The sequence below is a fragment of the Haloarcula sediminis genome (genome assembly GCF_035656455.1).
Taxonomy (GTDB): Archaea; Halobacteriota; Halobacteria; order Halobacteriales; family Haloarculaceae; genus Haloarcula; species Haloarcula sediminis.
In genome coordinates, this window is sequence record NZ_JAYMGA010000003.1 from 277,167 (window position 1) to 332,851 (window position 55,685).

Genomic DNA, 55,685 nt, shown 5'->3' on the forward strand with positions numbered 1-55,685 from the left:
CGTGAACGTTGCGGGTGACCGTCAGGCGTACTTAGGGCTCGACCCGACGATTAGCCAGTACGCATCGATCAACTCCAGCGGGCAAATGGAACTGGAGTTCGATGGCTCCAACGGCCAGAACGGGGCTGGACTGAACGACGAGGCGACTTCACTCTTCCAGAACGTCTTCAAGATAACCAACAACGGGACCGACTCGATCAATGTTGTCGTCAACGGTCTAGACACCGACGCCGGTGGCGATGGCAACGGTGTCGACCCCCTAGCGGTGTACTGGACTTCGAGTGAGGTCGACGAGAACTCACCGGGATACGGTGAGATGAACGTGATGAACGGGTCGCCAAACCCGCTCGGAGACGAGAGCTACGGAACCTCTGCGAGCCTCCTTACTCTTGATTCGGGTGACAGCGCTTACATACACTTGGAATTCTACCTGAGTGACTCGAGTACATTCAGCGATGTCAAAACGGACCCCAGCGACATTCCGGGCGAACTCGGTCTCTACGCCCAGGGATACAACCGCTGAGAATAACTGAGTCTAGCCTACACTCAAATTCACTCCCGTACAACTGGTTGAACCTCACGGCGACAGCGGCTTCCGACTCCGGACGTTCGATGAGACGTTAACGATAGTCGCCGAAGTTCCCGACAGCTAGGAGGAGGCACAACGCCGCCTCCCGCCCACGCCGGCATCTCGGCGGTTCGATTCCGCCGGTGGGCCTCGCCCGAGAGGGCGACACTTGACCCCTAGCCGGTCTGTCCTGACCCCACAGATCCGTTCACCCCGGCGGGCCGACGCCGCCGGGTTTTCCCGGCTGATACTCGTGAAAACGTCGTTTGAACCGGCTTCAAACAATCAAATACTAATTGCGTGGCATGAATATGTAGGGACAGACTCGTCTGTATGTCCCGCAAAGGGCTCCTCCTCGTCGCCGCGCTCGCCACAGCAGCGGTGCTCGTCCCGACCGGCGCGGCGCCCTTCGGCCTGACGGGCACCGACGACGTGAGCGGGGACATCGAGCTCCGGCCCGCCGACGGCCCGAACGGGAACTACGCCCTGCTGAACGAGAACGACGAGCTGGAGCTGCTGTTGACGGGCGCGAACCCAGCCATGGAGGGCGAGGGTGTCAGTTCGAACGCGGTCACGCCGATTCCCCGCGTCTTCACGATGACCTACACCGGGGACCAGTACGCGAGGGTCTGGCTGACTGACGACGCCGAGGACGTGCGGTTCTACCGCGGTGACGACAGCGACGACTCGCTGGAACGGCGGGCAAACAGCGTCGTCCTCGGACCGAGCGAGACAGTCACCGTCGGGCTGCTGGTGGACACCCGCGGCGACCACGACGTCGAGCAGGCCGATACGTTTAGTGTGAACGCGGAGGTGGCCGACGGGGACGACGACGACGATGGGTACACGCCGCCGACGCCGACGCCCACCCCGACGGAGACGCCCGCGCCGACGACGCCGACCGAGACGAGCGACGGCGGCGTCGAGACGCCCGAAGGGGACGACAGCACCGACGGCACGCCGGCCGCCGGCGGGACGCCTACGGACGCGGAGACGCCCGTCTCGACGCCAGAGGCCGAAAGTTCCGACGGTGGCGACGGACTGATCGAACTGGGCGGTCTCGGCCTCGGCCCGCTGGTGGTCATCGGCGGCGGACTGCTGGGACTGCTCGCGGCCCTGGCCGGCTACCGACAGTTCGTGTGAGCGCCGGAACTGTGATACCGCCGACAGTCAAAAGCCCAGAACGTACCGATGCAGGGAATCGAAGAGCGGGACTCGACCGACGCGGGACCGCTCGGCGTGGTGTTCGGGCCGGTGACTGTGGCGGACGTGCTGTTGCTGTGTGCGGTCCCGGCAGTGTTGCTTGCGGCCGCGACGCTCCCGCTGTCGGTTCGGCAGTCGCTCGTCTTCGAGTACGGCGACCCGACTCTCCGGACCGCGCTGGCCTCGTCGTTCGTCCACGTCGGCCCGGGACATCTGGCGGTGAACCTGCTTGGCTACGCGCTCGTGGTCCCGGTCGCGTACCTGCTGAGCGTGGTCAACGGCGAGCGGTGGCGGTTCCGTGTCGTCTTCGTCTCGCTGCTGGCCGTCTGTCCGGTGGTGTTGTCGTACCTGAACCTGGCGCTCGTCCGCGCCGGCGGGAGCGCCGGCTTCTCGGGTGTCCTGCTGGCGCTGTACGGCTATCTGCCGCTGGCGCTGGCGACCCACGCCGAGACGCAGTTCGGTATCGGACGCCGGCGGACGACCGCGCCGCTGCTCTTTTTCCTCGGACTGCTGGTGATCACGCTGTTGACCCTCGGAGCGGTGTTGACCTACGGCGTGACCGTCCCGTTCCGGGGTCGGACAGTCGCAGTGGGCGACGTCGTCACGGCGACACTGGTCGGGCTGCTGGCCGCGCTCGTGCTCGTCGTGGCCCTGTATCTGCTATCGGCGACCGGCGAGGGGACGGCGTGGTGCGCGACCCTTCAGGCGGCCGCGGGCAGCGCGGGCCACTTCGAGCTGGCCGTCGTGGCGACGGGGCTGTTCCTGGCGCTCCCGTTTGCGACCTTTCCGGTCGACCCCGTCGTCGGCGGTCGGGTGCTGAACCTCTACACGCATCTGCTGGGGTACGCGCTCGGGTTCATCGCGACGTACATACTGGTCGTCCTGGAGTCGGAGTGGCTCAGTTCGCTGTAGCCACTCGAACCCGAAAATGACAGTTTCCTTTCACACAAACGGTTATATGTCAGGGAATATGATTCTACGGTGATGGGACTGCGCAGGGTGGGGACCCTACTCGGAGAGGCAGCGCTGGTCGTCTTCCTCGTCTCGATGGTCCTGGGGCAGGTGCTCGGTCAGCCAGTGCTTCTCGGGTTTGTTACCTCGGGGAGCATGGAGCCGACCATCGAGACCGGAGAGGGGTTCGTGGCCATCCCGGCCGACATCGCCGGCCCCGTCGAGGAGGGTGATGTCGTCGTCTTCCGGGCCGAGGAGATACAGGGCGGCGGGCTCACGACCCACCGCGTCGTCGAGGAGACCGACCGGGGGTACGTGACGAGAGGCGACGCGAACCCCTTCACCGACCAGGACGGGGGCGAGCCGCCGGTCAGCGAGGCCCAGATCGTCGCCGTTGCCTGGCAGCCCGGCGGGACGATCCTGACGGTGCCGGGCGTCGGGGTCGTCGTCGAGGGGACACAGAGCGTTCTACAGGCCACACAGCGGCAGCTGGCCGGCCTCTTCGGGTCGCGCTCGCTGCTGGGTACGCAGGGGCTGGCCTACCTCCTCGTGGCGCTGTCGGCGCTCGCGTACGTCGCCGACGTGGTGTTCGGTGGCGACCGCAGACGGCAACGGGACACGGCCCGGGACACCGGGACGAGCGTGCATCTCGTCGTCGGCGTTTTCGCCGCCGCAATAGTGCTGTCGGCCACGGCCGCGATGGTCGTGCCCGCGGGACCACAGGAGTTCGGCGTCGTCAGCGCCGAGAGCGACTCGCCCGGTCCGCGCGTCATCGAGCAGGGGACCAGCGAGTCGGTCCAGTACACCACGGCCAACGGCGGGTTCGTTCCGGTCGTCCGGTACGTCGAACCGGTCGACGACGGCGTCAACGTCGAGCCCCGAGCGGCCGTGGTCGAGCCCCGGTCGTCGGTCAACGGGACGCTGACGCTGTCGGCCCCGCCCGAAACCGGGTACTACCGGTACCACATCGTCGAACACCGGTACCTGCTCGTCCTCCCGCCCGCAGCGATCCGGTCGCTGTATCTGGTCCACCCGTGGCTCCCCGTGGTCGTCATCGACGCCCTACTGGGCGGGTCGTTTTACCTGCTTGGCGTCGCGCTGGTCGACACCGGACGGGTCAGGTCACGGTCCCGCAAGAGCCTCTCCCGAATCAGACGACTGCTCTCGGGGAGGCGGTAGCCGTGCCGGCGAAACACCGTCGGCGGGCGGCCGCCGGCGACGCGGCTACGCGACTCGGTGGAGCGAGACGGCAAACAGCTAACAGGGGGAGTGTCAGACGATGGTAAATATACTCGATACGATGGACAGAGGGACACGCCGCGTTCGGACAGTGATAGCCGACAACTACGCGCTGGTACTCGGGTGCCTGCTGCTCGTCGGGGTCCTCGGCGGGTACCTCACGTACGCGACACACGTCGAGCGCGGGGCGGTAACGGAAACGCGCGAGCGGGTGTCGTGGCAGTCGAGCGGGGAGTTTACACACCGGGCGACGGTGGTAAACGGGACCAGCGCGTTCGCCGAGGGGCGCGTGCTACGGAACCGCACGACGTACTTCCGGTCGGTCACACCGCGGTTGAACGGGTCGTTCACCTACGGCTACGGGGCCAGGGGCGGGGGTGACCTCGCCGTCGACACCACGCTGTCGCTGGTCTTCCGGTCCGTCGAATCGGCCGACGAGGGAGCCGAGACGGTGTACTGGCGGGTCGACCGCACCGTCGCGGAGTCGAGCACGCAGTCGCTTCGCCCCGGCGAGCGGACGACAGTGCCGTTCTCGGTGAACGTCAGCGCGGCCGACGCCGAACGCCAGCGGATCGACGAGGAACTCGGCGGGACCCCCGGGGAGTTACAGACCGTACTGGTCGCTCGCACGGAGCTGTCGGGGACCCGCGACGGGCAGGAAGTCGACACCGTGCGAACCTACCGGCTCCCGATCGAATCCGACGGCAGCGTCTATCGCGTCGACGACCCCGGCCCGGTGACAGATTCGGACAACCGGAGCGAGCAGGTTCGCGTCCCGGCCACGTACGGCTCGCTTCGGACGGCCGCCGGGCCGCTGCTGGCGCTGCTCTCGCTGGGCGGAATGTCCGGGCTCGTGTACGCGAGCCGTACCGGCTGGCTGTTCATCTCCGCGCGCGAGCGGGAGTGGCTCGCCTACCGCAAGACGCGCGAGTCGTTCGACGACTGGATAACCACCGGCCGGGTGCCGGCCCACGACAGCCCGTCGACGGTCGTCGAGGTCGACTCGCTCGAAGGGCTCGTCGACGTGGCTATCGACACGGACAACCGGGTCATCGAAGACCAGACCCGGAATGCCTGTCTCGTCCTGGCAGGCGACAGGTGGTACCGCTACGACACCCCAGTCGAGCCGGCGGAGCGACCGCCGCCGGAGACGGTGGACTCGCCGGACGACGCCCCGCCCGCGGTGGAGGGCGACACTGAGGAGTGAGACTGCCGGCTGTACCGACCCAGTTTGTTACCGCGACGGTCTGCACGAACGGGTAGTCGGCGAGAGGAGTCCCGGCCGACCGTGGGGTATAATGGGGCCGACCCCCCGAGGTCGGGTATGGACGCGGCGCTCGGGCCACCGGCGAAGATGGCCGAGCTGGACGACGAGCTGACGCCGATGATGGCCCAGTACTTCGATCTGTGCAAACAGTACGACGAGGCACTGGTTCTGTTTCAGGTCGGGGACTTCTACGAGGCCTTCTGTGTGGCCGCCGAGCGGGTCGCTCGGCTGTGTGAGATCACGCTGACACAGCGCACCGATTCGACGGGCGAGTACGCGATGGCGGGCATCCCCATCGACAACGCCGAGTCGTACATTGAGACGCTGCTCGATGCGGGCTACCGGGTCGCCATCGCCGACCAGGTCGAGGACCCCGACGAGGTCAGCGGCGTCGTAGAGCGGGCCGTCACGCGGGTCGTGACGCCGGGGACACTGACCGAGGCGGAGCTACTGGACGGGGCCGACAGCAACTACGTGGCGGCGCTGGCGGCGGGCGAGGAGTACGGCCTCGCCCTCGTCGATATCTCGACGGGCGCGTGTTACGCGACCAGCGTGGGCTCCGAGACGGCCGTGGCCGACGAGCTGCGCCGGTTCGGGCCGGCGGAGGCCATCGTCGGCCCCGGCGTCGACGTGGACCGGGAGGCGGTCTTTGGCGGGGGCTGTCTCGTCACCGAGTACGACGCCGACGCCTTCGACATAGCGCAGGCGGGGGCCCGCATCGAGCGCTATTTCGGCCCGCCCGAGCGGCTGCTCGCGGGCGAGGCCGAGCGGCGGGCCTGTGGCGCCCTGCTGGCCTACGCCGAGTACACCCGCGGGAAGTCGGGCGCGGTCGGCCCGGACGGCGAACCGGTCGACCCCGACGTCGACCCGGAGGGGACCCTCGACTACCTGAACCACCTCACCCGCTACGACCCGCGGGAGTACATGCTGCTCGATGCGGTCGCCGTCGACAGTCTCGAACTGTTCGACCGGCGCTCGGTGCGGGGCCACGGGAACCTGACACTGGTGGACACGGTAGACGAGACGGCCTGTGCGCTGGGTCGGCGCAAGCTCACGGACTGGCTGCGCCGCCCGTTGCTGGACGAGGACCGCATCGAGGCGCGCCACGAGGCCGTCGGCGAGCTAAAGCGGAGTCCGGGGACCCGCGAGCGGCTCCAGGAGTTGCTCTCGCAGGTGTACGACATCGAGCGGCTCATCTCGCGGGTGTCCCGTGGCCGGGCCAACGCGCGGGACCTGCGCTCGCTTTCGGCGACGCTGTCGGTGGTGCCGGACGTTCGCGAGGCACTCGCCGACGCCGACTCCCGGCTGCTCGCGGACTTACAGGCGACGCTCGACCCGCTTTCCGAGACCCGCGAGGAGATCGAGGCCGCCATCCGGCCCGACCCGCCCCAGCAGGTCACCGAGGGCGACGTGATTCGGGCGGGGTACGACGACGAACTGGACGAGCTTCGGTCGACGGAGCAGTCGGGCAAGGCGTGGATAGACGACCTCGAAGCGAGCGAGCGCGAACGCACCGGCATCGACTCGCTGAAGGTCGGCCACACGGCGGTGCATGGCTACTACATCGAGGTGACCAACGCCAACCTCGATTCGGTGCCCGAGGACTACCAGCGCCGCCAGACGCTGAAAAACAGCGAGCGCTACTACACGCCCGAACTGAAAGAGCGCGAAGAGGAGATACTCCGCGCGGAGGCGGCAGCAGACGACCTGGAGTACGAGCTGTTCTGTCAGGTGCGCGACCAGGTCGCCGAGGCGGCCGAACGCGTCCAGGCGCTGGCCGACAAGCTCGCGCGACTGGACACCCTCGTCGCCTTCGGCGAGGTGGCCGCGACGCGGGGGTACTGCCGCCCGACCGTCGGCGCAGACGGCATCCACATCGAGGCCGGGCGCCACCCCGTCGTCGAGCGCACCGAGGAGTCGTTCGTGCCGAACGACACCAGGCTGGCGAGACGCCGACCGGAGGGCGGCGTCTCGGAGCGAGCCGGTGACCGCAGGGAACCGGCGACACAGGACGACGATACCGACTCCCACTTCGTCGTCCTCACCGGGCCGAACATGAGCGGGAAGTCGACCTACATGCGACAGGTCGCACTCTGTTGTGTGCTCGCCCAGACCGGCTCGTTCGTTCCGGCGTCGTCTGCCGACCTGCCAGTTCTCGACCGGGTCTTTACCCGCGTCGGCGCCAGCGACGACATCGCCGGCGGCCGCTCGACGTTCATGATAGAGATGACCGAACTGGCGACCATCCTGACGGAGGCGACGGCCGACTCGCTGGTCCTGCTGGACGAGGTCGGTCGGGGGACCTCGACGGCCGACGGCCTGGCCATCGCCCGCGCGGTCACGGAGTATCTCCACGACGAGGTGGGCGCCTACACCCTCTTTGCGACCCACCACCACGACCTGACGGCGGCGGCCGACGAGCTGGCCGGGGTGGCCAACCGTCACTTCGAGACGAGTCGGGAAGACGGGTCGGTCGTCTTCGACCACGAACTGGCCGACGGGCCGGCCGCCGCCTCCTACGGCGTCGAGGTGGCGTCGATGGCCGGGGTGCCCGAACCCGTCGTCGAGGACGCCCGCGAGCGCCTGTCGACCTCCGGCGGGGCCCCGCCGGTCGCCGGCCCCGGGCAGCGCGGGGATGGGAACCCCGAACCGGACCAGTCTGCTGAGGGCCCGTCACGGGGCGACCGGACCGACGACATCGAGGAGCGGCTACGGGACATCGACGTGGCGACGATGACGCCGCTGGAAGCGCTCAACACCCTCGCCGCTCTCGCTGACACCGCCGAGCGCGGACTAACTAACGAGTAAGGGACCAGAGTTTTTATGATAAAATGAATACACTAACTGTATGAACTGCCCCGGTGGGAAAACTGATGGGTCCCCGCTCGTCCGACAGCCAACGGGCACCAGTCCGCTCACAATCACCATCGTTCGCGCCGTCGCAGCCGTCAAGAACGAAGACCCCCAGTCTCTGGAGCCACTCGGCAGCGTAATCGACCCCGAAGCCCTCGAAACGATACTCGACAAGCCCGACAGCGCGGCGCACGTGACCTTCAACTACGCCGACCATCGGGTCGTGGTGACCGGCGACGCGGTCGAAGTGTACTAGGTCGGTTCGAGCGAGACGAACTCCAGTCCCCGCTTTGCGAGCAGCTGGCGCGCCCGGTCGGTCACCGACGGGGCGACCAGGATGCCCCGGATTTCGGTCCCCGCGTGGAGGTCCCGCTCCAGGGCGTCGACGTACCTGCCGAGCTGCCCGACCGCGTCCGGCCCGACGCGGCGCCGTTTCAGCTCGACGACGACGGTCCGACCGGTGGCGTCCTCGCCGTAGATGTCGACGGCGCCGGCGGGGGTCTCCCGCTCGGTCGCCAGCGGCGTGAAGCCGGCCTCGACGAGGGCCGGCTCTTCGAGGATGCGCTCCTTGAGGTCGGCTTCGGTCCCGGTGACGGCCAGCTCCTCGGGGTCGCTGACGTCGAAGGCGGCGGCGTGGGCCACCGTCTCGAAGGTGACATCGAGAGTCTCCTCGGGGTTCGAGCGCTCGGAGTGGAGTTCGAGGGCGCCGTCGGCGACGGTGACGGAGTGGTCACAGCCGGGCGGCTGCCAGTTGACCGGCTGCTGGCCCTCGTCGGTGTGGACCAGCGCCGCCCCGTCCGGTTTCAGCGTCACGTGGCGGTCCCCCGGCCCGAGCGAACTCGCCGCGCGGCCGTCGTACTCGACGGTACACCGGCCAAAGAGCGTCACCATCGCGCCCCGGTCGATGGCGCGGGCGACCAGGTCTCGGGCGGTGTCGGCCTCCGGGTACGAGAGCGTCTCGACGGCGCTGTCGGCGGTCACGGCTGTCGGTTAGCCGTCGTCGCGTAAAAAGGACGCGTCGCCGGGATGGTAGAGGGCGTCGGCTCGGCGGGCCAGTCCGAGCAAGAGCGCCGCACGCGCGGCGTCGGGGGCGACGCCGTGGGCTACAGCGTCGACGGCGCAGCTCTTGGCCTCGGTCCAGCGGTCCCGTAACTCGCCGGGGTCATCCGTCCGCGCCAGCGCGATGTCGTCGTGGTCGGACAGCGTCGGGTCGAGCCAGCAGACGCAGTACCAGCGCGGGGTCCCGCCGAGGACAGTCAGTCGGTCGTAGCCGGCGTCGAGTTCGTCGAGGACGGCCGACGCCGGCAAGCCGCTGGCCAGCGGGGTGGACTGGGCGAGCGGGTCGACAGTCACACCCCAGTGGGCGTGCCGACAGTCGTAGCGGCCGTCCGACCGCGGGACGACCACGAGCGTGCGCTGACCCATGGCCGGGGATGGGCCCGGCACCGTACTTGAACGCTCGCCGTCGAGGAGGGCGCTCCCCGCCCATGTCAACTATGCACAACCCTCAAGTGTCGCGTCACCGTACAATCACGTATGCTCGGGAGTGAATGGCTGTACGGTGCCATCGCCCTGCTGGTCGGCGTCCACATCCTGACCATGCTGTACGCCTACCGGCGCCAGGGCGAGCCGGCGAGCGGAGCCGCACAGTCCGACCCCGAGGCGACACGGTCGGCGGCCGGCGACGAGGAGGCGGGGCTCGTCACCTGTGCCAACTGCGGGACGAGAAACGAGCAGGGCTACCAGTTCTGTCGGGAGTGTATCGCCGACATGTCGAGTGGCACGCCACAGCGCCCCTCGCGGGAGCGGCCCAACGCCCACTGACGGGCGCTGTAGCGGCTCCCCGGACGGCCGGCGCCCGAGCCATCGCGACGAGAACGACCGCGTCCGTCGCTTGCCGCCCAGAGTAGGGTGACTGTCCCCAACACACCGTGACGAACGCTAACCGCCCGACTGAAAGCATTTACTCGATTCCGTGTCAGAGAGATTTTATGTACACCCGGTCGGTAAACACAGGTGATGCCTCGAATCGAAGTCCCGGAGAACCTGTACCGACAGCTCGAAGCCGAAGCAAACGGTGGGCAAATCGACGACGCGCTCTGGAAGATGGTCGGGACCTACCGCCGAAAGAACAACCCCGAATCAGACCGCCGATAACGCCGCCAGACGGGTTTCTCGTGGGCCAGCCGTTCAGCTCCCGTCCGGTCGCCCCCGAGACCGTGTCGTCGACGCGTCCGATTACCCCGTTCGAGTCGAACGACGCCGAAGCCAACCCCCACACTCATTCCTCGTCCACCCCCGACAGCGCGGACGCGTTCCGCGTCGAGTCGGGGATACCACCCTCGTAGACCGTCCGGACGTTCGCCGCCGCCCGTCGGCTCATCCGGGCCAGCGCCTGCGTCGTCACCCCGCCGACGTGGGGCGTCAACAACACGTCGTCGCGACCGTACAGCGGGTGGTCCGCGCCCGGCGGCTCCGACTCGAAGGTGTCCAGGGCTGCCCCGCCGACGGTGCCCGCTTCGAGCGCCTCGACCAGTGCAGCCTCGTCGATGACCGCGCCCCGGGCGGTGTTGACGACGACGCCGTGTTCGCCAAGCGCCGACAGCTCCCCGGTCGAGATGGAGTGGCGGGTGGTGTCCGTCAGCGGGACGTGGACGCTCACCGCGTCCGACCGCTCGAACAGTCCTTCGAACCGCTCGGCGCGCTGAACGCCCTCGGGGAAGTACTCGTCCGGTTTGCGCGGGTCGTACGCGATGACGCGCATGCCCATCCCCGTGGCCATCGCGGCCGTCTTCTGTGCGATATTTCCGAAGCCATAGAGGCCAAGCGTGTCCGCGCTGAGTTCCCGCCCCGTGAAAGCCGCCCGCTCCCACCCGCCGCCCCGAACGTGTCTGTCGGCCGTGTGTAGGTGTCGACGGAGCCCGAACAGCGAGGCGATGGCGTGCTCCGCGACGGACTGGGCGTTCGCTCCGGGCGTGTTACAGACGGCGATGTCCCGCTCGGCGGCCGCCGCCATGTCGACGTTGTCCAGCCCGGCGCCGTGTTTGGCGATGACCTTCAGCCTGTCCGCCCGCTCGATGACCTCGGCGGTAAGGGGTGCGACGCGAACGATAACGGCGTCGTAGCGTCCGATATCGTTCAGTGCGGCCTCGGTGCTCTCGTACTCGTCCATCCCCGTACAGTCGGCGAAGTCCGCGATGGACTCCGGCCCCGACGGGTCGATTTCTTTCGGCAGTAAGACCTCCCACGTCTCAGACATATCCCTCTCTTCACGGGAAGTAGTGAAAAGTTTACAACCCCGCCGCGAGCCTACCGCTGGTGCGCCGTTGCACACTGTCGGGTGTCGCGTCACGAAAGAACACAGCAGACCGGGGCAGGAACCCGCACGTGCCGACAACCAGCGGTCTCACTTCTCGGACGAGGGGACAGTGACACCGGCGAAGTCGAACCGTGCGCCGCCGGACCTGCTCGCCGAAACGTCGACGCGCCACCCGTGAGCCGAGGCAATCTCTGCGACGATGGCGAGGCCGTAGCCGGTTCCGTCGGCCGCCGACGTCTGCCCGAACTGGAAGACCCCGTCACGGTCGGCCGGCGGGATACCCGGTCCATCGTCGGCGACGTAGAACCCGTCTGCGGACCAACCGACCCGGACCGTCACGTCCGGACCACCGTGCTCTACGCTGTTCCGGAAGAGGTTCTCGAACACGCGCTCGACACGGCTCGAATCGGCTAGAAAACGACTGTCGTTCACTACGGTTAGCGTCGCATCCTCCGTGTCGACACGCGCCCAGCTACGCTCGCTGATGGCCGCCAGGTCGACAGTGTCGGTCTCGTCGACGATACGACCCTGCTTGGCCAGCGACAGCGTCTCATCGATGAGCGTGTCCATTCGCCCCAGCGCGCTGTCTAGCGGACCGATGTGGGGGCTGTCCGTCTCCGCATCCAGCAACTCGACCCGTCCCCTGGCGACGCTCAGCGGGTTCCGGAGGTCGTGGCTGACCGTGCTCGTGAACCGCTCCAATCGCTCGTTTTGGTGCTCCAAGCGCTGCTCGCGCTCCCGGCGTTCGGTCACGTCTCTCAGCACCACGACACGGCCCTGGGCGCCGAGCCCGTACTCGATTGTGGTGAGGCGCGCGTCGAAATATCGCGGTGGGTCGCCGAGCGAGAGCGTCCCCGACCACTCCGCGTCGCCACGCTCCAGCGCGGCGACGAGACCCGCTGCGTCCGGGAGGACGTCGAGGGCGTCCCTACCAGCGACGGACGACATGTCAATCAGGTCACCGAGGCGGCGGTTCGCGTCGACGATGACGCCGCGGTCGGTGACGATGAGGATGGCCTCGTTGAGGATATCGAAGACGGTCTCTCGCCCCGGCCCCAGTTTCAGTTGCTCGCCCGGGTGGTCCCGCAGCGCATGGAGGATAAGCCCGCCAGCGACGAACAGCGCCGCCGGCGTCGCGTCGACGTACTCCGGCACGAGGCCAGTCGTGTGCAACACCGACGGCGTCGCGAAAATCAGCGTACCGGTGACCATCAGCGTCGACGATTCGACGTGATTCCGGGGGCCCGTCAACGCCCGGCCGGTCCAGAGGGCGACGGCGGCCAGCGCCAATCCGAAGCCAAAGAGAAAGAGATCAAAAGAGAGCCACGGTCCGATTGTGTTCTGGAACACACCGCGGTCGTCAACGTAGCTGTCTGCGGTGTACAGCAGCGTCGGCCGCACGAGGCCCAGAACCTGTGTCGCGACCGGGACAGCGAGTAGGACGGCGAACGCATACTCCGACACTGGCCGGCGGAACACCGATTCGACCGCCAGCAGGAACCAGCAGATAGCAAGCACCGAGACGGCAAAGATGACGACGCGATCCATGGCGATTGTCACGGTCGGGCTGTTCGCGAACAGCGAGACGGCCCGCGCCACCGTCCAGACGCCGGCTGCCACCATCGCCAGAAACAGCCACCTGAACGCCGGCTGGTGCCGATGTCGCCAGCTCGCCCGAATGACGAGCCCGACCGGGACCACCGCCAGCAACGTCAGAAGCGCGAGAACATCGATGAAGGTCGGTCCGGAGAGCAAGTAAACTGGATATTACAGTTCCAGAAACCTAAGTGTTCATCACGACACAATGTACTGACCCCGTGCGACCCTATCGGCCGCTGTCCGGATCCAGACGCCGACTCCGGGATATATTTGAACGGGGATTGGTTACGCAGGTTCCAGTAGTGTAACTCCTGGGGAAAGTCGCTACACTAGCCACTATCCGGATAGTTCGACAGGACGAAAAGTCGCTATGGACTCGCCGGGATTTGAACCCGGGGCCTCAACGCCTCGGCGGTCGGCCTCCCACCGCACCGCAGACGGAGGCCGCCTCGGCGTACGCGACGCGAAACATCGGCTGTTGCCCATCGGCGGGTAGCCAGCCCGAACTCTCGGCACGCGATAACGCGCGTTCGGTGGAGAAACCCAACGATGAACGCAACTCCACCGCAAGAAGCGATGAACCGCTACCTCAAAGACAAATCCACCGACGTTACCGACTCCACGCTGTCGAACTACCAGACCACGTTGAACGTCTTCTGCGACTGGCTCACCCATAAGGGCGGGATAGAGAATCTGAACGAACTGACGAGCGACGAAATCCAGCGATTCAAAGAGTGGCGGCTTGAGAACGTCCAGACCATCACCCTCAAGACCGACATGACCTGCATCAAGGGCTTCATCCGGTTCTGCGAACACATCAACGCCGTCCCGGACGGCATGAACCAGTTGGTGCGTATTCCGAAGCCGAACCCCGAAGACGAGGTGTCCGACGACATCCTCACCCGGGACGAAGCAACGGAGATACTGGACTACCTCGAAAAACACGAGTACGCCAGCCTGCGACACGTCATCTTCGCGGTACTCTGGAAAACCGGGATGCGCCGGAGTTCGCTGTATGCCCTCGATAAGCGCGACTTCGAAGGCGGCGCGAGTCCCTACCTTCGAGTTCGTCACCGACCGGACACCGAGACGCCGCTCAAGAACAAGCGAAAGGGCGAGCGTGACGTTCGTATCAGCGGCGAGGTCGCCGACGTTGTCCGTGACTACCTCCGGTTCAATCATCCCGACGAGGAAGACGACCACGGACGCACGCCCCTGCTAATGTCCACGCACGGGAAGCGGTGTGAGCCTTCGACTATCCAGCGGAACGTCTACACCGTGACTCGCCCGTGCCACTACACAGGAGAGTGCCCAATGGACCGCGATATTGACGAGTGCGAAGCGACCTCGTACAATACCGCCAGCAAATGTCCGGCTTCGATAAGCCCGCACGCGCTACGGCGGGGCTACGTCACCGAGGCGTTGAACGCCGGACAGCCGAAGGAAGTCACCGCAGATAGAGTTGATATGAGCCACGACATACTCGACAAGCATTACGACAAGGCCACTAAGACGGAGAAGATGGAGCGTCGAGAAGAGTATCTAAGAGATATTTAATTCTCTTCGTCAAATTTCAAGTGGCATATTCCACCACGCTTCAATCTTGGTTCTGATATAATTGTCCGAAGCCAAAAATCGAATTCGTCAGGGTCGCCATTAAACTTCTTTCCAAAATATGTCATAAGAAAGTCTTCTTCTGAACACCAATCTGTCCCGGGCATAAAGTCGGCTTCATCTGGACGGTCAGCATCTTTGTACTGTTTTTGTACTACCTCAATGGAGTCGCTATTGAACAGGAATCCGCCACTTATCTCTAATTTACTAGGAATCCATTTGATTTCGATTTCCGACTGACCAATTGCTACGGTTCGATAACCAGTTTCAATGTGCCCTCTTTTTTGCCAGTCGAATAGAGTTTGTCTATATTCTGTATTATTTGGGAGAAATAGATAGTCTGGTTCATATACCTCTGAGTAGGCCTCAATGATAATATCAAATTCAAAATCGTCAACGGTTACCTGACTCAGATGACCTGAGTTGGCTTGCTTCTCAATAGTGGATAGAATATGTCTCTTTTCTCCCTGTGCGATGGTCTTAGCAAAATCATTGCTAAGAACCTGATTTACTACTGCCTCATCCTCGAAAAAGAAGCGTTTAGGGAGGTTGCTTCGCTTGCCTATCTGGACATACTCTCTTTCTGTATGCTGTTCAGGGTTGAAGGAACTCCGTTCAACATATTCCTGCAAAAAAGACTCTTCTGAATATGCTTCTTGCAACTGCTGAACGAATTTTTCTAATTTTTCCGTAGAGATACTCATGGATTACCTGACCAATCTTGTATGTTTGCTGATATTTCCTGAGGGAACTGAGGGTCGCTTTTCTTTTCAAACGCTTGAACCTGCTTTTCTATCAAATCGCGATGTGCCTCATGCTTGCCATCCATTGTTGACTGTTTCTCAATCCAGCCATCTAATCTTCCCACTCCAAATAGCCCCGCATATAGAAGTCCGAATCCGACAGCCATTGGGAATATCAAAAGAAGTGCTTGTAGAATCTTAATTGAATTGTCGGTTGTGAGGCTGGCGATTAGATATGCAGCGATTCCCACATAGGAGAGAGATACAAAAATCGTACCTGTAGAGGCCAGATAGCGGTATAGGTCAGTATAATCTATCTTTGCAATATTTCCGACCGCTTTGCTCATGAGACATCAAAACCTCTTCTTCCTACAATTTAAAACCATCTACAACCTTGGCGGATTCACTCTACGATGGATAATACCTATCGAAACAGTCCTAATTCGTTGGAAGTTCGTTCTGTTTGTGGAGTGACTTTATCATCATGGATAAGCATCGTGTCGTATGCCATTTTTCGGCGGCGAAACTAATCCCGGTTCAGATGCGTTCCGTCCGTGTCCCGAGTGCGGTGAGGACCAAATCTACTCACAGAGCGATGGAGTCCTGAGTGATACAACCTACCTCTGTGATTCCTGTGGATACGAACCTGAAAAAGAGGAAGTGAAAAAGTCGTTCAAAGAACTTCGTAGAGAGAGACAACACGGAACGCAAAGCGGTGGGCCAGACCGTGACGAATCCGCTGTGCAGTCCCTTGTGAATCAGGCAGAGGGTCCCGGTGTCACCGCTGAAAGGCTAAGGATTGATGACGGAGTTATATTGCACTCGCTTGACGACGGTGAGATTCCGCATTGTCTCGTCAAGGGAGCAGGGTGGCGTGGTATAGAGGTCGAGACTGGGGACGAAATCGAACGGACAGGGCAGAAAGGAGCCGGGATGATGGAGACGTTCAACAACAAACTCACCGTTCCGAACCTGACGATAGCGACCGATAAGCGTCTCTTGGCTCTCCATCCTCTTCGCACCGGCACAGACGAGTATACTATTCCATACGATTCGATTGACAACGTGAGCATTGACCGAGGCTGGACGAAGCGGCGAATCCAAGTCACAACACGAAGTCGGACCTACTACTTCGAGGTGAAGGGAAGCGACCACGACAAAATCAGTCCGACGGTGGATTACATCCGAGAGAAGCGGAAAGAAGCAGTTTCGGGGACTGAGAACATCGCGGAGACAGACAGCCCGATGGAGAAACTGGAACGACTTAGCGACCTTCATGAGCAGGGGGCAGTTACAGACGCCGAGTTTGAAACAAAGAAACAGGAATTATTGGATGAGATTTAGGTAGGGTCACACCGGGAAGGCCGGGGAAAGGGAGAAAGAGTTCGCTCGGTTTGCGCCATTTTAAAAGGGGTTCGTTACAGAAGGTATGACAATGGACCGGGATGAGATTGATGAGTACGTCCAGCGGTGTCAGCAACTAATCGAGGCCTCACCGCAGATGGACGAGGAAAACACGAAGGTCAAACTCATCCAGCCGTTTCTCGAACTTCTCGGCTGGGACCTCTACTCTACCGAAGTGGCGCTGGAGTACACTATCCCAATGGCTTCGGGAAGTACGCACGTGGATTATGCCCTTCTCGTGGGGGACTCCCCTGTCGTGTTCGTTGAAGCCAAGCCGGTAAGGTCTACCCTCACCGACAGCGAGGTTCAGCAGTTGCGGAGTTACATGAGACAGGAACTCGACGTAGACTGGGGTATTCTGACCAACGGAAAATCCTTCGAGGTTCTGACGAAGAATCACCGCGATAACGGCGGCGAAGAGGTGTCCGTTGTTCAGTTCAATCTCGACGACCTCGCAGACAATCCGAGTGTGCTGGAACTACTCACAAAGGAGTCGATACGCTCGGGGAAGTCCGACGAGGTCGCCGAGCAGGTCGCGGAGACGAACCGAGCAATTCGGTATCTACAGGAAAACGAAGATAGCGTGACCGATGCTGTGAGTGAAGCAGTCGAAAACGAAGTTGGTGAACTTACTATTGACCTCGAAGAGCAGTCCCGAGAGTTCACACAAAATCTTGTTTCCGTCCTTCGGGAACAGCGACAGTTCGTCAGCGAAGAGCCACCCAATGAATCAGAAGAAGAGGAAACGCAGGAAGAGCCGGACACCGCTGACGAGATTGAACCGATACAGAACCGAGTGACAGGGACTATTGCGCGACGAGACATCGAAGGAGACTCTGACGCGCGGGTAGCGGTATTCCCCACAAAAGAGTCAGGACTCCCCTTCCTCAAAGAAAACGAGGCATGGGGCTTCGTTCGAGTTGGGAGCGAGTTTGATTACGTGGCGATGTACGTTACTGGAGACGTTCGGGAGGTGAATTATTTCGCTGAAGTGAAAGATGTAGTCCGGCCCGATGAAGCCGACCTGATGCGGGAGCCGTTGGACTACAAAGACCGCGCGAAGATTGATGAAGGCAAGAAGGTCATTATGTTTGAACCCGGTTCACTCTATGAACTTGAAGACCCTGTCCCGTTCAAAACGAAGTATCCGCAGGGGTTACGCTACACAACACTCGGAGAATTACGCACAGCGGAGACAACTGACGATATGTTATGAACTGGTGAAGTAACAACTCACTTCATACAGTTGGTTCTGACCGGATTACTCGCCCTACGCAGGACCCTGAATTTGACATATGTAGCGCAAATCTCAAAAATAGGGCATTTTTAGTCACTTCTAATTTCTGTTTTCTCGCTTCATCTCGTGAAGTGGCAGACTTCATTTTGTAGGGCCTCTATGATGGGGGCATAGTAGGGGGACTACAGGGGGTACATTGTATGTGGTACATTAGGAAGAGTACAGTAGAAGATTTCAAACGGGGTTAACGTCGTAGGGTTAACAGCGATAAGGTCGCCGTTGTTGAACTGCTGTTAAAACTGTTGTTAACGGTGTATAGTGAACTCTGTACTGTAGTCATGATGATGCACTCAACCTACAGAGAACAAGGAAGAGGCAAGCATCCCAGAGGGACCACTCTCTGCAACGTAGTCTCTGCTGAGGCACACAATCAGGTTTGTTCGGGGCAGAGGGTACTACCTATCAAGTGGTGCAATCAGACGGACTCACGACCTTGCTGACCGGCTGATTTTGGAGCCAACTCGGGGACGGCACGTCCACAGGCGTTGAGCGTGAGCGCACGTCCAATTTAAGCACCCTCAGTCTGTCGCTGTGGTCCCCTATCAGATTCTATGTACCTTCCATCGTATCCTAAAAGAATCCACTCACAGCAACCTCATAGTCACACAGGGAGTCAGGGAATCAGAGTGTTCAGCAGGCAACTGTAGGCTCGAATTTTACAAACCAATTAAGTAATCCCTAAATATGAGATATATGTTAAATTCGTGTTTAGCATCGAACAGTCTGCGGCCCGGCGGCCTTATCGGCGTGAACCGTTTCTGTGCCACTTGCTTTTTTGATAGTTGACGAAGTGGGGTGTTGTAATGCCAGACGCATCCGCCCTACAGGAATCTCTCACTTCCATCTCCGAGCGAACGGACGATGATATGAGCGAGCGGGATGTCGAGAATCTGTTCCTCGAAAACGGATTCTACGACGCACTCAGTTTCGAGGGAACAGGGACGGACCTACGAAGCGAGTTCACCCTCCCCGATGACCGCCGTCCCGACTACATCACGCTCGACACTAACGAAGCCGTCACCGCAGTCTACGAGTTCAAGACGACAGGACGTGACCTCCCGCCCAACGAAGACCAACTGTTTCACTACATGGATTATCTACGGGCAGAGTACGGTGTCTTGACCAACGGAGAGGAACTGCGGCTGTACCGCCGTGGGGATGACCGCGCTACGCTTGTGGTGTCGCTGGAGGCCATCACGGAGAGTCAGGCCCGCGACCTACTGAGTGCGCTTCAGAAGCGCGAGTTCGAACTCACCGACCCCGATGATGTAAGCCAGTTCCTCGAAGACCTCGACCCCATCCCGCTCGATAGTCAGTCTGAACTCGGGCAGGAACACTTCTTTGACACCTTCAGATTGGAAGAGGGAAGCCCCTTCGCCGACCTCGTTACAGGGATGATGGACATCCTTCATGAACTCCGTGACGAGCGTGAAGCGAAGTTCGTGAAGGGAGCATACGACTTCTGGGAGGCCACATACGCCGATGAACCGGATGAAGTCCCCGACTCTTGGGACCCCTTCATCAACGGGAAGCAGTCACTTCGTGACTTCATGTTCTGTCTGGAGAGCGGTCACGCGCTTCTCGCCCGGCTCCTACTTGCGAAGGCGACTGAAGACCACGACTTCTTCGCTGGAACAGGATACAGAGGGATGAAGGAGTACTTCCGTGGACTTCAGGGATTTGATGGAAACATCAATCTTGACGCTTTCCCTGTTGCCGCTGACAATCTCATCGGCCATATGCAAGACCATCTGGTAGAGGGACTGTTCCAAGATGACATCTTCATCTGGTGGACTGATGGCTACAAGGAACAAATCACCCGTGGACATGACTCGATTGAGAGTCAGGTTGAGGCTGTTGCTGGTTTCGATGACGACACTATCACGGTGACTGACGAGATTGAGGAACTGCGAACCACTCGGGAACGGCTGAGTAGGGCGGTAGCAGAAATCTATCTGAACGTCCTGCGGTTCGACTTCGCTGACGTGGAAGGCGACCTTCTCGGCGACCTCTATCAGCGGTACTTCGACCCTGAGACACGCAAAGCACTCGGTGAGTTCTATACTCCACAGCCGGTCGTGGATTACATCATGGATGGGGTCGGGTACGAGCGTGGAGTCTCAAACGAGCGACTCATGGACCCGGCGTGTGGCTCCGGTACGTTCCTCGTGGAAGCCGTAGAGCGGTACGTCGAAGATGTGGAACGCTACGACGATAACCCCGACTGGGAGGAACACCTCCGGGACCTCTGCACTCGACCGCGTATCGTCGGGCTGGACATCCACCCGTTCGCCGTGCTGATGGCACAGATTCGCTTTGTTGTCGCTATTCTGCCAGCATATCGGGAAGCAAAGGAACAGAACCCGGAGTTCACTCTTCGGCGGCTCCCCATCTACCGGACCGATACACTCCGAAACGAGCGGGACCTTACCGGGGCCGACCTCGGCGAAGACGGAACCCGTCAGATGACGTTCGATGCGATGACCGAGGATGAACAGGACGTTCGGATTCCTGTTCCCCTTCCAGTCGAAGTGGATGAAGACGAGGCCCCAGAGACGGAAGACGGCTTTCTCGTGCGCCGAGTTCGGATGCCGCTGTTCGACACGATTCAGTTAGAAACGGGAGTGAACAACTTCGGGGAGTATTTCGCGGCCCTGCAAGGCGTACTGGATACCGTCAAGGACCACATGGCCCTCGCTGAGGAGTTCGGCGGCGACTTCGATTGGGAATACAAGAGCGGGCTGGAAGAGCGCGTTAATCAGCATACGTCGCAGGAATACTCTGGGGTGGAAGAGTTCTTTGAGCCCTATGTGAACGATATGCTGGAAAACGTGCGGTATCTCAAAGAGGAACACAACGACGGGCGACTGTTCAAGATGTTCGAGGATACCGTCTTGGCTCTCGTGGTCAAGAATTACATGGAGTACGACTACGTCGTGGGCAATCCCCCGTATGTACGAGTTCAGAACCTCCCTGATAGTCAGAAAGAGATGATGGAATCGCTGTACGATTCCACGACTGGGAACTACGACATCTACTGTCCGTTCTACGAGCGTGGTCTTGACTGGCTCCGTGAAGATTCTGGAAAACTCGGTTACATTACCCCGAATCAATTCATGGTCACAGACTACGGTGAGGGTATGAGGCGGGTGCTACTTGATGAGGCCCGCATTGAGGAGGTCTACGACTTCCGGGATTCCGGCGTGTTCGAGGACGCAACGAATTACCCAGCCATCGTAATTCTCGAAGATGAACCTGATGAGGACAACCGTAGAGGCAACGAAATTCGTTGCGTCAGGGTAAAAGCCGATACGGACGAGGACCGGGACCGAGAACTGGATTCAGCCATTATCGAAGCAGTACGCGAGCATCGCGGTGAGCCGGGCTATTCGGATGAGTTCATCGACGTGTTCGACTTCCCACAGCAGAAACTCACGGGTGAAGATTACTGGGCGATGATGCCTCCTGAGGAATTGCAGGTCTTCGAGAAACTGGAGAGTGAACAGGACGCTGTCATCGGCGACGTGACCGATGCCGTATTCCAAGGCATCCGAACCAGCGCGAACAAGGTCTACATCGTAGACGTTCTCGACGCCGACCGTATCGAGTCAGAGGATTCGGGAGAAACGGTCACAGTAGTTCCTACCGGAGGGTCACAGGAGTTTGAGATTGAAACGGACCTACTACGTCCGTTCCTCGAAGGAGATGAAGTCAAACGATGGAGGGGTGATTGGGGTGGGCTTCACGTCGTGCATCCCTACTATGCCGAAGAAACCGACGATGGAGAACTCGAAGCCGGGCTTTACTCACAGGACTATCTCGAAGAAAATCTGCCATTGACGTGGGACTTCTTCCTTGCCCACAAGGACAAACTCGAAGGACGGGAAGGCGGGCGGAAAGAAGGCAAAGACGATTGGTATGGCTACATCTATCCGAAGAATCTTGGAAAGTTCGAGAATCCGAAAATTGTGCAAGCACACATCGCAACTGATGCGACCTTTATGATTGACGAGCCGGGGACATGGTACTTCACTACGGCCTACGGAGTCCTTCTAACTCCAGAACACCGAAAAATCACGGAGGAAATGGCCTGTCAATTGAACTCGAAGGCTTTGGACTTCTACTTCAAGCATATCACGACAGTCAAAATGGGTGGGTTCTATGAATACCGCTCTCAGTACGTCGAAAAATTACCTTGTATAACTGAGGATAGCGCGGGTGTCTTCGGGGTAATGCGTAACAAAGGTCAGGAGATAGTAGACACTATTGACCTCGATAGCAAGACTGACCGCTTCCCAGAAGCGTACCTCGGCGACTACGATGGTGAACTTGATTATATTACGTATGAGTGGCAGACCCGTCGCTACCCGGTGAGTGCTGAAGTACAGGGTGACGTGGAGGGGAACTTCACCGTACAGGCTGGACGCTCAGATACAATCAACGACCCAGCAATGTACTCTGAGAACCGCGATGCCAGAAAGCGCCGGGCTGAATACGTGCGTACCGCTGTAGACGGGCGCGACGTGAAGAGCGGAGAAAAGACGACCGTCCCGATTCCACGTAATGATGATGGCGTGGAAGAACTGCTTGACCGACGTAGAGCCGACTGCGACGAAGTCGAACAAACTGACATCAAAGACCTCGAAGCGGAGATTGACGACGCGGTCTATGACTTGTTCAACCTAACTGATGATGAGCGTAGAGTTGTGGAAGAGTACCTTGAGGTGTTCTGAGACTTCGGATTAACTACCTGCCGCTTTTTGTCTGCCTCCTACAACGTAATGCGTATGTGGAAATTCATCTGCGATTCGGGAACTGAGAAGGAGTGTCTATCCCGGCAACTATTTGGAAACAGCAAGATGGTAGATGAAATCGAAGAGGGTGATTTATTGTTTCTGCATAATCGGGAATCTGACCGTCTCATGGGTCCATTTGAGGCCGCGACTGATTCGACTATGCGTATTGTTGAACACGCTTGGGATGGTCGGTTTCCATTTCAGGTCTATGTCACATGGAGTGAGCCGGTCTATGAACTACCAGTTGGCGAAGTATCCGACCCCAGTATTACTGAGAATCCAATCTCGCTTCCTATCCGGGACAAATTTCAGGCCCTTAGTGAAGAACAAGCAGAGCGGTTTCTGACAGCATTGGAAAATCACGAAAAGAGCCAGAAGATAATCTGTAAGCGGTAAGTCCTAACTTGCACCTTCTCGCGGTCCCCTCCAATTTCTCCGCAAATCTGGTAAAATACACCCTGTTTCGAGCGCGGCTGGTTACTAAAGACATGGGGATGGGGGTGTCTCCAATGTAACAACCGCGACAGGTATTACTACAGGACATACTCTCCATACAGCGGGTTTCCTAACTCAGGAGGATGTCACCGGAATCCAGCCGTAACGTCGCTTAGTTACCCGGAATCCACCAAATCGTATTTCGGCCCCCAACATCCTTCCCAGTCAATTGTCCTTCGTCACGGAGTGCTGTTAGCCGCTTGTAGGTAGCACTCCGCTTGATAGGTATCTGTTCAGTTACCTCCGCAGTCGAAAGGACAGGGTCGTCAGCATCTCGAAAAAGTTGTAAAATCTCGTCATCGCTCACTCGGGGTTTTCGTCCGGGCTTCGAGCCATCACTCATGTCTCATGGTATGTTCTGTGGACTGTAAATAACTACCGTCAAAGAGACTAACCCTGTTTGTACGTGCGCTAAGGCCTATTTCCGGTGGCTTTAACTGTTTACCGTCTAAGGTAGTAATACGAAGGTCATCTGCCCCTCGGGGCGTTACGGTTCGAAAACGCCCGAGTGCTGGAACACTCGGACAGGTGGTCTTCGTGGAACCAAAGACCAATGCAATCTACAGACAGCAGTTCGGAAAAGCGTATCGTTGAGGAATTGAATTTCGGCGCGAAGACGGCAAAGCGAGTCGGGTGGGAAGCCTTCGAGTTCTCCGTTGAAGGCCCTCACCTTGTCCGTGTCACCAACGCCAGTTACGGCTTCGAGAAAGACGACCACTCGTACCTCGTAGGAGTCGAAGACCGTGACGGCGTTCTCGTCCCGGCTGAGTGCGAGTGTAAGGCCGACCGCTACAATGACGACTATGACTGTAAGCACAAGGTCGCACTCGCCACAGTCGGCGGCCCCGTAGTTCTACAGGCCGCTGGTGACCTCGATAACCCCGCCGCCGGGTTATCGGAGTCAGTCACGGACGGCGTCACGACCGGCGCTGACAAACTCCAGACTGACGGCGGGACGGCGACGGTCGCCGATGATTCGGACACCTGCCCGAACGGTGACGACCGATGCGACGGCCCCAACGGTGCGGGGCTTCCCTGCTTCGACTGTTTCGAGGTGGACCAATGACGGACAAGAACGACGAGCGCACCGTTCGCTGTCCGGTCGAAGGCTGTGACAGTACGCCGCTCGCTCGTGGTATCAATCTCCACATCATGCGGTCGAGTGGGGACGGCCACGGACCACAGGGCGAGGTTCCAGACAGCCTTTCGCTCGAAAATCTCGAAACGGTCGGGGAGCGCGAAGTCGAGATGGACTACCCGGACGAGCGCGACAACGAGAAACACGCTCGGCTATGTCCTTACTGCTCGGTGACGTTCACCGGCATCTCGGGACTCATGATTCATTTAGGGCAAACAGCAGGCCGCAAGAATCACCCTGCCAACCCGAAGGACCGACACGAACCCTCGGACTTTCCCCGCGTAGAGGTGGACGCAGAGGGAAATGTCCAGCAGGTCGCTGACCCACGGGAAGATTCGACTGACAGCCGCGATAAGGCCGGCGCGGTTCCGACAGCGCGAGTATTCCGTCTGATTGCCGACCTCATCGCTGACGGTGAGACGAGAACGGCCCACCGCGTTCGCCGCGCCCTTCTCGGTGCTGACGACGCCGTCGCCCCCAGTCGAGACGAGCCAGCCCACCCGGAACTGTTCGAGGCACTACTCACGCAGGGACGGGCTGAACAGACGGACCACCGCGTGACTGCCGCGCTGGAAGGGGAAGGCGTGATGGTCGCCTGTCGGGGTGAATCGGGATTCCTCTCTGCCACCGAAGCCCGCGACGTTGCGGCCCGACTGGAACAGGTCGCCGCAAGCGAAGACTGGCGCGACGACGACACGCGGGACCTTATCGCGTTCCTCCGTCACTCGGGTGACGTTCTTGACGGCGACAAGACTGAGCGTGGACTCCACGAGGAGTTCAACCATTGGAGGTGAGTCTTCAATAGGACCAGATGGCGTTAATGTAGAACCGCGCGAAAGAACTTTCAATGGCAGTATATTACATAGAGTAACGGAAGTCACAAATGGTCAGCAGGGTCGCGTGGCAGGGCTAAGGTTCGAGTCCTTAGAGGCGTCATGCCACAGAAGGCAGTACCCGAGGACCCGGCCCGCTAAATAAGGTTCTGACCATGATATGGACAAACGCACTCGGTTCGGTATTGGCGAGTATCGTCCTGATGACTTCCGCACCCGTGGCTGCGGTTATTGTCACGGCGCTGTTCGCATCCAGCGTTATCCTGATGCAAACGCCTTCCTCAGGGGCCACAGGATAGTTTCATCTCTCTGATTACCTTCGAAGTCCACCAGAGTTTAACAAAGAACTTCCATACTCGCTGGTCGCCGTCTATCGTAACTTTCGGAAACCGCTGGACGGGGAGCCGACCGCTCGGAGAAATCATCAAAACACTACCGGCAAATCGTGCCGCGCGACGGAGCGAACACACTACTCAAACGGTGTAATGGTTTTATAAAGAAGCGGCGACGTGTTGCGATTACCGAACGCGCGTAGCGCGTATGGACTCGCCGGGATTTGAACCCGGGGCCTCTTCCTTGCGAAGGAAGCGATCTGCCACTGATCTACGAGCCCGTACGTGCCTCTCGAACGCGGGGTGATAAAAACCCTGCGCGTGAGGGCGATCTTCGATAGCGATGCACACGGAGTGTGGAGTGTGTCCCGGCCAGCGATTCGGGCGCGGGTCGGAACCGGCGGTTCCGCTCCCGAGTCGCGAAGCGGACGCTTCGCTCAGTCCTCGAGGACGATCTCGATGGAGACGTCGTTGGGCACCTGGATGCGCATCAGCTGGCGCAGGGCCCGTTCGTCGGCATCGATATCGATGAGGCGCTTGTGGACGCGCATCTCCCAGTGTTCCCACGTCGCGGTCCCCTCACCGTCGGGGGACTTGCGGGTGGGGACTTCCAGCGTCTTGGTGGGGAGCGGGACGGGGCCCGACAGCTCGACCCCCGTCTTCTCGGCGATCTCCCGCACGTCGGCGCAGATGTTGTCGAGGTCCTCGGGGCTGGTGCCCGCGAGCCGAACGCGTGCCTGCTGGGACATGTGTTATCGCTCGTTGACGCTGAGGACTTTGCCGGCGGCGATGGTCTGACCCATGTCGCGGATGGCGAAGCTGCCCAGCTCCGGAATCTCGCCCGAGGGCTCGATGGAGAGGGGCTTCTGGGGTCGGACCGTCACGACGGCGGCGTCGCCGTTCTGGATGAAGTCCGGGTTCTCCTCGGCGACCTCGCCGGAGGAGGGGTCGATCTTCTTGTCGATGGACTCGACCGTACAGGCGACCTGTGCGGTGTGGGCGTGGAAGACCGGCGTGTACCCCTCGGTGATGACGGAGGGGTGCTGCATCACGACGATCTGGGCCTGGAAGGTCTCGGCGACCGACGGCGGGTCGTCGGCGGGACCACAGACGTCGCCACGGCGGATGTCGTCCTTGCCGACGCCGCGGACGTTGAACCCGACGTTGTCACCGGGCTCGGCCTTGGGGACTTCCTCGTGGTGCATCTCGACGGTCTTGACCTCGCCGGAGACGTCCGAGGGCTGGAAGCTGACGTTGTCGCCGGTGTTGAGGATACCCGTCTCGACGCGGCCGACCGGGACCGTCCCGATGCCGGAGATGGTGTAGACGTCCTGGATCGGCAGTCGGAGCGGCGCGTCCGTCGGCGGCTCCGGGGCCGGCAGGTCGTTGAGGGCTTCGAGCAGGATGTCGCCATCGTACCAGCCCGTGTTGTCGGACTCCTCGGCGATGTTGTCGCCCTCGAAGGCCGAGATCGGGATGAACGAGGCGTTCTCGGTGTCGAAGCGGACCTGGTTGAGGAGGTCCTTGACCTCTTCGACGGTGGTCTTGTAGTCGGACTCGTTGTAGTCGACGAGGTCCATCTTGTTGACCGCGACGATGAGTTCGCCGATGCCCAGGGTGCGGGCCAGGAAGACGTGTTCCTGAGTCTGCGGCTGGACACCGTCGTCGGCGGCGACGACGAGGACAGCGTTGTCGGCCTGGCTCGCGCCCGTGATCATGTTCTTCACGAAGTCGCGGTGGCCGGGACAGTCGACGATGGTGAAGTCGTAGGTGTCCGTGCTGAACTCCTGGTGGGCGATGTCGATGGTGACACCGCGCTCTCGCTCTTCGGCGAGGTTGTCCATGACGTAGGCGAACTCGAAGCCGCCCTTGCCCTTCTCCTCGGCCTCTTCTTTGTGCTGTTCGATGACGTGCTCCGGTACCGATCCTGTCTCGTACAGGAGTCGGCCGACGAGCGTGCTCTTCCCGTGGTCGACGTGGCCGATGATGGCCAGGTTCTGGTGTTGTTCGTCGCTCATGTTGTTTCTCACGCGCAGGGGCGCTGTATCGGAGTCTTTAGCCGGTGGTTCATAAAACGATTTCGAAAGTCCGCGCCACGGAGAGCCCCGCTGTCTGTCGATTTGAGAGAGCATGTCGTGTGTGGCAACCACACGGGGGCGCTCCCGTTACGACACGCCTACTCTAGCTCGGGGAGGCGACCGACGTCGGCAAGCACCGCGCTGGCGGTTTCAGGGCCGCCAGCGCCCCGTCCCGAGATGTTGAGCCGACCGGCGTACTCGGTCTCCAGCTGGACGATGTTGCGCGTGCCGGTGGGGGCGAGGGGAGCGTGCTCGGGGACCAGCCGCGGGCCGACCCGTACGTCGCCCTCGACGACTTCGGCGATGAGCCGGACGGTGTGGCCGTCCTCGGCGGCCAGTTCGAGGGCGCTCCCCTCGATGTCCTGAATGCCCTCCACGTCGGCGTCTTCGAGCGTGTACTCGGTGTCGTCGTCGGAGAGGACGTTCGCGACGATGACGCCCTTGAGCGCGGCGTCGGTGCCGTCGACGTCGAAGGTCGGGTCGGCCTCGGCGACGCCCAGATCCTGGGCCTCCGCTAGCACGTGTTCGTAGCCCAGCCCCTCCGCGCCCATGCGCGAGAGAATGAAGTTGGCGGTACCGTTGAGGACGCCCCGCACCGCGGTGATGTGTTCGGGGTCGAAGTCATCGATAGTCGAGAGGACCGGCATCGCGCCCCCGACGGTCGCCTCGAACAGCACCGAGCCGGCGCTGTCGCGTTCCAGCGCGCGCACGTCGGCGTAGCGCTCGGCGACGGGGCCCTTGTTCGCGAGGACGACGTGGCGGTCACGCTCCAGTGCCGTCTCGACGTGGCCGAAGCCGGGCTGGGCGTCGCCAAGCGTCGTCGGCGTCGCCTCGACGAGGACATCGTAGGGACCGTCGACCGCGGCCGCGGGGTCGGCGTCGCCGACGATGCCGTCGGTCTGCTTGCGCTCGAACGCGGCCTCGACGTCGATACCGTCGGCGTCGACGGCGGCGCTCTGTGAGTCGGCATAGGCGGTGACGGTGTGACCGTAGTCCGCCGCGAGTTCCGCGACCGAGGAGCCGACGGCGCCGGCGCCGATGACGGCGAGTCTCATAGGTCACCTCCGGGGCCCAGCGGCTCGATGACACGGAGGTCCTTCTCGTTGGCGACCTCGCGGACGGTGTCGACGACACTCTCGGCGGCGTCTTGCTCGGTCGCCAGCCGGATGCGGGCGCTGGAGGCGTCCTCGGTCCCCTCGGGGGCCGACAGCGAGAGGTCGGTCACCGTCGCGTTGGTCGCCTCCTGGATGCGCGAGACGGTGTCGGAGAGGTCTGTGTTGATGAGATGGCCCGAGAGGACGACCGTCATGGCCTCGCTGTAGCGCTCCGCGCCGGCCTGGATGACGTTGATGCCGGCGTCACGTAGCGCCTCGACGATGCCCTCGAAGCGCTCCGGGGTCGCCTCCAGGTCGACCTCGACGGGGATGTGGCCCCGCGGGGTGAGATTCCCCCGTTCGTGGAAGATAGAGAGGAGGTTCCCGCCGTTGCTGGCGATGGGGTCGAGCGCGTCTAACAGCGCGCCCGGTTCGTCGACAAGTTCGAGCCGCACTGTGTAGGCCCGAACCTCGTCGGTCGAGTCGCTCATCGCCCGCTCACCTCCTGTCGCGTCGTAGCACTCATTACCGGAGACTCAAAGCGGGTAGCTATAAGAATCCCGCCGTTTCGAGCCGCCGCGGCGGGTGCGACTGTCAGGCCGAGAACCTGACTGGGCAGTATACAGTTACCACCGGCTCGATGTTGTGGGGCAAACAGATGGTCACGGGGGACGGGCTATCGCCGCGAGCGCTGCTTCTCGCGGTTGGTATCGGCGCCGGCGCTCGGCGGGCCGGGCAACGCCGCCGCGGCCTTCGAGAACGAGACCGACATCGACCCCGGCCGCGAGGTGGCCGCCTTCAGCGCCAATCGGTCGGCCGATGAGTCGGCCTAGCGCGGGCTCGTCGTGTACACGAACGCCGACACCGCCGGCGCGGGCGTTCAAAACACCGCGGACAGCCTACGAGTCGACGACGTACAACGGCCGGACGAGCGGCGTCCCCGCAACCACCTCCGACCGCCATCGACGTGAACCGGGGCGACGGGTTGGTGACGTCGGTTGAGCTGTAGGCAACGTGACAGCCGACGCGTTCGGAAAAGTGCTGCCGCTGGCGGAGAGAGAGCATACCGCGCGAGCGCAGCGAGCGCGGTTTCACGGGAATCGCCGCAGGCGATTCCCGCGTTTTTCCCCAAGTTTTTGCAACGGGGGGTTCGCGCAGCGAACCCCCCGAAGTAAAAAGTGGTTTAGAAGTAGTCGATAGCCGCGGGCAGCTCCGTCTTCATGCCCTTGCGCTCTCGGATCTCCGTGATCTTGTCGGGCTGGAGGTTGTCAGCCATGACCTGGAAGCCGGCGTTCTCGGTGTTCCAGGAGGCACGGCCCTCGGTGGCAGAGCGGATGTCACTGGAGAAGCCGATCATCTCGTCGACCGGCGCGACGCCTTCGACGACCATCAGGTCGCCTTCCTGGTACATGTCGTCGACGCGGCCACGGCGGCCCTGGATCTCGCCGCTTGCCGCGCCCATGTGGTCGTTGGGCACGTCGATGCGGACCTCCTGAATTGGCTCCAGGAGCTTGATGTCGGCGTCGATGAGGGCGTTGTGGACGGCCTCGCGCACCGCGGGGATGACCTGTGCCGGACCGCGGTGGATGGCGTCCTCGTGGAGCCGGGCGTCGTGCAGACGCAGCAGCGACCCCTGGACGGGCTCGGCGGCCAGCGGGCCGTCGTCGAGGGCCTCTTCGAGCCCCTCGATGACCAGCTCCATCGTCTCGTTGAGGTGCTGGATACCCTTCGTCTCGTCGAGCAGGATGTTGGTCCCGTGGATGTGCTCGATGTTCTGGGAGTCGTCTTTGTCCATGCCGGCTTCCTGGAGCGCTTCACGGCGCTCCAGTTCGGGCATGTCCATGGACGCCTCGCCCATCTTGATGGTCTCGACGATGTCGTCGGAGAGGGGCTCGACGGTGATGTAGAACCGGTTGTGGTTGTTCGGCGAGCGCCCCTCGACCTCGCGGGAGTTGGACTGGGGGGCCTCGCGGTAGACGACGATGGGTTCGCCGGTGTTGATCGGAATGCCCTGGTTGCGCTCGATGCGCTGGCCGATGACCTCCAGGTGGAGCTCACCCTGACCCGAGATGAGGTGCTCGCCGGTGTCCTCGTTGATCTCGATCTGGATGGTCGGGTCCTCTTTGGCGACCTGCTGGAGCGTCTGGATGAGCTTGGGCAGGTCGTCCATGTTCTGGGCCTCGACGGACTTCGTGATGACGGGCTCCGAGATGTGCTCGATGGACTCGAAGGGAGTCATCTCCTGGCTGGAGACCGTCGAGCCGGCGATAGCGTCCTTGAGACCGGTGACTGCGGCGATGTTGCCGGCGGGGACGTGGTCCACTTCCTCGCGCTCGCCACCCATGTAGATGCCGACGCTCTGGATGCGGTTCTTGCCCGCGGTCCCGGAGACGTACAGCTCCTGACCTTTCTCCAGCGTGCCGGAGAAGACGCGGCCGGCGGCGATTTCGCCGGCGTGGGGGTCGACGCCGATGTCCGTGACCATCAGGACGACGTCGCCGTCCTCGTTGACCAGACGCATGTCGTCGGCGAGTTCGGACTCCTCGTCGCCACGCCAGATGCGCGGGATACGCATCGGCTGGGCGTCGACGGGGTTCGGGAAGTGCTCACAGACCATGTCCAGCACGACGTCCGAAAGCGGGGAGCGCTCGTGGAGCTCCTGGCGCTTGTCGGCGCGTTCCAGTTCCATGATCTCACCGAAGTCGATGCCGGTGCGCTGCATCGACGGCATCGAGACGCCCCACTTGTACAGCGCGGAGCCAAAGCCGACGGTGCCTTCCTCGACGGAGACCGTCCAGTCCTCGATGTCGTCCATCTCCTCGGTCATCCCGCGGATGAGCTCGTTGACGTCGTCGATGACGTTGAGGAGCCGCTTTTGCATCTCTTCGGGACCTTCCTGAAGCTCGGAGATGAGGCGGTCGACCTTGTTGATAAAGAGCGTGGGCTTGACGCCCTCGCGCAGGGCCTGGCGCAGCACCGTCTCGGTCTGGGGCATCGCGCCCTCGACGGCGTCGACCACCACGAGCGCGCCGTCGACGGCGCGCATCGCGCGGGTCACGTCCCCGCCGAAGTCGACGTGGCCCGGCGTGTCGATGAGGTTGATGAGGTGGTTCTTGTCCTCGTACTCGTGGGTCATCGAGACGTTGGCCGCGTCGATGGTGATACCACGTTCCTGCTCGTCTTCCTCCGTGTCCATCGCGAGCTGCTCGCCCGCGGTGTCGTCGGAGATCATCCCGGCGCCGGCCAGGAGGTTGTCGGTAAGCGTCGTCTTGCCGTGGTCGACGTGAGCGGCGATGGCGATGTTCCGGATGTGCTCCGGGTCGCTCATCAGTGTCTCACATTCTTCTACGATCTTTTTGCGTCGGCCCATTATACAGGATCGTATCAACAGCAGGGTCAAAAGGATAGTGTTTCCGCGTGAGGGTGGCAGTGCCACCCGAACGGGAGACACTCGGCGGGGAACGACCCCAGTGAGGGGACTGTCGGCGTTTCGGTGCGGACGTGGAAGCAGTGTGCGGACAGAAGCGTGGACGGGGGAGACAACACGGCGCGAGTGCACCGTTCGCTCGTGGCCGGGGAGTGGGTGGCAATAGCTAGCAGGCCCGCAAGAATCATACGCCGCCAGCCCCTGTGAACATCACACATGGACGTACACGTACAGGGCGGGCCGGCCGAACCGTTTCTGGGCGCGCGGAACCTCTTCTCGACGGAGTATGACCTCGACAGACCGGTGACGGTCCGGGTCCGTGCGGACCCCGACGAGCGCACGCGCGTGAGCCACGACGCTGCCGGTCACCAGTTGACGATCTCCCGGCAGGCGGCAACGAGCGCGATGGCCCGCGAACTCGCCCTCCACGAGTTCGCCCACATGCACCACAACGAGCGGGGCCACCCCTCACACACCCAGTCGACACAAGAGGCCATCTACCTCGGACTGGCTGGCCACAGCGTCGAGCGGCGCAAGCTCACCCACTGCTACCAGATCGCCAACCACATGAAAGACATCTACGCCGACGACGTCTGGATGGCGCTGGTCTCGGGCGAGAAGCTGGTCGGCTTCCTTGAGGCGAGCCTCGCGGCGGCCGTCTCGGACCTGCCGGGGGGCCAGCCCGGCTGGACGCAGCTGACCCCCGCCGCCGACCCCGATATCACGGCCGTCAACGCCGCGTTCGCGCTCGCGCTCGTCGAGCGCCACGACCTCGTGAGCGAAGACCACCAGCTGTACGACCTCGCACACGCAGCCGCCCAGGACGCCGAGGGCATCGATATGGCGGAGTTCAAGTCGTACTTCGCGGAGCTTTCGCCCGACCCCGACGAGTCGGAGTTCCGGAAGGCGCTGGTCGATGTCACCAGAGCCTACGCGACGGCCGATAGCGGCCAGGCCGCCGACTAGATCACCAGCGGCCACAGCGCCAGTGCGACCCCCAGCGCCAGCACCGGGTAGTCCCGCGCCGAGAGGGCCATCTCGGGCGGTGTCGGGTTCCACGCGAAACAGCGGGCCCTGAGTGCGACGGCGAGCCGGTCGGCGCGGGAGAGCGCTCGGGCCAACCCGACGACGGCGATGCGTTTCGCGCGGTCGAGAACCGACCGGTGTCCGCCACCCCGGGCGGCGATAGCGTCCCGTACGGTCAGGAGGTCCCGCCGGAGGACGGGGAGAAAGCGGAAGGTCAGCCCCACGCCGACGCCCAGGGCCTGTCCGGTCCGCCCGGGGACGTACCGCTGGATGACCGCCCGCGTCTCCCGGACCGGCGTCGTCCGGACGTAGACGGCCGCGACGGCCAACACGAGGACGACGCGAGCGATAGCCAGCAGCGGTCCCACGGCCCGCGAGAACTCGACGTACGGGGGCGTGAGCGCCAGCGCGGCCGAGAGGGGACCCAACAGCAGTATGAAGAGGACGAAGCGGTAGCTGCGAGCGACCCGGAGGGGTGAGAGCCGGCCGGCGGCAAGGACCAACGCCGCCAGCGCGCTCAGGGCCGCCAGCCGTCGCGGCGTCGGGCCGGCGAAGGCAGCGACGGCGAAGCCGAACTGACAGACGAGTTTCGACCGCGCGTCGAGCCGGTGGGCGAACGTCCCGCCGGGGCGGTAGGTCAGCATCCGCCGTCGACACCGTACAGTTCGAGGTCGGCGAGGTCGGCCGGAGCGCCGTCGGCGACGACTTCGCCGTCGGTCAGTACGACGATGCGGTCGGCCCGTTCGCGCAGGTCGCGCAGGTCGTGGGTGACGACGACGATGCTCGTCCCCGAGTCGTGGAGGTCGTCCAGCCGGGCGAGCAGCGACCGACGGGCCCGCAGGTCCAGGCCGGCGAAGGGCTCGTCGAGCACGAGGTGGGTCGGCTCCATCGCCAGCGCGCCGGCGATGGCGACGCGGGCCTGCTCCCCGCCCGACAGCGCGTCGACGTGGTCGTCTTCCCGCCCGTCGAGTTCGACCGCCGACAGCGCCGACGCGACGCGGCGGTCGATTTCGTCCCGAGGGAGGCCGAGGTTCTCGGGCCCGAAAGCCACGTCGGCGCCGACGGTGGCGGCGACAAGCTGGTCCCGGGGCTCCTGGAACACCATCCCGACGCTCGTGCGGGCGGCAAGCGGGTCAGCCGTCACGTCGGTCCCGTCAACCGCGACAGTGCCGGAATCGGGCTCCAGCAGGGCGTTGAAGTGCCGCACCAGCGTCGTCTTCCCGCTGCCGTTGGGGCCGACCAGCAGGCAAAACTCCCCGTCCGGGATCGAGAGCGTGATGTCATCGAGCGCGAGGGCGTCGCCAAAGCGGTGCGTGAGAGCGTCGACCGTTATCATGCCACAGCGGTCGACTGCTGGCGGGCGAGCACGCCGCCTTTCACCAGCGCCAGCGTCGCCGCGATCTTGATAGCGTCTCCGGGGAGGAAGATCGCGGCCCCGACGGTCGCGGCCTCCACCGGTGGCAGCCCCGTCGAGAGGGCCAGCCACGGGACGCCAACGGCGTAGATGACGGCGAGGCCGGCGACGAGCGCGCCGGCCTGGGTCGGCAGCGACACCCCGCTGAGCGGTTTCGAGTCGAGTCCGCGGTGGACGACCACCCCGATGAGTATCGCCGCCAGCAGGAAGCCGACGAGGTACCCCCCCGTCGGACCCAGCACGTATCCGAGCCCGGCCGCGCCGTTCGAGAACACGGGCGCCCCGGCGATGCCGGCAAGCAGGTAGATGCCCACGGAGAACCCGCCCCACCGCGGCCCAAGCAGGAGGCCGGCGAAGTAGACGCCAAAGACCTGGAAGGATACCGGCGCCGGGAGCCCGGGTATCGGTATCGAGACGTACGCGAACGCGGCCGTCAGCGCCGCAAGCACCGCCGCCAGCGCGATGTTCGAGACCGCCTCGTCGCCGACGAGGTCGACCGACTCCGTTCCTGACATACCCGGGCGTGGTTCGTCAACCACAAAATAGATAGCGGTTTACGGAGCGGGCGATACGCCCCGGACGAGGGGCGAGTCGGCGCCAGCGCCGCCGCTCTTTGTGTGTGAAAACAGGAGAAAAACGGCGTATATTACCGCGCTGCGGCGGCGACGCGCTCTTTCTCTTCTTTCTGGTTGACGGAGTAGGTGCTGACGTCGTTGTTGGCGGCGCCGATGAGCAGGGAAGCGAGTGACTCCTCGGCCGAGGTGGTCGTCTTGAACGAGCCGCCGTAGGTGCCCTCCGCGATGAACTTCAGGGCCTGGTCGACCCGTCGCTGGGGCGCGACGTCGACGGCCTTGGGGACCGAGATACCACCGTACTTCAGGCGGACGGTCTCCTCGCGCGGGGCGCTGTTCTCGACGGCCTCGACCAGCACCTGCACGGGGTTCTCCTCGGTGCGCTCGTGGACGATGTCGAAGGCGTCGCTGACGATGCTCGTCGCGAGCTGCTTTTTGCCCGTGTTCTCGTCGGTCTGCATCAGGCGGTTGATGAGCCGCTCGACGACGCTGATCTCGGACTTCTGGAACTGCTTGTTCGAGTGACGGCCCATCGTGTGGGCGATCGGCGTCACCGTGATGTAACGTTCCGTCGAGGGGTCCGAGTACTCGATGTTGGTGACCGACCACTCGCCGAACAACTCGGCGCGGGCGACCTCTTCCTCGGCGGCCTCGTCTTCCGGTACGTCCTCTGTCTCGGTGGTGTCTTCGTCTGCACTCATGGTTATCGGACCGGTTTCTCGGCGTTACCGCGGACCAGTTCGAGCATGGAGACGCCGTTTACCTTCTCGACCTTGTAGTTGACACCGGAGAGGTCGCCCATCGCGCGACCCTTCGCGCCGCCGATACCGGCGATGGTGACCTCGTCGTGCTCGTCGATAAAGGAGATAGCGCCGTCACCGGGACAGAACGCGGTGACCTGCTTGCCGTTCTTGATGAGCTGGACTCGGACGCATTTCCGGATCGCCGAGTTGGGCTGTTTCGCCTCGATGCCCACCTTCTCCAGGACGATACCGCGACCCTGAGGTGCGCCCTCAAGCGGGTCGGACTTCTTGCCGAGCCCGCGCTCGCGTCGCGCGTAATCCGAGTCGGACCACCGGTGTTTCTGGCGGTCCTTCTTCAGCTTGCGCGCGGCGTATTTGCCGTTTGCCATAGTACACGTCGGTATCCTTCCGAGATACTTAAGACTCCTCTTTCGTCGTCGCCAGCGGCCCTGTGTGTCCCGGTCCCGTGCGTGACACTGCCACGTCGCCGGCGCGGACCGGCCGGTTACGCCGACGGACTGACGCGGTAGAGGTACTGCGTGTAACTGAAGAACGTCTCGCCCCGCCGGTCGGCCGCCCGGAGGTCGTCGGCCCAGGCCTCGGCCTCGCCCGGGTCGATGGCCTCGTGGGCCGCCGCGAAGGACTCGACGGCCGGTAGCAGGTGCGTGACGAAGGCGTCCTCGTCCAGACTGGTCTCGACGACGGTAGTGGGAACCACCTCCTCGACCCGGAAGCCGGCCACCCGGAGCTTGGGGGCCAGCCGCGATCCGAGCCGCGGGTGCGGGCAGTGGTCGTCGAAGGCCGACAGGACGCGGGCCATCCGCTCGGGGTCGGGCGATCGCCAGACGGCCGCGTCCCAGTCGGCGTCACAGACGACGGCGCGGCCCGCCGGAGCGAGCACCCGGTTGAGCTCGGCCAGCGCCCTGTCCACGTCCGGGACGTACTCGTACACCTGGACGGCGGTCGCCGCGTCGACGGAAGCGGTAGCGACCGGCAACGCGGCGGCGTCGCCCGCCGCGAGCGAGGCCTGGTCGTACTCGCGACAGCGGCCGGCCGCAAGCCCCAGCATCGTGTCGCTCCGGTCGAGCCCGACGACGCGCCCGGCCTCCCCGACGACGGGGGCGAGTTCGGCCGGCTCGAAGCCGGGACCACAGCCAATCGAGAGGACGCTGTCGCCGGTCGCCGGCTCCAGCAGGTCCCGGACTCGCCGGCGCCGGGTCGCCGCCGCCGACGTCTCGTAGATGCGTTCCTCCTGGCGGGCCGCCTGCTCGTGGTACTCCATCGGGTCGCTCATAGCGGTCGCTGGCCGGAATCGGGGCGGCGGGACCCTAAAACACGGGGCCGCCTCAGGTCAGCTCGATGCCGTCGATGTCGAAGTGGCGCTGTGCGAGCCGGCGTGCGGCGTCGATGTTGCGGCCGTCCCGCCCGATTGCGGCGCCGTGGTCCTCCTGTGGGACCTCGGCGTAGGCGACGGTGTCGCCGTTCTCCGAGACGGTGACGTTGTAGACGGCAGCGGGCGCCAGGGCGTTGGCGACGAAGTCCTCGGCCCGCTCGGCGTCCTCGATGAGTTTCACGTCCCGGCCGAGTTGCTCCTCGACGCGGCCCACGTTGGTGCCGCCGGGGCCGATGGCGTCGGCTATCTGGCCGCGCTTGACGAGGTAGACGACCTGGTCGTGGTCCTCGTCGACGACGCAATCCCGGACGGTGACGCCGGCTTCGTCCTCGAAGAGGGCGACCAGTCGCCGCGCTTCGTCCGAGATCTCGACGCCCATCAGTCCTGTGTGGTGCCCATACGGAGGTCGACGTCGCCGGTGCCCAGCTTGATGGGCTTGCCGACGATGACGTTCTCCGTGACGCCATCCAGTTCGTCGACCTCGCCGTGGATGGCGGCGTCGAGCAGGTGGTTCACCGTCACCTCGAAGGCGGCCCGGGCCAGCACGGAGTCCTTCGAGCCACTGATACCGTGGCGGCCGATGGACTCGATGGTCCCCTCGTTGGTCATGATGTCGGCGACCAGCATGAGGTGGCGGACGTTCACGTCGTCCAGCCCCTGCTCTTCGAGGGTGTTCATCGTCTCGTTGATGAGCGTCTCGCGGGCGGCCTCGACGCCGAGGCTCCGGTATATCTCGTGGATGTTGTTACACGTGGTCCGGGAGGCGTCGACACCCTCGATACCGAGGACTTCGCCGAAGTCCGACCCCTCGGTGTAGAGGACAAACTCCTCGCCGTCCTCGACCTCTTCCTTGCGGATGACGACGCGGGAGATCTCGTCGATACCCTTGAAGACGATCTCGCGCAGCTCCTCGACGAGCTGGAGCAGGTCGCGGTAGCTGGGCTCCTCGGGGCCGAACTCGACGACGGTACCGGCCTGTCGGGTCTTGACGCCGAGGTTCGACTCGATGGTCTCGGCGATCTCCTCGGCGATGGCCTCGGTGTCGTCGACCGTGGGCCACCGCTCCTGCAGCGTCTCCTCGTTCAGATCGATCTGGACGAGCATGTCCGCGACGTTCGTGGAGATGTCACCCAGCGCGAGGATGCGCGTGGCCTCTATCTTCCAGACGACCTCGTGGGCCTTCTCGCGGTCGTCGGCGTACTCCTCGTCCAGGTGGACGGTCATCATCGGCGTGTCGGGGGTCTTCCGGGCGTCGACCAGCTCGATGAGCCGGGGCAGGCCCTGGGTCACGTCGATTTCTGCCACGCCCGCGTAGTGGAACGTGTTCATCGTCATCTGGGTCCCGGGCTCGCCGATGGACTGGGCCGAGACGGTCCCGACCGGGTCAAGCGGGTCGACGCGGGTCTGCATGTAGCGCGATTCGACGGCCTGGGCGATGCGGTCGGCGTCCTCGACGCCGACGCCGCGCTGCTCGACGGTGCTGTACACCTCGTCTTTCAGCCGTCGGGGGAGCTCCGTGTCCTCGACGACGGCCTCGATGTCGTCTGATACCATTAGTCGTCACCCTCCGCCATCCACCAGTCGTCCGCGTGTTCGGAGAGGTTGGTCCGCTCGGTCGTCTGGCCGAGGAAGCTCTCTTTCTGTTTCTCGCTCTCGAACTCCTCGTCGAGGACGCTGTCGGCGATCTCCTCGACGTCGACGGCCGGCCCCTCGGCGCCGGAGGAGACGTCGACCGGGGAGGTGCCGTCCTCGCCGAACTCGAACTGGACGATGGTGTCCGAGGTGTCCCGGACGGTGCCGTCGTACTGCGTTTCGAGTTCCGAGAGGGCGTTGATGAGCCGGCGCTGGAGGTAACCGGACTTGGAGGTACGGACTGCCGTGTCGACCAGCCCCTCGCGGCCGCCCATGGCGTGGAAGAAGAACTCCTTCGGGCCAAGGCCTGAGCGGTACGAGGACTCCACGAAGCCGTGGGCGTCCGAGGAGAGGTCGTTCTCCTCGAAGTGGCTCAGTGTGCGGTTCTCGTACCCGCGGTTGATGCGCTCGCCCCGAACCGCCTGCTGGCCGACACAGCCGGCCATCTGGGTGAGATTCAGCATCGAGCCACGCGCGCCGGACTCGGCCATCACGACGGCCGGGTTGTCGTCGTCGAAGTGGTCTTCGGCGATGTCACCGGCGGAGTCGCGGGCCTTGCCCAGCGTCTGCATGATCTTCATCTCCAGGGTCTCGTCGACGGTGCGGCCGGGCAGCGATTCGAGGTCGCCCGCCTCGTAGGTGTCGATGAGCTCCTGGACGCGGTCGTAGGCGTTCTCGATGGCCTCGTTGATCTGTGCTTCGGCCTCGCGTTCGATGGACTCGTCGTCGATGCTGATGGAGAACCCAAAGTGCATGATCGAACGCATCGCGAGCACGGAGACCTCGTTGACGAAGATGCGGGCTCGGGTCTTGGAGTAGTCCTTGGCGATGGTGTCGACGACCTCGCCGCCGAAGGCGCCGACGGCGTCCTCGTCGATGGTCCCCGAGATCATCTGGCCGTCCTCGATGACGACGTTGTCGCCGGCCGAGGAGGTGAAATCGAGGTTCAGGTCGTCGGGCAGCAGTTCCGAGAACAGCGAGCGACCGGTCCAGTAGGCCTCGCCGTCCTCGTCCTCGCCGTCGGGGGCGGGCAGTTCGTCGATGCGGGTCGCCCGGAGCATGTCCAGGGCCTGGGTCTCGTTGAACTGCGGGTTGGTGTGGGTCAGCAGATAGAGCCCGCTGATGTGGTCCTGAATCGCGCCGATGATGTTCTCGCCAAAGCGCGGCGAGAGCATCTGTTCCTGGACCCGCATCAGGACCCGGGCCTCCGCGCGGGCCTCCTCGTTCTGGAGGGCGTGCATGTTCATCTCGTCGCCGTCGAAGTCGGCGTTGTAGGGCGGACAGACCGTCGTGTTCAGCCGGAACGTCTTGTACGGCATCACGACCACCTCGTGGGCCATGATGGACATTCGGTGGAGCGACGGCTGTCGATTGAACACGATGATGTCGCCGTCGACGAGGTGGCGGGACACTTCCCAGCCGGCCTCGACCTTCTCGGCGAGTTCCTCGCAGTTCTTCTCGGTGACCTTGAGCCGCCGGCCGTCGGGCCGCTGGACGTAGTTGGCGCCGGGGTGGGCCTCGGGGCCGTTTGCGACGTAGCGGCGGGCCTCCTCGAGGTTGCGCTCGTTGACGTTCATCGTCTGGGTCATCTCCGTTGCGACCCGGTCGGGGACACCGACCTCGTTCAGCGAGAGGGTCGGGTCAGGCGAGATGACCGTTCGGGCGGAGAAGTTCACGCGCTTGCCAGAGAGGGAACCACGGAAGCGCCCCTCCTTGCCCTTGAGCCGCTGGGAGAGGGTCTTCAGGGGCCGACCGGAGCGGTGTCGCGCCGGCGGCGTGCCCGATATCTCGTTGTCCATGAACGTGGTGACGTGGTACTGCAGCAGCTCCCAGAGGTCCTCGATGATGAGCTGTGGGGCGCCCGCCTCGCGGTTCTCCATGAACCGCTGGTTGATGCGGATGATGTCCACGAGCTTGTGGGTGAGGTCGTCCTCGCTGCGCTGGCCGTTGTCGAGCGTAATCGAGGGGCGGGCGGTGACCGGCGGTACCGGCAGCACCGTCAGAATCATCCACTCGGGCCGCGAGCGGGCGGGGTTCATCCCCAGCACCTCGATGTCCTCGTCCGGGATGTCCTCGAACCAGTCCCGGATATCGGAGGGCATCAGCTTGTTCATGTCCTCCTCGGTCAGGTCGACGGAGAGGGCCTTCTCGATGGCCCGGCGGTCCTCCTGTCGCGGGCGGAAGTCGCCGCTGACTATCTCCTGGACCCGGCCCGGGTCGATGCCCGTCTCCTCGGCGAGGTCACTCGGCGCGATGCGCTCGTCGGCCTCCTCCATCGCCTCGGCGATGAGGGCGGGGTACTCCGCCGAGAGCACCTGCTGGACCTCGTAGTAGGTCGTCGGCTTCTCGTGTTTGATGTCGTACTGCTTCTCGCCGCAGAACGGACACGTGTCCTTCTTGCGGGCCTGTCGGATGGCGGCCTTGGTCACGTCGTTGAGGTCCCGACCGAGGTCCCGCGTCCGGCCGAGCCGGTCGCGGAACTCCTCGCGCTCGGTCTCGTCGAGACAGAGCCGGGAACACTCCCGACAGGTCCCCCGAAGCAGGCGGCGGATGAGCTTCGCGAAGCCGACGTGAATAACCGGCGCGGCCAGCTCGATGTGGCCGAAGTGGCCGTTACACGAGCCGCTGTGTTTCCCGCAGGTCTTGCACTCCAGACCGGGGTCGATGACGCCCAGGCGCGGGTCCATCAGCCCCATGTCGATGGGGAAGCCGTCGTCGTCGTAGGTGTCGGCCGTGATCACTTTGGTGGCCGACATCTCGCGGTACTCCTCGGGGTCCATCAGCCCGAAGCTGAGTTGCCCGATCTCCTGTGGTGTTTGTTGTGAGCTCATACTAGACTGCGTCCTCCAGTTCGATCCGCGGGGCGATTCCGAGCGCCTTCATCTCGTCTAAGAGGAGCTTGAACGCGTAGGACATCTCGACCTCGTGGATGTCGGTCTCCTCCTCGCAGTTGGGGCAGTAGACACGTCGCTGTTCGACGTTCTCGACGGCGGTCATGCCACACTGCCCGCAGACGTTGATCCACTCGCGGTCGGACTCATCGAGCAGGCGCTCCTTGAGCGCCATCGCCGCGCCGTGCCCGATGAGCACGTCCCGCTCCATCTCACCCACGCGCAGGCCACCCTCGCGGGCGCGCCCCTCGGTGGGCTGGCGGGTCAGCACCTGCACCGGTCCGCGCGAGCGGGCGTGCAGCTTGTTCGAGACCATGTGGTAGAGCTTCTGGTAGAAGATGTCGCCGACGAAGATGTCCGCCTCGATCTTCTCGCCGGTCACGCCGGAGTACATCGTCTCCTTGCCCGAGGAGTCAAAGCCGTGCTCCTCTAGGGAGCCACGGAGCTGCTCCTCGTCCTCGCCGGTGAAGGCGGTCCCGTCGACGCGCCGGCCCTCCAGGGCCCCGACCTTCCCGCCGATCATCTCCAGGATGTGACCGACCGTCATCCGTGACGGCAGTGCGTGGGGGTTGATGACGAGGTCCGGGACGACGCCCTCCTCGGTGAAGGGCATGTCCTCCTGGGGCGCGATGTGGCCGACGACGCCCTTCTGGCCGTGCCGCGAGGCGAACTTGTCCCCGAGTTCGGGGATCCGCTCGTCCCGGACGGAGACCTTCGAGAGCTTGGAGCCGTCCTCGCCTTCCATCAGGGTGACCGTGTCGACGACGCCCGACTCGCCCGAGCGCATCGTGACGCTCGTCTCGCGTCGCTTCTGGGGCGAGAGACCGCCCATGTCGTCCGGCTCTTCGAGGAACCGGGGCGGCGACGTTTTCCCGAGCAGGACGGCGTTCTCGCCGACCTGCGTCTCGGGGTTGACCAGCCCGTCGTCGTCGAGATGGGTGTACGCTTCCTCGCCGCGAGCGCCACGGACGTCCTCGTCAGGCATCTCGAAGCGGTCTTCCTGCCCGCCGGGATACCGTCGCTCCTCGCCCTCGTAGGTCCGGAAGAAGTGCGAGCGGGCGAGCGCGCGGTCGACCGACCCCTGGTTCATCACGAGGGCGTCCTCGATGTTGAAGCCTTCATAACTCATGACGGCGACGACGAAGTTCTGTGCGGCCGGGCGGTCGTCGTAGCCGATCTGTTCGGTGGTCTGGGTCTTGACCATCGAGAGCTGCGGGTAGTGCAGCAGGTGCTGGCGCGTGTCGGGCCGGATGCGGTAGTTGGCGCTCGGCAGCCCCAGCGACTGTTTGATCATCCCCGACCCCATCGTAATCCGCGGTGAGGCGTTGTGTTCGGGGTACGGAATCATCCCCGCGCCGATACCGAACATCAGCTGCGGGTCCACTTCGAGGTGGGAGTGGTTCTCGGTGAGCTCGTCCTCGTCGACGCCGACGAGGATGTCTTCCTCCTCCTCGGCGTCGATGAACTCGACGAGCCCGCGCTCGACGAGCTCCTCGAACTCCAGGTCACCGTTCTTGACGGCCTCGACCTGTTCGTCGGTCATCAGCGGCTCGCCGTCCTCGACGACGAGCAGCGGGCGCCGCGCGCGGCCGGCGTCGGCGTTGATGATGACCTCGTCGGTGCGTCCCTTGACCGAGACGTTGACCATCTGGGAGACGTCTCCCCGTCGTCGGGCCTGGCGCACCTGTTCTGCGAGCTGTTCGGGGTCGGGATGGGTCCCGACCAGACTGCCGTTTACGTATACCTTGGCTTCTCGGCTCTGACTCATGTTAGTCGTCCGCGGGCTGCTGTTCGATCGATTCGATACCGGGGATGCCCTGGACCCCCATGTCCGAAAGTTCCTGTTTCAGTCCCTGGGCGTCCTCGACGTCCTGGGAGAGCTCCATCGCCTGTGCGAAGTTCTTCACCAGACCGCAGTTTGGACCCTCCGGCGTCTCGGAGGGACAGATGCGACCCCACTGGGTCGCGTGCAGGTCCCGCGCCTCGAAGTGGGGCTGGGAACGGCTGAGCGGCGAGCGCAGCCGGCGGAGGTGAGAGAGCACCCCCATGAAGTCGGTGCGGTCGACGAGCTGGGAGACGCCGGAGCGGCCGCCGACCCAGTTCCCCGTCGCGATAGGGTGTTCGAGCCGCTCGGTCAGCACGTCAGAGCGAACGACAGTAGAGACCGAGAGCTGCCGGTTTCGCATGTTCGCGCGTTCGAGCTGGTATTTCACGTCCCGGGCGAGCTTGTTCAGCGCGGTCCGGAACAGGTCGGTCATCAGGTCGCCGCTGACCTTCAGGCGCTTGTTGGCGTAGTGGTCCTTGTCGTCGGCCTCGCGGCGTTCCAGGGCCAGCTCGAAGCAGGCCTCGGCCATCCGGCAGAGGTAGTACGCCTTGTTGATGCGGACCTCCTCCTCGTCGACGCCCTCCTCGTGGAGATGGGGCAGCAGATACCGGTCGATGACGTAGTTGGCCCGCTTGAGCTGGTAGTTTTTGCCCTGGCCGGAGGCGACACGCTGGCCCAGCGTCTCGATGGCTTCCTCGGTCGTCTGGACCTCGGCCTCCTCTAAGTTCTCCAGCATGAACTTCACGATCTCGGGGTCCTCGCTGACGCGGTGGACGATCTCCTCGTCGGATTCGAGGCCCAGCGCGCGCACGAGCGTCACGAAGTCGATGCTACCGGAGACAGAGGGGAACGAGACTTCCAGCAGCCCGTCCCGCGTTCGCTCACAGAGGACAAGGGCGCGATAGCCACGGCGCTGGGAGAAGGTCTTTGCGACCTGCACCTCGTCGCCGTACTTGGTGTCGTACTCGGCCAGAATCTTGTTCGGCGCCAGGTCCTCGCTGGTCATCAGCACCCGCTCGGAGCCGTTGACACAGAAGTAACCGCCGGGGTCGGCGGGGTCCTCGCCGATGTCGATGAGCTCCTCGTCGGAGAAGCCGGCGATGTTGCACTTGTTCGAGCCGACCATGATGGGCATCCGGCCGATCTTGGTCTCGGTGCGGTCGACGACTTCCTCGGGCTCCTCTTCGCCGCCGCGGACGATGGCCATCTCCATGAACACCGGCGCGGAGTAGGTGATGTTCCGGAGGCGAGCTTCTTGGGGATAGAGCAGTTCCTCGCTCCCGTCGGCCTCCCGCACCCGTGGCGTGACGACGCGGACGTCGCCCAGTTCGACCCACACCGGCTCCTGACCTTCCTTGTCGCCGATGTCGGTGTCGATTGTCTCTTTCTCGTCGACCACCTGCTGCATCCCTCGGTCGAGGAACGCGTTGAACGAGCGGAAGTGGTGTTCGGCGAGCCGTTCCTTGGCGAAATACTCACGCGATATAGCGCGTCGGTCCTGTGTGTCCATTATTCGACCACCAGTCGATAGACGACTGCCGTGTCGGTTGTTCGCGAGTCGCGTTCGATACGGATGACATCGCCGACCTCCGCCTCGTCCGGGAGTCCGGGGTCGGCGCGTTTGATCTTCGGGAGGTCGGTCTTTTTGATGTCGTACTCTTCGAGCACTGCTTCGAGGTCGGCCTCGTCGACGACGCTGTGGTCGGGGACGAGGTCGTGTTGACTTACATCTACCATGTGTATGTGCGTGCGTGGGGCCTGTGGCTGGAGAAGGTGGCTGTCACGAGATACTACAGGTCGCTATAGTCGGGACCCTAATAACACTTACCAACTTGGCCTGCAGTAGCTACTGGACCCCCGCCCCACTGCGAGGGCGACGGACTTGCGTTACCACGGCGTTCGGTCAGGCAAGATATAGGCGTTTGGGTCCCGTCAAGTGGACCCATGCCAGGGCGCCGTCCTTTGGAAAGCCTTAATACTACGACCGGGATACGATTGAGTGCAGCGAGGCAGCGTGCCCGGATGGTGTAGTGGCCCATCATACGACCCTGTCACGGTCGTGACGCGGGTTCAAATCCCGCTCCGGGCGTCTTCTACTGCGAACAAATCGGCGAGCACCGCGTAGCGTGTGCTCGTTACCGTGAGCGTCGAAACGCAGGCGAAGGGATTTGAATCACGCAAACGCGAGCGGTAGCGAGCGTTTGCCCGGGTTCAAATCCCGCTCCGGGCGCTTTCTCTCTAACGCAACTTCCGAGAGACGCCTCGCGTCTCTCGACACTCGCAATCGCATAGCGATTGCTCGCTCCCCAGCGAGGCGTCTCGTCGCCGAGCGGTAGCACACAAATCACACCAGCACCAAAGGGGGTGGTCCCCCTACCCTGTCATAGGTCCACCTCGGGTGGCGGACAGAGGAACGCAGACACTAGCCCGGCATAGGTTTTGTCCCCGCCGACAGACTGTTTACTCGCGGCGTGCTTGGACAGGCATGGACGATATCGAGGGCGAGGAGATGCCGGGCGCCATCGTCGAGGCGTACCTCGAACGGGAGGAGGGGGTCCGGGCGCTGCTGGAGGAGTTGGAGAAGCTGACCATCGAGGGGCGCCACGCCGAGGTCCGCGAGCGGCTCCGCAACCTCGCCGACAGCGACGAGTCGGTCTTTTACACGGTGGCCTTTTCGCTCACCAACTCGCGGCAGTTCTTCGGCGACGTGGAGGCCCAGCTCGACGTGACCGCCGCCGACCGGCTGCGGGACCTCGCCGAGACCTACCCGTCGCTGGCGGGGCCGTTCAACATCGTCCGCACCGAGCGCGCCGAGGACCGGCTGAACCCCGTCACGGACACGAGCTACACCGTCACCTACCACCACAGCGTCGAGTCGCCGATGATAACCTACAGCCCGCTGTCGGGCGACCAGGAGCTGTACGAGTCCCGTGGCACCCCAAGCGAGGTGTTGCGCGTCTCGACGGACCTGGCGGCCGCGACCACCGACGCCTTGGATGTCGCGCTGGAGAACGACTTCTCGGTCAACACCGAGGAGCTGTCGACGCTCATCGACCGCCGCGAGGAGCTGGAAACCGAGCTGTCGAAGCTGCGCGACCAGCTCGACGAGCTGCGGCGGACGCCCGTAGAGGAATAGCGAGGGGCACGACTCCCGCTCCCGCCAGAGGGCCGCGTTTATATATCCACATCCGATAGCGATTGATACGAATGGGCATGGAGAGATTACGCGACCAGGTCGAAAAGGAGAGTCGGGACCTGTCGATACTGGAGGCCGTCATCGACGACGGTCCAATCGGTATCGTACGGCTGGCCGAGGAGACCGGGATTCCGGAACACAAGGTGCGGTACTCGCTGCGGATGCTGGAAGACGACGGGCTAGTCGAGCCGACGCCCCAGGGTGCGATACCCGCCGACGGCATCGCCGAGCGCGTAGCCGACATCAACGGCGGCCTCGACCGCCTCGTCGAGCGGCTCGAAGAGATCGAGGCGTCGATCCCGGCCGCCGAAGCGGCCGAGTGAGACTGTTGGCTGTAAGCACGCGGAGTGTCGAATTCCCCTGTAATGTTACAGCCGACAGTATGACCGACGAACTGTTTTGACCCGCGGGCGAGAACGTCCGCCATGAACGTCGCGCTCATCAGCGACACGCACATCCCCTCGCGGGCGAGCCGGATTCCCGACCCGTTCCGCGAGCGTATCGAGGCGGCCGACCACGTCATCCACGCGGGCGATTTCGACAGCGAGGGCGCGCTGTCGAACGTCCGCGCGATGGCCGCCCGGCTCACCGCCGTCAGCGGGAACACGGACCCACGAATCGGGCTGGCCGAGCGCGCGACGGTCGAACTCGGCGGTGTCACCGTCGTCGTCACGCACGGTACCGGGTCAAAGCGGGGGTACGAGGACCGCGTCGCGAACATCGTCCGCGAGGAGGCGGGCGCCGACGCCGTCGGCGTGGCCGGCCACACCCACGAGGTCATGGACGCGACTCACGGCGGTGTTCGGTTGCTGAATCCCGGAAGCGCGACGGGGGCGGCGCCGGCCGACCGGCCGACGATGATGACGGCGACGGCACGGGACGGCGAGTTCGAGGTGGCGGTCCACGAGGCCTAGACGCCCCCGGGCGTCGTTGACACCGGCAGCTGTTGCCACTGTTTGCGGGCCTTGCGACTAACGGCGTCCTTTTTCCCGCGGAACCCGCAGGGAGGGTATGGAGGTCTTCGCGGTCGAGGGGCTGCCGGAGGTTCGCCGCGGCGACGATGTCGCCGAGCTGGTCGCCGAGCGGTCGGACCTGCGGGATGGCGACGTGGTCTGTGTGGCCAGTACCATCGTCTCGAAGGCCGCGGGCCGGGGGGCCGACCTCGCGGAGTTTCCGGCGAGCGAACGCGCCGAGCGCATCGCCGACGGGATCGCCGACATCGCGGGGGAGGAGAAAGACCCCCGATTCGCCCAGGCCGTCATCGAGGAGAGCGAGGAGATACTGACCGAGGCACCCTTTATCCTCGCGGTCACCCGCTTTGGCCACATCACGGTCAACGCGGGCATCGACCGCTCGAACGTGCCCGGCGACGACCTGTTGCTCCTCCCCGAGGACCCGACCGACTGCGCCGAACGCGTTCGGGCGGGACTGCGCGACCACGCCGGCGTAGACGTGGCGGTCGTCGTCACCGACACCTCCGGACGGCCCTTCCGCCTCGGACAGCGCGGCGTCGCGCTTGGCTGGGCGGGGATACCGGCGGCGCGCGACTGGCGCGGAGAGGTAGACCGCGAGGGGCGGGAACTCGGCGCGACGGTACAGGCGGTCGTCGACGAACTGGCCGCCGCCGGAAACCTCGTCACCGGCGAGGGGGCGGGCGGCACGCCGGTCGCCGTCATCCGGGACTTCGACTTCGGCGACCACGCGGGCAGTGACGAACTCTACCGCCCGAACGACAAAGACGTTGTCCGCGACGCACTCAGAGAGTGGTCTCATGTACGCGATTGAAATCACACCGGAACACCCAGTGGCACAGCTCACCGACTTCGCCGTCACCGCCGAGGACGCAGGCTTCGACGCGGTCTTTGCGAGCCATCACTACAACAACCGCGACCAGTTCATGGCACTGGCCTCGATGGCACAGGCGACCGACGAGGTCCAACTTGGGCCGGGCATCGCCAACCCCTACGAGACCCACCCCGTGACGCTGGCCTCGCGGGTCGCGACGCTCTCGGAGCTGAGCGATGGTCGCGCCGTCTTCGGCGTCGGGCCGGGCGACAAATCGACGATTCGCAACCTCGGTTTCGACCACGACGACGCCCTGCGGCGAGTCCTGGAGACGTTCAAAGTCGCCCAGCAGTTGTGGGACGGCGAGCGCGTCGACCACGACGGCACCTTCCGGGCCGACGACGCCGGGCTGAACTACGAGGTCGGGTCGGTTCCGGTCTACGTCGGCGCCCAGGGGCCACACATGACGAAGATGGCCGCAAAGCACGCCGACGGGGCGCTGTACAACGGGTCGCATCCGAAAGACCTCGCGTGGGCCCGCGACCAGGTCGACTCGATGCTCGACGACCGCGTCGCGGATTCGGAGTTCGACCTCGCGGCCTACGCCAGCGTCTCAGTCGCCGAGGACGCCGACGCCGCCCGCGAGGCCGCCCGGCCGCCCGTGGCCTTCGTCGCCGCCGGCTCGCCCCCGCCCGTACTCGACCGCCACGGCATCGACCACGGCGTCGCGAGCGACATCAGCGACGCTATCTCGGCGGGTGAGTTCGAGGACGCCTTCGGGCTGGTCACGGAGCCGATGCTCGATGCGTTCTGTATCGCCGGGACGCCCGAGGACGTGGCCGAGCGGACCGAGGCGCTGCGGGACCACGCCGACAGCGTCGTCTTCGCCTCGCCGCTGGGCCCGGATATCGAGGACGCTATTGGGCTTCTCGGGGCGGCGACCGACCGCTCCCCGGCCGAATGAAAAGCGAGGCCGCGGCGCCGAGGGTGAGATAGCCGAAGACGGCCGAGGCGCCGCCGACCAGGACCGCGCCGATGAGGATGAGAACCGCGGAGAGAGGGTCGGCCAACGCGATGTCGACGAACTTCCCGGGCATGTCGAGGACGCTCTGGACGAACTGCATGGGGAGACTTTGCATACCCGCCGCTTTGGAGCGGTCCTACTTTGTGTTTCCGCTAGCGACGCGGGTCGGTCCGGGACAGGGAAACGAACAGCCCGACGGCGGAACGGACCACACCGGGCGCAGCGGGCAGACAGCTATTTCACGCGTGCGGACGCAGGGACGGCCATGAGCGAAGACGCCTCGCTGGACGATTTCCTCGGCGGCGAGTCGGGCGAACAGTCCGGGGCGGGAGAGGACGCGGCGTCAGCGGACGGCGCCGAGGCGACGGACGCGGCGACACCGGCGGATGCGACGGACGGACCGACAGCCGACATCGAGCCGGCGACGGCGACGTACGCCTGGTCGGGCGAGGGGGTGGCCTGCGAGGAGTGTGGCGAGTCCGTCAAGCGCCGCTGGCAGCAAGCCGGGCGACTGGTCTGTATCGATTGCAAGGACTGGGAGCGGGCCTGAGGCGCGACTACGTTTCCCAGGGGAGCGCTACGTTCCGTTTCAGCTAGCCCTCCAGCAGAGTTACATATTCCCGTTCCGAACAGAGAGGTAACTAGAACCACGGCGCCCTGAACGGTCGGGGGTCCCGACCCCGAGAGTTACTACCCATGACAGACACGACAGTCAGCCAGGAGTCGGACAGCCCCCTCCGGGCGGCGAGCCGCCTCGCGGCCGGGGTCATCGAGAACGTAGAGGAGGTCATCGTCGGCCACCACGAGGCGGTCGAACACATCGTCACGGCGCTGCTTGGCCGGGGCCACGTGCTGCTTGAGGATGTCCCCGGGGTCGGCAAGACGATGCTGGCCCGGTCGGTCGCCGCGAGCGTCGACGGGGAGTTCAAGCGCGTGCAGTTCACGCCGGACCTGCTGCCGACGGACGTGACCGGCGTCAACGTCTACAACCAGAAGACGGGGGAGTTCGAGTTCCGCCCCGGCCCAATCTTCGCCAACGTCGTGCTGGGCGACGAGATAAACCGGGCGCCGCCCAAGACCCAGTCGGCGCTGCTGGAGGCGATGGAGGAGGGACAGGTCTCGGCCGACGGCACGACGCGCGAGCTCCCCCAGCCCTTTACCGTCATCGCCACCCAGAACACGGTCGAACAGCACAAGGCCTACGACCTGCCGATGGCCGAGCTCGACCGGTTCATGACGAAGCTGCAACTGGGCTATCCCGAGGCCGACGAGGAGACGGCGATGCTGGGCGCTGTCGTCGGGAACCACCCCATCGAGCGCCTGGAGCCCGTCGCCACGCTCGACGAGCTGCGGGCGGCCCGCGAGGCCGTGGCGGGGGTCACCGTCGAGGAACCGGTTCGGGCCTACGCGACCCGGCTGGCCGCCTACACCCGCGAACACGCCAGGCTGGGCGTGAGTCCGCGCGGGAGCATCAACCTGTTGCGGGCCAGCCAGGCGCGGGCGGTGCTTTCGGGCCGGGACTACGTGGTCCCGGACGACCTCCAGGCCGAAGCGCCGGTCGTGCTCCCCCATCGCATCCGGACCGACAGCAGCGACCGGACTGCCGAGGAACTCGTCGCGGCGGCCTTAGAGCGGGTCGCCGTCGAGTGAGATGCGCCCGACGCTGCGGGGCGCCGGCGTGCTGGTGGTCGCCGTCGGAGCGACCGTCGTCAGCGCGCAGTTCGGCCAGCCGGGGCTGGCCGCCATCGCCGCGCCCCTGTTTGTCGCCCTGCTGGGCGCGACAGTGCAGGTGTACGCGGCCGGGCTCCCGGCCGTCGAGCGGTCGACACTCCGGCGTGGGTTCCAGGGGGAGTACCGGACGCTTGCGCTCACACTCTCGGGCAGCGGCATCGCGCGAGTCACCGACCACCGGGCCGAGGCAGTCGGCGGGACGGCGACGGCGCGGTGTTCGCTGCCGGCGACGCTCTCCTTCGAGGTGCCCTACGAGCGCCGGGGCGAGCACGAACTGGGCCCCGTCGAGGTGGCGGTCACCGACCCGCTGGGGCTTGTGGTCGCCGGTGGCACCGTCGGCGCGACCGACGAGGTGCTCGTCTTCCCGCCGGTGTCCCGGCTGGGCGGGCCCGATGCGTTCGTTCGGACTTTTACCCCCGACGCCGAGGAGCGGGGGGCGTTCGACCGGCTGCGGGAGTACACCCCGGGAGACGCCCTGCGGGACATCCATTGGAAGTCAAGCGCCAAGCGCGACGACCTGCTGGTGACGGAGTTCGACGACGACAGCGAGGACCGGGAGCTGCTCGTCGCCGCGCGGGCGAAAGCGGGACACGCCGATGCGATGGCGGCCGCCGCGGCCACCGTCGCCGTCGGGGCGCTGCAGAGCGGCTTCAGCGTCGGGCTGGCGACGCCCGACGGGGCCGTGCCGGCGGGGTTCGGTGAGCGCCAGCAGATACGGCTGCTGGAGGCGCTGGCCCGGGCCGGGGCGGGACAGAGCGGCCGCGAGGAGGCGGCCGACGTACTCATCAGCGCCACCGACGGCGGCGTCGTCGTCCACGTCGGCGACCGGACCGAGGCGTTCGACGACCTGACCGTGGGGCAGGAGAACCCGCTGGTCTCGGGGGTGACGGCATGAGCCGGCTCGCCGGGCGGCTCCCGTGGTCCCAGCCACGCGCCCTCGCTCTGCTCGCGGTCGCGCTGGCGCTGGGTGCGCCCCTGCGGACGATGTACCACCTCGTCGACGTGGTCGGCTCGCCGACGCAGTTCCTGCTCGTCGCGGGCGTCGCGCTGGCGGCGGGGGCGGTGCTGGCCCGGCTGCTCCACCCGGTACTGGCTCTCGTCCTCGGCGTGGCCCTCTTTGGTGCCGGCCTGTTCTGGTACGTCACGAACCTCACGACGGACCCCCCGTTTGGCGTGTTAGTCGCCGACACCCTCGAACTGCTGACCGGGCGCCGGCTGCTACAGATAGCGAACGTCCGGCTGTGGGTCACCTCCTTCGTCGCCGCGCCGGTGTTTCTGACGACCTACTTCGCGCTCCGGCGGTGGTACGTGACGGCGGTCGCCGTCGCCAGCGTGACGCTCTCGTTTTTCGTGTTGACGACCGACGCCAGCGTCGTCACCACCCTGCTGGGCGTGGTCGGAGCCGTCGCCGCAGTCGGGTTCGGGACGCTCGATTCGGTCACGAGCGGGCAAGCAGGGACAGCGACCGACGGAGCGTCCGCACCGACGGTCACCGACACCGACGACGGCATCGACGCCGGTCGGCGGTCGGTGCTGGCCCAGCTCGCGGCCGTCATCGTCGTGCCGACGGTCGTCTCGCGCATCCCCGGCGTCCGGGGGACAGCGGTGTCGCTGCTGCGCGGGTCTGGCGGGACCGTCGAGGGGAGCCTAGTCGACGCCGGCAACTCGCTGACAGTCCAGGGGTCGCTGTCGCTGAGTCCGACCCACCGGTTCACCGTCGAGGCCGACGAGCCCAGATACTGGCGCGTCGGGGCCTACGACCGCTACACCGGCGACGGGTGGGTCCGGACGGGCAGCCCCACAGCATACGACGACGGAGACCGCCTCGACGGCCAGCCGGCGGACCGAACGCGCGAGCTCGTCCAGACGTACGAGGTCGAATCGGCCATCGGGACGGTCCCCGCCGCCTGGAAGCCGAGGCGATACGAGGGCGACGCGGACGTACAGGTGACCAGACAGGACGGGCTCCAGCCCGAGTCGGGGCTGGAAAGCGGCGACAGCTACCGGGTCGAAAGCGAGGTCGTCCAGGCGAGCGAGGCGGCGCTTCGGGCCGCCGGCGACGACTATCCCGAGGACATCGCGGGGACGTACGTCCAGCTCCCGGAGAGTACGCCCGACCGGGTCGCCGAGACGACCGCGACGCTGACCGAGAACGCCGAGACGCCCTACCAGACCGCGCTGGTCGTAGAACGGTGGCTCAAGCGAAACCGCGGCTACTCGCTTGAGGTCTCCCGGCCCCGGCGCAACGTCGCCGACCGGTTCCTCCACGCGATGAGCGAGGGGTACTGCACCTACTTCGCGACGACGATGGCCGTCATGTTGCGCACGCAGGACATCCCCGCGAGGATGGCCGTCGGCTACACGCCGGGTGAGTCGGTCGGCTCGAACCGGTGGGAGGTCCGCGGGCTACACTCCCACGCGTGGGTCGAGGTGTACGTCGAGGAGTGGGGGTGGGTCCAGTTCGACCCGACGCCGGCGGGTCCTCGGCAGGCGGCGGAACAGCAGCAACTCGACGATGACGGCGACACCGACGAGGCCGAGGCGACGCCCACCGAGACCGCGGCGACACCGACGCCGACGCCAACCGAGACGCCGGAGCCGGGCCGCACCGCGACAGCGCCCCCGACACCGACCCGGACGCGCCCACCCGTGGAGAGGCGGACCCCCGGGGCCACGGCGACGCGGACGGCGAGCGAGGACGACAAGCAGCAGTTGCCGGGCCTCCCCTCCCGCGAGGAGGCGGCGCTGGGTGTTATCGCCCTGCTTGGCACCGCGGCCGGGCTCCGCCACGCCGGCGTCCCCGAGCGGGTCTCGCGGGCGCTGTGGCTGCGCTACCAGTCGCCACAGCGCCCCGAGGAAGACATCGAGACGGCCTTCCAGCGGGCGATGTACGTGCTGGGCGAGCGCCACCGCGAGCGCCGGTCGGGCGAGACGGTCCGGGCGTATCTCGACGCCGTCGATGCCGACGAGGACGTTCGGCGGCTGGCCGAACTGCGCGAGCGACTCCGGTACGGCGGGTCGGCGTCGGCCGAAGCGGCGGCGGAGGCCATCGACATCGCCGACGCCGTCGTCGCCGAGCGGTAGCGGTCGCTCGGGAGAAAGATTATTTACCCCTGTAGCTGATACAGGCGACTAGGTAATGTCGAATGAAGCCTGCGCCTCACACGCGCCAGTGAATCCGGATACCCGAAGCGCCAGCGGTGAACCAACTGTGGGAACGGTCCGGGAGAACCGTGTCTGAGGTCTGCTCTACGTGCGGGCTACCTGAGGAGCTCTGCGTCTGCGAGGACGTCGCAAAGGAGTCCCAGGAGATCAACATCCGCATCGACGAGCGCCGGTACGGCAAGGAGGTAACGATTATCGAGGGGTTCGACCCGAAAGACGTGGACATGGACTCGCTGTCGTCGGACTTAAAGTCCAAGTTCGCCTGCGGGGGGACCGTCGAGGACGGCCAGATAGAGCTCCAGGGGAACCACACCGGTCGCGTCGAGGACTTCCTGCGCGACAAAGGCTTCAACGTCGCCTGACCGCCCGTCGTTTCTCCGGCTGTTTCACCCTCGGTGAGTGGCGACAGCGCCGATTGTCGCCCGCTCAGAGATACGGGCCCAGGATAGCGACGACCAGTAGCCCGACGACGAACTAGCCGATCGCGGCGGCCGGGCGCGAGTGGCGCGATGGCTACTCGCGCCCGAGCGCGGACGGGGAAAGGCAGGCACTCCGGAAGAGCATACGGCGCGCCTCGCGCGCCGTTTCACCGGAATCGAGGCCCGAGGCCGAGATTCCGGCCTTTTTCATGAACGTTTTTCAAGGAGTGGTTCGCGCTCCGCGCGAACCCGACGCAGAAAAAGGTTCTTTAGAAGAACTGAAACAGGTCGTCCCGTTCGGCCTCGTGCAGGTGGTGGCGGACGGCCTCGTTCAGGGCGTCGATGTTGCCCCGCTTGGCGCTGATGGGAGCGATAGTCTCTTGCCACTGCTCCCAGGGCGGGTACAGCCCGAGGCGGTCACAGAGGTCGTTCAGCCGCTCGTCGCGGTCGTCGACCTTGTCCATCTTGTTGACGGCGACGACGGGCTCGACGCCCACGTCCCGGAGGAAGTGAAACATCTCCACGTCGTGGGGGATCTCGTCGGGGCCCGAGTGGCGGTCGATGATGTCGATGACGCTTTTCCCGTCGACGACGAGGATGCCCACCAGTATCTTCTCGG

General features: G+C 64.3%; 53 protein-coding genes and 2 tRNA genes (2 of these 55 cut by a window edge). 29 read left to right on the forward strand and 26 right to left on the reverse strand.

All coding sequences use genetic code 11. The features are described from left to right. The 7 genes from VJ162_RS08055 to VJ162_RS08085 all read left to right on the forward strand — a co-directional run. Window positions 1–523, forward strand: the 3' portion of a protein-coding gene (locus VJ162_RS08055; protein ID WP_324663588.1) for a hypothetical protein. It extends 107 nt beyond the left edge of the window; the window shows 523 of its 630 coding nt (coding positions 108–630); its start codon lies off the left edge, out of view; it ends in the stop codon at window positions 521–523. 378 nt (window positions 524–901) lie between these two features. Then, window positions 902–1,711 carry a hypothetical protein gene (locus VJ162_RS08060; protein ID WP_324663589.1) on the forward strand — a complete coding sequence of 270 codons (810 nt, stop codon included), beginning with the start codon at window positions 902–904 and terminating at the stop codon, window positions 1,709–1,711. A gap of 48 nt (window positions 1,712–1,759) precedes the next feature. Beyond that, a complete protein-coding gene (locus tag VJ162_RS08065; protein ID WP_324663590.1) occupies window positions 1,760–2,683 on the forward strand; it encodes a hypothetical protein in 924 nt (307 codons plus the stop codon). Window positions 2,684–2,755: 72 nt separating this feature from the next. Beyond that, window positions 2,756–3,901 (forward strand): signal peptidase I, encoded by a 1,146-nt coding sequence (locus tag VJ162_RS08070; RefSeq protein ID WP_324663592.1) that lies wholly within the window; start codon window positions 2,756–2,758, stop codon window positions 3,899–3,901. A 100-nt stretch (window positions 3,902–4,001) separates the two neighbouring features. Further along, entirely contained in the window at window positions 4,002–5,168 is a 1,167-nt protein-coding gene (locus VJ162_RS08075) for a DUF5305 domain-containing protein (RefSeq protein ID WP_324663594.1), read from the forward strand. 117 nt (window positions 5,169–5,285) lie between these two features. Beyond that, window positions 5,286–8,036, forward strand: a complete 2,751-nt coding sequence (mutS, locus tag VJ162_RS08080) for a DNA mismatch repair protein MutS (protein ID WP_324663596.1) — start codon at window positions 5,286–5,288, stop codon at window positions 8,034–8,036. A gap of 40 nt (window positions 8,037–8,076) precedes the next feature. Beyond that, window positions 8,077–8,337, forward strand: a complete 261-nt coding sequence (locus tag VJ162_RS08085; protein WP_324663597.1) for a HalOD1 output domain-containing protein — start codon at window positions 8,077–8,079, stop codon at window positions 8,335–8,337. On the opposite strand, the gene nucS is transcribed toward VJ162_RS08085, so the two are convergent. Both nucS and VJ162_RS08095 read right to left on the reverse strand, forming a co-directional pair. After that, a complete protein-coding gene (gene nucS / locus VJ162_RS08090) occupies window positions 8,334–9,062 on the reverse strand; it encodes an endonuclease NucS (protein ID WP_324663598.1) in 729 nt (242 codons plus the stop codon). The two genes, VJ162_RS08085 and nucS, sit on opposite strands and share 4 nt — an antisense overlap. A 9-nt stretch (window positions 9,063–9,071) precedes the next feature. Beyond that, entirely contained in the window at window positions 9,072–9,506 is a 435-nt protein-coding gene (locus VJ162_RS08095) for a hypothetical protein (protein WP_324663599.1), read from the reverse strand. A 111-nt stretch (window positions 9,507–9,617) separates the two neighbouring features. Between VJ162_RS08095 and VJ162_RS08100 the strand changes: the two genes are divergently transcribed. Together VJ162_RS08100 and VJ162_RS08105 are read left to right on the forward strand one after the other, a co-directional pair. Then, entirely contained in the window at window positions 9,618–9,905 is a 288-nt protein-coding gene (locus VJ162_RS08100) for a DUF7577 domain-containing protein (RefSeq protein WP_324663600.1), read from the forward strand. 195 nt (window positions 9,906–10,100) lie between these two features. Then, window positions 10,101–10,238 (forward strand): hypothetical protein, encoded by a 138-nt coding sequence (locus VJ162_RS08105; RefSeq protein ID WP_324663601.1) that lies wholly within the window; start codon window positions 10,101–10,103, stop codon window positions 10,236–10,238. A gap of 124 nt (window positions 10,239–10,362) precedes the next feature. Here VJ162_RS08105 and VJ162_RS08110 read toward each other — a convergent pair whose 3' ends face one another. Continuing rightward, window positions 10,363–11,340, reverse strand: a complete 978-nt coding sequence (locus VJ162_RS08110) for a hydroxyacid dehydrogenase (RefSeq protein ID WP_324663602.1) — start codon at window positions 11,338–11,340, stop codon at window positions 10,363–10,365. A 147-nt stretch (window positions 11,341–11,487) separates the two neighbouring features. Continuing rightward, on the reverse strand, window positions 11,488–13,155 hold the full coding sequence (locus VJ162_RS08115; protein WP_324663603.1) for a sensor histidine kinase: 1,668 nt from the start codon (window positions 13,153–13,155) through the stop codon (window positions 11,488–11,490). Between the two features lie 393 nt (window positions 13,156–13,548). On the opposite strand from VJ162_RS08115, the gene VJ162_RS08120 reads away from it, so the two are divergent. After that, the gene (locus tag VJ162_RS08120; RefSeq protein ID WP_324663604.1) at window positions 13,549–14,556 is read left to right on the forward strand and encodes a tyrosine-type recombinase/integrase; all 1,008 of its coding nucleotides are present in this window, start codon (window positions 13,549–13,551) and stop codon (window positions 14,554–14,556) included. Here the strand turns inward: VJ162_RS08120 and VJ162_RS08125 are convergent. Further along, window positions 14,553–15,317 (reverse strand): hypothetical protein, encoded by a 765-nt coding sequence (locus tag VJ162_RS08125; RefSeq protein WP_324663606.1) that lies wholly within the window; start codon window positions 15,315–15,317, stop codon window positions 14,553–14,555. The genes VJ162_RS08120 and VJ162_RS08125 overlap by 4 nt on opposite strands. Beyond that, entirely contained in the window at window positions 15,314–15,703 is a 390-nt protein-coding gene (locus VJ162_RS08130; protein WP_324663607.1) for a hypothetical protein, read from the reverse strand. Before VJ162_RS08130 ends, VJ162_RS08125 begins: the two co-directional genes overlap by 4 nt. A gap of 157 nt (window positions 15,704–15,860) precedes the next feature. Here VJ162_RS08130 and VJ162_RS08135 point away from each other — a divergent pair, with 157 nt between their 5' ends. The 6 genes from VJ162_RS08135 to VJ162_RS08160 all read left to right on the forward strand — a co-directional run bounded on the left by VJ162_RS08135 (window position 15,861) and on the right by VJ162_RS08160 (window position 25,280). Continuing rightward, on the forward strand, window positions 15,861–16,700 hold the full coding sequence (locus tag VJ162_RS08135) for a PH domain-containing protein (RefSeq protein WP_324663609.1): 840 nt from the start codon (window positions 15,861–15,863) through the stop codon (window positions 16,698–16,700). A 91-nt stretch (window positions 16,701–16,791) separates the two neighbouring features. Continuing rightward, window positions 16,792–17,976, forward strand: coding sequence for a type I restriction enzyme HsdR N-terminal domain-containing protein (locus tag VJ162_RS08140; protein ID WP_324663611.1), 1,185 nt, complete (start codon window positions 16,792–16,794; stop codon window positions 17,974–17,976). A gap of 884 nt (window positions 17,977–18,860) precedes the next feature. Continuing rightward, window positions 18,861–22,790 carry an Eco57I restriction-modification methylase domain-containing protein gene (locus tag VJ162_RS08145; RefSeq protein WP_324663613.1) on the forward strand — a complete coding sequence of 1,310 codons (3,930 nt, stop codon included), beginning with the start codon at window positions 18,861–18,863 and terminating at the stop codon, window positions 22,788–22,790. A 54-nt stretch (window positions 22,791–22,844) separates the two neighbouring features. Further along, window positions 22,845–23,249: a hypothetical protein gene (locus VJ162_RS08150; RefSeq protein WP_324663614.1), complete on the forward strand. Its 405-nt coding sequence runs from the start codon at window positions 22,845–22,847 to the stop codon at window positions 23,247–23,249. Window positions 23,250–23,901: 652 nt separating this feature from the next. Next, entirely contained in the window at window positions 23,902–24,414 is a 513-nt protein-coding gene (locus VJ162_RS08155; protein WP_324663616.1) for an SWIM zinc finger family protein, read from the forward strand. Further along, complete coding sequence (locus tag VJ162_RS08160) at window positions 24,411–25,280, forward strand: hypothetical protein (protein WP_324663617.1); 870 nt, start codon at window positions 24,411–24,413, stop codon at window positions 25,278–25,280. The genes VJ162_RS08155 and VJ162_RS08160 overlap by 4 nt, the downstream gene beginning before the upstream one ends. Window positions 25,281–25,860: 580 nt before the next feature. Here VJ162_RS08160 and VJ162_RS08165 read toward each other — a convergent pair. The 5 genes from VJ162_RS08165 to VJ162_RS08185 form a co-directional block, all read right to left on the reverse strand. Continuing rightward, a tRNA-Ala gene (locus VJ162_RS08165) sits at window positions 25,861–25,932 on the reverse strand. Window positions 25,933–26,088: 156 nt separating this feature from the next. Next, window positions 26,089–26,400, reverse strand: a complete 312-nt coding sequence (gene rpsJ / locus VJ162_RS08170) for a 30S ribosomal protein S10 (RefSeq protein WP_262174971.1) — start codon at window positions 26,398–26,400, stop codon at window positions 26,089–26,091. Window positions 26,401–26,403: 3 nt separating this feature from the next. Next, on the reverse strand, window positions 26,404–27,669 hold the full coding sequence (tuf, locus tag VJ162_RS08175; protein WP_324663618.1) for a translation elongation factor EF-1 subunit alpha: 1,266 nt from the start codon (window positions 27,667–27,669) through the stop codon (window positions 26,404–26,406). 158 nt (window positions 27,670–27,827) lie between these two features. Continuing rightward, a complete protein-coding gene (locus tag VJ162_RS08180) occupies window positions 27,828–28,784 on the reverse strand; it encodes a homoserine dehydrogenase (RefSeq protein WP_324663620.1) in 957 nt (318 codons plus the stop codon). Then, window positions 28,781–29,314 (reverse strand): amino acid-binding protein, encoded by a 534-nt coding sequence (locus VJ162_RS08185; RefSeq protein WP_324663621.1) that lies wholly within the window; start codon window positions 29,312–29,314, stop codon window positions 28,781–28,783. Before VJ162_RS08185 ends, VJ162_RS08180 begins: the two co-directional genes overlap by 4 nt. Window positions 29,315–29,527: 213 nt before the next feature. On the opposite strand from VJ162_RS08185, the gene VJ162_RS08190 reads away from it, so the two are divergent. Continuing rightward, the gene (locus VJ162_RS08190) at window positions 29,528–29,656 is read left to right on the forward strand and encodes a hypothetical protein (protein WP_324663622.1); all 129 of its coding nucleotides are present in this window, start codon (window positions 29,528–29,530) and stop codon (window positions 29,654–29,656) included. Between the two features lie 350 nt (window positions 29,657–30,006). Here VJ162_RS08190 and VJ162_RS08195 read toward each other — a convergent pair whose 3' ends face one another. After that, a complete protein-coding gene (locus tag VJ162_RS08195; RefSeq protein ID WP_324663623.1) occupies window positions 30,007–32,193 on the reverse strand; it encodes an elongation factor EF-2 in 2,187 nt (728 codons plus the stop codon). 273 nt (window positions 32,194–32,466) lie between these two features. Between VJ162_RS08195 and VJ162_RS08200 the strand changes: the two genes are divergently transcribed. Further along, the gene (locus tag VJ162_RS08200) at window positions 32,467–33,216 is read left to right on the forward strand and encodes a DUF5781 family protein (protein ID WP_324663624.1); all 750 of its coding nucleotides are present in this window, start codon (window positions 32,467–32,469) and stop codon (window positions 33,214–33,216) included. On the opposite strand, the gene VJ162_RS08205 is transcribed toward VJ162_RS08200, so the two are convergent. From VJ162_RS08205 to VJ162_RS08260, 12 genes are all read right to left on the reverse strand, one after another. After that, on the reverse strand, window positions 33,213–33,920 hold the full coding sequence (locus VJ162_RS08205; protein ID WP_324663625.1) for an energy-coupling factor transporter transmembrane component T family protein: 708 nt from the start codon (window positions 33,918–33,920) through the stop codon (window positions 33,213–33,215). The two genes, VJ162_RS08200 and VJ162_RS08205, sit on opposite strands and share 4 nt — an antisense overlap. Further along, window positions 33,914–34,612, reverse strand: coding sequence for an energy-coupling factor ABC transporter ATP-binding protein (locus tag VJ162_RS08210; protein WP_324663626.1), 699 nt, complete (start codon window positions 34,610–34,612; stop codon window positions 33,914–33,916). The genes VJ162_RS08205 and VJ162_RS08210 overlap by 7 nt, the downstream gene beginning before the upstream one ends. Beyond that, window positions 34,609–35,205, reverse strand: a complete 597-nt coding sequence (locus VJ162_RS08215; protein ID WP_324663627.1) for a biotin transporter BioY — start codon at window positions 35,203–35,205, stop codon at window positions 34,609–34,611. The genes VJ162_RS08210 and VJ162_RS08215 overlap by 4 nt, the downstream gene beginning before the upstream one ends. A 131-nt stretch (window positions 35,206–35,336) precedes the next feature. Next, complete coding sequence (locus VJ162_RS08220) at window positions 35,337–35,963, reverse strand: 30S ribosomal protein S7 (protein ID WP_324663628.1); 627 nt, start codon at window positions 35,961–35,963, stop codon at window positions 35,337–35,339. Between the two features lie 2 nt (window positions 35,964–35,965). After that, on the reverse strand, window positions 35,966–36,394 hold the full coding sequence (locus VJ162_RS08225) for a 30S ribosomal protein S12 (protein ID WP_220589566.1): 429 nt from the start codon (window positions 36,392–36,394) through the stop codon (window positions 35,966–35,968). A gap of 116 nt (window positions 36,395–36,510) precedes the next feature. Continuing rightward, window positions 36,511–37,299 carry a methyltransferase domain-containing protein gene (locus VJ162_RS08230; protein WP_324663629.1) on the reverse strand — a complete coding sequence of 263 codons (789 nt, stop codon included), beginning with the start codon at window positions 37,297–37,299 and terminating at the stop codon, window positions 36,511–36,513. A 52-nt stretch (window positions 37,300–37,351) separates the two neighbouring features. Beyond that, window positions 37,352–37,777 (reverse strand): NusA-like transcription termination signal-binding factor, encoded by a 426-nt coding sequence (locus tag VJ162_RS08235; RefSeq protein ID WP_324663630.1) that lies wholly within the window; start codon window positions 37,775–37,777, stop codon window positions 37,352–37,354. Further along, entirely contained in the window at window positions 37,777–38,952 is a 1,176-nt protein-coding gene (rpoA2, locus tag VJ162_RS08240) for a DNA-directed RNA polymerase subunit A'' (RefSeq protein WP_324663631.1), read from the reverse strand. Before rpoA2 ends, VJ162_RS08235 begins: the two co-directional genes overlap by 1 nt. Beyond that, window positions 38,952–41,861: a DNA-directed RNA polymerase subunit A' gene (locus VJ162_RS08245; protein ID WP_324663632.1), complete on the reverse strand. Its 2,910-nt coding sequence runs from the start codon at window positions 41,859–41,861 to the stop codon at window positions 38,952–38,954. Before VJ162_RS08245 ends, rpoA2 begins: the two co-directional genes overlap by 1 nt. A gap of 1 nt (window position 41,862) precedes the next feature. Then, complete coding sequence (rpoB, locus tag VJ162_RS08250; protein WP_324663633.1) at window positions 41,863–43,689, reverse strand: DNA-directed RNA polymerase subunit B; 1,827 nt, start codon at window positions 43,687–43,689, stop codon at window positions 41,863–41,865. Window position 43,690: 1 nt separating this feature from the next. Further along, entirely contained in the window at window positions 43,691–45,256 is a 1,566-nt protein-coding gene (locus tag VJ162_RS08255) for a DNA-directed RNA polymerase subunit B'' (protein WP_324663634.1), read from the reverse strand. Continuing rightward, window positions 45,256–45,483: a DNA-directed RNA polymerase subunit H gene (locus VJ162_RS08260; RefSeq protein ID WP_262174929.1), complete on the reverse strand. Its 228-nt coding sequence runs from the start codon at window positions 45,481–45,483 to the stop codon at window positions 45,256–45,258. Before VJ162_RS08260 ends, VJ162_RS08255 begins: the two co-directional genes overlap by 1 nt. 279 nt (window positions 45,484–45,762) lie before the next feature. Between VJ162_RS08260 and VJ162_RS08265 the strand changes: the two genes are divergently transcribed. From VJ162_RS08265 to VJ162_RS08290, 6 genes are all read left to right on the forward strand, one after another. Beyond that, window positions 45,763–45,835, forward strand: a tRNA-Asp gene (locus VJ162_RS08265). 396 nt (window positions 45,836–46,231) lie between these two features. Further along, window positions 46,232–46,882, forward strand: coding sequence for a hypothetical protein (locus VJ162_RS08270; RefSeq protein ID WP_324663635.1), 651 nt, complete (start codon window positions 46,232–46,234; stop codon window positions 46,880–46,882). 77 nt (window positions 46,883–46,959) lie between these two features. Next, window positions 46,960–47,265 carry a winged helix-turn-helix transcriptional regulator gene (locus VJ162_RS08275; RefSeq protein WP_324663706.1) on the forward strand — a complete coding sequence of 102 codons (306 nt, stop codon included), beginning with the start codon at window positions 46,960–46,962 and terminating at the stop codon, window positions 47,263–47,265. 102 nt (window positions 47,266–47,367) lie between these two features. Next, window positions 47,368–47,856, forward strand: coding sequence for a metallophosphoesterase family protein (locus VJ162_RS08280; RefSeq protein ID WP_324663636.1), 489 nt, complete (start codon window positions 47,368–47,370; stop codon window positions 47,854–47,856). A 97-nt stretch (window positions 47,857–47,953) separates the two neighbouring features. Beyond that, window positions 47,954–48,727, forward strand: a complete 774-nt coding sequence (locus VJ162_RS08285; RefSeq protein WP_324663637.1) for a coenzyme F420-0:L-glutamate ligase — start codon at window positions 47,954–47,956, stop codon at window positions 48,725–48,727. Beyond that, window positions 48,714–49,691 (forward strand): 5,10-methylenetetrahydromethanopterin reductase, encoded by a 978-nt coding sequence (locus VJ162_RS08290; RefSeq protein WP_324663638.1) that lies wholly within the window; start codon window positions 48,714–48,716, stop codon window positions 49,689–49,691. The genes VJ162_RS08285 and VJ162_RS08290 overlap by 14 nt, the downstream gene beginning before the upstream one ends. Here the strand turns inward: VJ162_RS08290 and VJ162_RS08295 are convergent. Continuing rightward, window positions 49,645–49,866: a hypothetical protein gene (locus VJ162_RS08295; protein WP_262174917.1), complete on the reverse strand. Its 222-nt coding sequence runs from the start codon at window positions 49,864–49,866 to the stop codon at window positions 49,645–49,647. The genes VJ162_RS08290 and VJ162_RS08295 overlap by 47 nt on opposite strands. A gap of 150 nt (window positions 49,867–50,016) precedes the next feature. Here VJ162_RS08295 and VJ162_RS08300 point away from each other — a divergent pair, with 150 nt between their 5' ends. From VJ162_RS08300 to yciH, 5 genes are all read left to right on the forward strand, one after another. Further along, window positions 50,017–50,301, forward strand: a complete 285-nt coding sequence (locus VJ162_RS08300) for a DUF7573 domain-containing protein (RefSeq protein WP_324663639.1) — start codon at window positions 50,017–50,019, stop codon at window positions 50,299–50,301. A gap of 146 nt (window positions 50,302–50,447) precedes the next feature. Beyond that, the gene (locus VJ162_RS08305) at window positions 50,448–51,401 is read left to right on the forward strand and encodes an AAA family ATPase (protein ID WP_324663640.1); all 954 of its coding nucleotides are present in this window, start codon (window positions 50,448–50,450) and stop codon (window positions 51,399–51,401) included. Between the two features lies 1 nt (window position 51,402). Further along, a complete protein-coding gene (locus tag VJ162_RS08310; RefSeq protein ID WP_324663641.1) occupies window positions 51,403–52,377 on the forward strand; it encodes a DUF58 domain-containing protein in 975 nt (324 codons plus the stop codon). Then, window positions 52,374–54,566 (forward strand): transglutaminase family protein, encoded by a 2,193-nt coding sequence (locus tag VJ162_RS08315; RefSeq protein ID WP_324663643.1) that lies wholly within the window; start codon window positions 52,374–52,376, stop codon window positions 54,564–54,566. The genes VJ162_RS08310 and VJ162_RS08315 overlap by 4 nt, the downstream gene beginning before the upstream one ends. 149 nt (window positions 54,567–54,715) lie before the next feature. After that, window positions 54,716–55,009, forward strand: a complete 294-nt coding sequence (yciH, locus tag VJ162_RS08320) for a stress response translation initiation inhibitor YciH (RefSeq protein ID WP_004516073.1) — start codon at window positions 54,716–54,718, stop codon at window positions 55,007–55,009. Window positions 55,010–55,335: 326 nt separating this feature from the next. Here yciH and engB read toward each other — a convergent pair whose 3' ends face one another. Continuing rightward, window positions 55,336–55,685: the 3' portion of a GTP-binding protein EngB gene (gene engB / locus VJ162_RS08325; RefSeq protein WP_324663644.1), read on the reverse strand. 268 nt of this gene lie beyond the right edge of the window; 350 of the gene's 618 nt are visible here — the last part of the coding sequence; its start codon lies beyond the right edge, outside the window; its stop codon occupies window positions 55,336–55,338.

What these genes read in the sequence shown, in the direction of transcription:
- VJ162_RS08060 (WP_324663589.1), top strand. Translation starts at nt 902, where the DNA reads ATGTCCCGCAAAGGGCTCCTCCTCGTCGCCGCGCTCGCCACAGCAGCG.
- VJ162_RS08065 (WP_324663590.1), top strand. Translation starts at nt 1,760, where the DNA reads ATGCAGGGAATCGAAGAGCGGGACTCGACCGACGCGGGACCGCTCGGC.
- VJ162_RS08070 (WP_324663592.1), top strand. Translation starts at nt 2,756, where the DNA reads ATGGGACTGCGCAGGGTGGGGACCCTACTCGGAGAGGCAGCGCTGGTC.
- VJ162_RS08075 (WP_324663594.1), top strand. Translation starts at nt 4,002, where the DNA reads ATGGTAAATATACTCGATACGATGGACAGAGGGACACGCCGCGTTCGG.
- mutS (WP_324663596.1), top strand. Translation starts at nt 5,286, where the DNA reads ATGGACGCGGCGCTCGGGCCACCGGCGAAGATGGCCGAGCTGGACGAC.
- VJ162_RS08085 (WP_324663597.1), top strand. Translation starts at nt 8,077, where the DNA reads ATGAACTGCCCCGGTGGGAAAACTGATGGGTCCCCGCTCGTCCGACAG.
- VJ162_RS08095 (WP_324663599.1), bottom strand. Translation starts at nt 9,506, where the DNA reads ATGGGTCAGCGCACGCTCGTGGTCGTCCCGCGGTCGGACGGCCGCTAC.
- VJ162_RS08100 (WP_324663600.1), top strand. Translation starts at nt 9,618, where the DNA reads ATGCTCGGGAGTGAATGGCTGTACGGTGCCATCGCCCTGCTGGTCGGC.
- VJ162_RS08105 (WP_324663601.1), top strand. Translation starts at nt 10,101, where the DNA reads ATGCCTCGAATCGAAGTCCCGGAGAACCTGTACCGACAGCTCGAAGCC.
- VJ162_RS08110 (WP_324663602.1), bottom strand. Translation starts at nt 11,340, where the DNA reads ATGTCTGAGACGTGGGAGGTCTTACTGCCGAAAGAAATCGACCCGTCG.
- VJ162_RS08120 (WP_324663604.1), top strand. Translation starts at nt 13,549, where the DNA reads ATGAACGCAACTCCACCGCAAGAAGCGATGAACCGCTACCTCAAAGAC.
- VJ162_RS08125 (WP_324663606.1), bottom strand. Translation starts at nt 15,317, where the DNA reads ATGAGTATCTCTACGGAAAAATTAGAAAAATTCGTTCAGCAGTTGCAA.
- VJ162_RS08130 (WP_324663607.1), bottom strand. Translation starts at nt 15,703, where the DNA reads ATGAGCAAAGCGGTCGGAAATATTGCAAAGATAGATTATACTGACCTA.
- VJ162_RS08135 (WP_324663609.1), top strand. Translation starts at nt 15,861, where the DNA reads ATGCCATTTTTCGGCGGCGAAACTAATCCCGGTTCAGATGCGTTCCGT.
- VJ162_RS08140 (WP_324663611.1), top strand. Translation starts at nt 16,792, where the DNA reads ATGGACCGGGATGAGATTGATGAGTACGTCCAGCGGTGTCAGCAACTA.
- VJ162_RS08145 (WP_324663613.1), top strand. Translation starts at nt 18,861, where the DNA reads ATGCCAGACGCATCCGCCCTACAGGAATCTCTCACTTCCATCTCCGAG.
- VJ162_RS08150 (WP_324663614.1), top strand. Translation starts at nt 22,845, where the DNA reads ATGTGGAAATTCATCTGCGATTCGGGAACTGAGAAGGAGTGTCTATCC.
- VJ162_RS08155 (WP_324663616.1), top strand. Translation starts at nt 23,902, where the DNA reads ATGCAATCTACAGACAGCAGTTCGGAAAAGCGTATCGTTGAGGAATTG.
- VJ162_RS08160 (WP_324663617.1), top strand. Translation starts at nt 24,411, where the DNA reads ATGACGGACAAGAACGACGAGCGCACCGTTCGCTGTCCGGTCGAAGGC.
- rpsJ (WP_262174971.1), bottom strand. Translation starts at nt 26,400, where the DNA reads ATGTCCCAGCAGGCACGCGTTCGGCTCGCGGGCACCAGCCCCGAGGAC.
- tuf (WP_324663618.1), bottom strand. Translation starts at nt 27,669, where the DNA reads ATGAGCGACGAACAACACCAGAACCTGGCCATCATCGGCCACGTCGAC.
- VJ162_RS08180 (WP_324663620.1), bottom strand. Translation starts at nt 28,784, where the DNA reads ATGAGACTCGCCGTCATCGGCGCCGGCGCCGTCGGCTCCTCGGTCGCG.
- VJ162_RS08185 (WP_324663621.1), bottom strand. Translation starts at nt 29,314, where the DNA reads ATGAGCGACTCGACCGACGAGGTTCGGGCCTACACAGTGCGGCTCGAA.
- VJ162_RS08195 (WP_324663623.1), bottom strand. Translation starts at nt 32,193, where the DNA reads ATGGGCCGACGCAAAAAGATCGTAGAAGAATGTGAGACACTGATGAGC.
- VJ162_RS08200 (WP_324663624.1), top strand. Translation starts at nt 32,467, where the DNA reads ATGGACGTACACGTACAGGGCGGGCCGGCCGAACCGTTTCTGGGCGCG.
- VJ162_RS08205 (WP_324663625.1), bottom strand. Translation starts at nt 33,920, where the DNA reads ATGCTGACCTACCGCCCCGGCGGGACGTTCGCCCACCGGCTCGACGCG.
- VJ162_RS08210 (WP_324663626.1), bottom strand. Translation starts at nt 34,612, where the DNA reads ATGATAACGGTCGACGCTCTCACGCACCGCTTTGGCGACGCCCTCGCG.
- VJ162_RS08215 (WP_324663627.1), bottom strand. Translation starts at nt 35,205, where the DNA reads ATGTCAGGAACGGAGTCGGTCGACCTCGTCGGCGACGAGGCGGTCTCG.
- VJ162_RS08220 (WP_324663628.1), bottom strand. Translation starts at nt 35,963, where the DNA reads ATGAGTGCAGACGAAGACACCACCGAGACAGAGGACGTACCGGAAGAC.
- VJ162_RS08225 (WP_220589566.1), bottom strand. Translation starts at nt 36,394, where the DNA reads ATGGCAAACGGCAAATACGCCGCGCGCAAGCTGAAGAAGGACCGCCAG.
- VJ162_RS08230 (WP_324663629.1), bottom strand. Translation starts at nt 37,299, where the DNA reads ATGAGCGACCCGATGGAGTACCACGAGCAGGCGGCCCGCCAGGAGGAA.
- VJ162_RS08235 (WP_324663630.1), bottom strand. Translation starts at nt 37,777, where the DNA reads ATGGGCGTCGAGATCTCGGACGAAGCGCGGCGACTGGTCGCCCTCTTC.
- rpoA2 (WP_324663631.1), bottom strand. Translation starts at nt 38,952, where the DNA reads ATGGTATCAGACGACATCGAGGCCGTCGTCGAGGACACGGAGCTCCCC.
- VJ162_RS08245 (WP_324663632.1), bottom strand. Translation starts at nt 41,861, where the DNA reads ATGAGCTCACAACAAACACCACAGGAGATCGGGCAACTCAGCTTCGGG.
- rpoB (WP_324663633.1), bottom strand. Translation starts at nt 43,689, where the DNA reads ATGAGTCAGAGCCGAGAAGCCAAGGTATACGTAAACGGCAGTCTGGTC.
- VJ162_RS08255 (WP_324663634.1), bottom strand. Translation starts at nt 45,256, where the DNA reads ATGGACACACAGGACCGACGCGCTATATCGCGTGAGTATTTCGCCAAG.
- VJ162_RS08260 (WP_262174929.1), bottom strand. Translation starts at nt 45,483, where the DNA reads ATGGTAGATGTAAGTCAACACGACCTCGTCCCCGACCACAGCGTCGTC.
- VJ162_RS08270 (WP_324663635.1), top strand. Translation starts at nt 46,232, where the DNA reads ATGGACGATATCGAGGGCGAGGAGATGCCGGGCGCCATCGTCGAGGCG.
- VJ162_RS08275 (WP_324663706.1), top strand. Translation starts at nt 46,960, where the DNA reads ATGGAGAGATTACGCGACCAGGTCGAAAAGGAGAGTCGGGACCTGTCG.
- VJ162_RS08280 (WP_324663636.1), top strand. Translation starts at nt 47,368, where the DNA reads ATGAACGTCGCGCTCATCAGCGACACGCACATCCCCTCGCGGGCGAGC.
- VJ162_RS08285 (WP_324663637.1), top strand. Translation starts at nt 47,954, where the DNA reads ATGGAGGTCTTCGCGGTCGAGGGGCTGCCGGAGGTTCGCCGCGGCGAC.
- VJ162_RS08290 (WP_324663638.1), top strand. Translation starts at nt 48,714, where the DNA reads ATGTACGCGATTGAAATCACACCGGAACACCCAGTGGCACAGCTCACC.
- VJ162_RS08295 (WP_262174917.1), bottom strand. Translation starts at nt 49,866, where the DNA reads ATGCAAAGTCTCCCCATGCAGTTCGTCCAGAGCGTCCTCGACATGCCC.
- VJ162_RS08300 (WP_324663639.1), top strand. Translation starts at nt 50,017, where the DNA reads ATGAGCGAAGACGCCTCGCTGGACGATTTCCTCGGCGGCGAGTCGGGC.
- VJ162_RS08305 (WP_324663640.1), top strand. Translation starts at nt 50,448, where the DNA reads ATGACAGACACGACAGTCAGCCAGGAGTCGGACAGCCCCCTCCGGGCG.
- VJ162_RS08310 (WP_324663641.1), top strand. Translation starts at nt 51,403, where the DNA reads ATGCGCCCGACGCTGCGGGGCGCCGGCGTGCTGGTGGTCGCCGTCGGA.
- VJ162_RS08315 (WP_324663643.1), top strand. Translation starts at nt 52,374, where the DNA reads ATGAGCCGGCTCGCCGGGCGGCTCCCGTGGTCCCAGCCACGCGCCCTC.